This window comes from Clostridium sp. AM58-1XD, assembly GCF_003464085.1.
Lineage (GTDB): Bacteria > Bacillota > Clostridia > Lachnospirales > Lachnospiraceae > Lachnoclostridium_A.
Genome location: NZ_QSDR01000011.1, coordinates 1 through 57671, shown reverse-complemented (window position 1 = coordinate 57671; position 57671 = coordinate 1). Strand labels below are relative to the sequence as shown.

Annotated in this window: 53 protein-coding genes, 2 pseudogenes and 1 riboswitch (1 of these 56 running past the window's edge); of the genes and pseudogenes, 17 read left to right on the top strand and 38 right to left on the bottom strand. The window is 45.5% G+C overall.

The window, feature by feature from the left end; all coding sequences use genetic code 11:
* The 3 genes from DXA13_RS08500 to DXA13_RS08490 all read right to left on the bottom strand — a co-directional run.
* Positions 1–208 carry the 5' portion of a zinc-binding alcohol dehydrogenase family protein gene (locus DXA13_RS08500; RefSeq protein WP_118243406.1) on the bottom strand. It extends 815 nt beyond the left edge of the window, so the window shows 208 of its 1023 coding nt (coding positions 1–208); it begins with the start codon at positions 206–208; its stop codon lies off the left edge, out of view.
* 355 nt (positions 209–563) lie between these two features.
* Positions 564–833, bottom strand: coding sequence for a sporulation transcriptional regulator SpoIIID (spoIIID, locus tag DXA13_RS08495; RefSeq protein ID WP_118243404.1), 270 nt, complete (start codon positions 831–833; stop codon positions 564–566).
* A 102-nt stretch (positions 834–935) separates the two neighbouring features.
* Positions 936–1664 carry a LytTR family DNA-binding domain-containing protein gene (locus DXA13_RS08490; protein ID WP_118243402.1) on the bottom strand — a complete coding sequence of 243 codons (729 nt, stop codon included), beginning with the start codon at positions 1662–1664 and terminating at the stop codon, positions 936–938.
* Positions 1665–1858: 194 nt separating this feature from the next.
* Between DXA13_RS08490 and DXA13_RS08485 the strand changes: the two genes are divergently transcribed.
* The 3 genes from DXA13_RS08485 (at position 1859) to DXA13_RS08475 (ending at position 6805) form a co-directional block, all read left to right on the top strand.
* The gene (locus DXA13_RS08485) at positions 1859–2581 is read left to right on the top strand and encodes a LytTR family DNA-binding domain-containing protein (protein ID WP_243009027.1); all 723 of its coding nucleotides are present in this window, start codon (positions 1859–1861) and stop codon (positions 2579–2581) included.
* Positions 2578–4908 (top strand): hypothetical protein, encoded by a 2331-nt coding sequence (locus DXA13_RS08480; protein WP_118243398.1) that lies wholly within the window; start codon positions 2578–2580, stop codon positions 4906–4908. Before DXA13_RS08485 ends, DXA13_RS08480 begins: the two co-directional genes overlap by 4 nt.
* 136 nt (positions 4909–5044) lie before the next feature.
* Positions 5045–6805 carry a GHKL domain-containing protein gene (locus tag DXA13_RS08475; RefSeq protein ID WP_243009026.1) on the top strand — a complete coding sequence of 587 codons (1761 nt, stop codon included), beginning with the start codon at positions 5045–5047 and terminating at the stop codon, positions 6803–6805.
* A gap of 164 nt (positions 6806–6969) precedes the next feature.
* Here DXA13_RS08475 and DXA13_RS20970 read toward each other — a convergent pair whose 3' ends face one another.
* The 13 genes from DXA13_RS20970 to DXA13_RS08410 form a co-directional block, all read right to left on the bottom strand.
* Positions 6970–8664, bottom strand: coding sequence for a hypothetical protein (locus DXA13_RS20970; RefSeq protein WP_207662157.1), 1695 nt, complete (start codon positions 8662–8664; stop codon positions 6970–6972).
* Positions 8665–8921: 257 nt separating this feature from the next.
* The gene (locus DXA13_RS08465; protein WP_243009025.1) at positions 8922–9326 is read right to left on the bottom strand and encodes a LuxR C-terminal-related transcriptional regulator; all 405 of its coding nucleotides are present in this window, start codon (positions 9324–9326) and stop codon (positions 8922–8924) included.
* A 130-nt stretch (positions 9327–9456) separates the two neighbouring features.
* Complete coding sequence (locus DXA13_RS08460; RefSeq protein WP_118243394.1) at positions 9457–10275, bottom strand: aldolase/citrate lyase family protein; 819 nt, start codon at positions 10273–10275, stop codon at positions 9457–9459.
* A gap of 154 nt (positions 10276–10429) precedes the next feature.
* Positions 10430–11029: an isochorismatase family protein gene (locus DXA13_RS08455; protein ID WP_181995577.1), complete on the bottom strand. Its 600-nt coding sequence runs from the start codon at positions 11027–11029 to the stop codon at positions 10430–10432.
* Positions 11030–11077: 48 nt separating this feature from the next.
* The gene (locus DXA13_RS08450) at positions 11078–11689 is read right to left on the bottom strand and encodes an isochorismatase family protein (RefSeq protein ID WP_118243390.1); all 612 of its coding nucleotides are present in this window, start codon (positions 11687–11689) and stop codon (positions 11078–11080) included.
* A gap of 12 nt (positions 11690–11701) precedes the next feature.
* Entirely contained in the window at positions 11702–13129 is a 1428-nt protein-coding gene (locus DXA13_RS08445; protein WP_118243388.1) for an amidohydrolase family protein, read from the bottom strand.
* A gap of 101 nt (positions 13130–13230) precedes the next feature.
* A complete protein-coding gene (locus tag DXA13_RS08440) occupies positions 13231–13887 on the bottom strand; it encodes an orotidine 5'-phosphate decarboxylase / HUMPS family protein (protein WP_181995576.1) in 657 nt (218 codons plus the stop codon).
* Between the two features lie 14 nt (positions 13888–13901).
* Positions 13902–14393 carry a PTS sugar transporter subunit IIB gene (locus tag DXA13_RS08435; protein ID WP_118243384.1) on the bottom strand — a complete coding sequence of 164 codons (492 nt, stop codon included), beginning with the start codon at positions 14391–14393 and terminating at the stop codon, positions 13902–13904.
* Positions 14394–14409: 16 nt separating this feature from the next.
* Entirely contained in the window at positions 14410–15231 is an 822-nt protein-coding gene (locus DXA13_RS08430) for a PTS system mannose/fructose/sorbose family transporter subunit IID (RefSeq protein WP_118243382.1), read from the bottom strand.
* A gap of 12 nt (positions 15232–15243) precedes the next feature.
* Positions 15244–15999: a PTS sugar transporter subunit IIC gene (locus DXA13_RS08425; RefSeq protein ID WP_118243380.1), complete on the bottom strand. Its 756-nt coding sequence runs from the start codon at positions 15997–15999 to the stop codon at positions 15244–15246.
* A gap of 23 nt (positions 16000–16022) precedes the next feature.
* Positions 16023–17066 (bottom strand): 2-hydroxyacid dehydrogenase, encoded by a 1044-nt coding sequence (locus DXA13_RS08420; RefSeq protein ID WP_118243377.1) that lies wholly within the window; start codon positions 17064–17066, stop codon positions 16023–16025.
* 15 nt (positions 17067–17081) lie between these two features.
* Positions 17082–17951, bottom strand: coding sequence for a class II fructose-bisphosphate aldolase (locus tag DXA13_RS08415; protein WP_118243374.1), 870 nt, complete (start codon positions 17949–17951; stop codon positions 17082–17084).
* Between the two features lie 38 nt (positions 17952–17989).
* Entirely contained in the window at positions 17990–18388 is a 399-nt protein-coding gene (locus DXA13_RS08410) for a PTS sugar transporter subunit IIA (RefSeq protein ID WP_181995575.1), read from the bottom strand.
* A gap of 288 nt (positions 18389–18676) precedes the next feature.
* On the opposite strand from DXA13_RS08410, the gene DXA13_RS08405 reads away from it, so the two are divergent.
* Positions 18677–20200, top strand: coding sequence for a GntR family transcriptional regulator (locus DXA13_RS08405; RefSeq protein ID WP_181995574.1), 1524 nt, complete (start codon positions 18677–18679; stop codon positions 20198–20200).
* Between the two features lie 165 nt (positions 20201–20365).
* On the opposite strand, the gene DXA13_RS08400 is transcribed toward DXA13_RS08405, so the two are convergent.
* From DXA13_RS08400 to DXA13_RS08335, 14 genes are all read right to left on the bottom strand, one after another.
* Positions 20366–20788, bottom strand: a complete 423-nt coding sequence (locus tag DXA13_RS08400; RefSeq protein ID WP_118243365.1) for an Rrf2 family transcriptional regulator — start codon at positions 20786–20788, stop codon at positions 20366–20368.
* Positions 20789–20905: 117 nt separating this feature from the next.
* Entirely contained in the window at positions 20906–22495 is a 1590-nt protein-coding gene (locus DXA13_RS08395) for a VanW family protein (RefSeq protein WP_118243362.1), read from the bottom strand.
* Positions 22496–22497: 2 nt separating this feature from the next.
* Positions 22498–23886 (bottom strand): cytochrome c biogenesis protein CcdA, encoded by a 1389-nt coding sequence (locus DXA13_RS08390; RefSeq protein ID WP_118243360.1) that lies wholly within the window; start codon positions 23884–23886, stop codon positions 22498–22500.
* A 192-nt stretch (positions 23887–24078) separates the two neighbouring features.
* The gene (locus tag DXA13_RS08385; protein WP_118243357.1) at positions 24079–24510 is read right to left on the bottom strand and encodes a hypothetical protein; all 432 of its coding nucleotides are present in this window, start codon (positions 24508–24510) and stop codon (positions 24079–24081) included.
* Positions 24511–24539: 29 nt separating this feature from the next.
* Positions 24540–24749: a hypothetical protein gene (locus tag DXA13_RS20735; RefSeq protein WP_147348007.1), complete on the bottom strand. Its 210-nt coding sequence runs from the start codon at positions 24747–24749 to the stop codon at positions 24540–24542.
* Between the two features lie 610 nt (positions 24750–25359).
* Positions 25360–26805 (bottom strand): N-acetylglucosamine-specific PTS transporter subunit IIBC, encoded by a 1446-nt coding sequence (nagE, locus tag DXA13_RS08375; protein ID WP_118243353.1) that lies wholly within the window; start codon positions 26803–26805, stop codon positions 25360–25362.
* Positions 26806–27107: 302 nt separating this feature from the next.
* Positions 27108–27908 carry an HAD family hydrolase gene (locus DXA13_RS08370; RefSeq protein WP_118243351.1) on the bottom strand — a complete coding sequence of 267 codons (801 nt, stop codon included), beginning with the start codon at positions 27906–27908 and terminating at the stop codon, positions 27108–27110.
* Positions 27901–28485, bottom strand: coding sequence for a xanthine phosphoribosyltransferase (locus DXA13_RS08365; RefSeq protein ID WP_118243349.1), 585 nt, complete (start codon positions 28483–28485; stop codon positions 27901–27903). The genes DXA13_RS08370 and DXA13_RS08365 overlap by 8 nt, the downstream gene beginning before the upstream one ends.
* A 33-nt stretch (positions 28486–28518) precedes the next feature.
* Positions 28519–29613, bottom strand: coding sequence for a trigger factor (gene tig, locus DXA13_RS08360; RefSeq protein ID WP_118243347.1), 1095 nt, complete (start codon positions 29611–29613; stop codon positions 28519–28521).
* 213 nt (positions 29614–29826) lie between these two features.
* Positions 29827–31233 carry an aminopeptidase gene (locus DXA13_RS08355; protein WP_118243345.1) on the bottom strand — a complete coding sequence of 469 codons (1407 nt, stop codon included), beginning with the start codon at positions 31231–31233 and terminating at the stop codon, positions 29827–29829.
* 25 nt (positions 31234–31258) lie between these two features.
* Positions 31259–31705, bottom strand: a complete 447-nt coding sequence (dtd, locus tag DXA13_RS08350) for a D-aminoacyl-tRNA deacylase (protein WP_118243343.1) — start codon at positions 31703–31705, stop codon at positions 31259–31261.
* A 36-nt stretch (positions 31706–31741) separates the two neighbouring features.
* Positions 31742–33544 carry a glycerophosphodiester phosphodiesterase gene (locus DXA13_RS08345; RefSeq protein ID WP_118243341.1) on the bottom strand — a complete coding sequence of 601 codons (1803 nt, stop codon included), beginning with the start codon at positions 33542–33544 and terminating at the stop codon, positions 31742–31744.
* A 119-nt stretch (positions 33545–33663) separates the two neighbouring features.
* Positions 33664–34320, bottom strand: a complete 657-nt coding sequence (locus tag DXA13_RS08340) for a GTP pyrophosphokinase family protein (protein WP_118243339.1) — start codon at positions 34318–34320, stop codon at positions 33664–33666.
* A gap of 40 nt (positions 34321–34360) precedes the next feature.
* A complete protein-coding gene (locus DXA13_RS08335) occupies positions 34361–35122 on the bottom strand; it encodes a S1 RNA-binding domain-containing protein (RefSeq protein ID WP_118243534.1) in 762 nt (253 codons plus the stop codon).
* 142 nt (positions 35123–35264) lie between these two features.
* On the opposite strand from DXA13_RS08335, the gene DXA13_RS22980 reads away from it, so the two are divergent.
* The 11 genes from DXA13_RS22980 (at position 35265) to rbr (ending at position 44130) form a co-directional block, all read left to right on the top strand.
* A complete protein-coding gene (locus DXA13_RS22980) occupies positions 35265–35588 on the top strand; it encodes a LysR family transcriptional regulator (protein WP_347559776.1) in 324 nt (107 codons plus the stop codon).
* Positions 35589–35610: 22 nt separating this feature from the next.
* A complete protein-coding gene (locus DXA13_RS22975; protein ID WP_347559785.1) occupies positions 35611–36213 on the top strand; it encodes a LysR family transcriptional regulator substrate-binding protein in 603 nt (200 codons plus the stop codon).
* A 346-nt stretch (positions 36214–36559) separates the two neighbouring features.
* On the top strand, positions 36560–37249 hold the full coding sequence (locus tag DXA13_RS08325) for an N-acetylmannosamine-6-phosphate 2-epimerase (RefSeq protein WP_118243337.1): 690 nt from the start codon (positions 36560–36562) through the stop codon (positions 37247–37249).
* A gap of 70 nt (positions 37250–37319) precedes the next feature.
* On the top strand, positions 37320–38237 hold the full coding sequence (locus DXA13_RS08320; protein ID WP_118243335.1) for a dihydrodipicolinate synthase family protein: 918 nt from the start codon (positions 37320–37322) through the stop codon (positions 38235–38237).
* 30 nt (positions 38238–38267) lie between these two features.
* Positions 38268–39776 carry a sodium:solute symporter gene (locus DXA13_RS08315; RefSeq protein WP_118243333.1) on the top strand — a complete coding sequence of 503 codons (1509 nt, stop codon included), beginning with the start codon at positions 38268–38270 and terminating at the stop codon, positions 39774–39776.
* Between the two features lie 141 nt (positions 39777–39917).
* Entirely contained in the window at positions 39918–40367 is a 450-nt protein-coding gene (locus DXA13_RS08310) for a YhcH/YjgK/YiaL family protein (protein ID WP_118243331.1), read from the top strand.
* 14 nt (positions 40368–40381) lie between these two features.
* The gene (locus DXA13_RS08305) at positions 40382–41275 is read left to right on the top strand and encodes an ROK family protein (RefSeq protein WP_118243329.1); all 894 of its coding nucleotides are present in this window, start codon (positions 40382–40384) and stop codon (positions 41273–41275) included.
* 84 nt (positions 41276–41359) lie between these two features.
* Positions 41360–42214 carry a MurR/RpiR family transcriptional regulator gene (locus DXA13_RS08300; RefSeq protein ID WP_118243327.1) on the top strand — a complete coding sequence of 285 codons (855 nt, stop codon included), beginning with the start codon at positions 41360–41362 and terminating at the stop codon, positions 42212–42214.
* A 71-nt stretch (positions 42215–42285) separates the two neighbouring features.
* Entirely contained in the window at positions 42286–42681 is a 396-nt protein-coding gene (locus DXA13_RS08295; protein ID WP_118243532.1) for a transcriptional repressor, read from the top strand.
* Between the two features lie 119 nt (positions 42682–42800).
* Positions 42801–43343, top strand: a complete 543-nt coding sequence (locus DXA13_RS08290) for an NADH peroxidase (RefSeq protein ID WP_118243324.1) — start codon at positions 42801–42803, stop codon at positions 43341–43343.
* A gap of 250 nt (positions 43344–43593) precedes the next feature.
* Positions 43594–44130 carry a rubrerythrin gene (rbr, locus tag DXA13_RS08285; RefSeq protein WP_118243322.1) on the top strand — a complete coding sequence of 179 codons (537 nt, stop codon included), beginning with the start codon at positions 43594–43596 and terminating at the stop codon, positions 44128–44130.
* 124 nt (positions 44131–44254) lie between these two features.
* Here the strand turns inward: rbr and DXA13_RS08280 are convergent, their stop codons facing one another.
* The 3 genes and pseudogenes from DXA13_RS08280 to trpS form a co-directional block, all read right to left on the bottom strand.
* Positions 44255–45163: a fumarylacetoacetate hydrolase family protein gene (locus DXA13_RS08280; RefSeq protein ID WP_118243529.1), complete on the bottom strand. Its 909-nt coding sequence runs from the start codon at positions 45161–45163 to the stop codon at positions 44255–44257.
* A gap of 110 nt (positions 45164–45273) precedes the next feature.
* A pseudogene (locus DXA13_RS08275) lies at positions 45274–47927 on the bottom strand (cation-translocating P-type ATPase).
* A 313-nt stretch (positions 47928–48240) separates the two neighbouring features.
* Positions 48241–49245 (bottom strand): tryptophan--tRNA ligase, encoded by a 1005-nt coding sequence (gene trpS / locus DXA13_RS08270; protein ID WP_118243320.1) that lies wholly within the window; start codon positions 49243–49245, stop codon positions 48241–48243.
* Between the two features lie 255 nt (positions 49246–49500).
* Between trpS and DXA13_RS08265 the strand changes: the two genes are divergently transcribed.
* Positions 49501–49983 (top strand): S-ribosylhomocysteine lyase, encoded by a 483-nt coding sequence (locus DXA13_RS08265; protein WP_118243318.1) that lies wholly within the window; start codon positions 49501–49503, stop codon positions 49981–49983.
* Between the two features lie 125 nt (positions 49984–50108).
* Here DXA13_RS08265 and DXA13_RS08260 read toward each other — a convergent pair whose 3' ends face one another.
* The 4 genes and pseudogenes from DXA13_RS08260 to srtB all read right to left on the bottom strand — a co-directional run bounded on the left by DXA13_RS08260 (position 50109) and on the right by srtB (position 55734).
* Complete coding sequence (locus DXA13_RS08260; protein WP_147348006.1) at positions 50109–50348, bottom strand: hypothetical protein; 240 nt, start codon at positions 50346–50348, stop codon at positions 50109–50111.
* 146 nt (positions 50349–50494) lie between these two features.
* Positions 50495–51675 (bottom strand): annotated as a pseudogene (locus tag DXA13_RS08255) (cation:proton antiporter).
* Positions 51676–51924: 249 nt separating this feature from the next.
* Positions 51925–52009: riboswitch (Fluoride riboswitch) on the bottom strand.
* Between the two features lie 70 nt (positions 52010–52079).
* Positions 52080–54671, bottom strand: coding sequence for an ATP-dependent chaperone ClpB (gene clpB, locus DXA13_RS08250; protein ID WP_118243314.1), 2592 nt, complete (start codon positions 54669–54671; stop codon positions 52080–52082).
* Positions 54672–54924: 253 nt separating this feature from the next.
* Positions 54925–55734 carry a class B sortase gene (gene srtB / locus DXA13_RS08245; protein ID WP_118243311.1) on the bottom strand — a complete coding sequence of 270 codons (810 nt, stop codon included), beginning with the start codon at positions 55732–55734 and terminating at the stop codon, positions 54925–54927.
* 219 nt (positions 55735–55953) lie between these two features.
* Between srtB and DXA13_RS08240 the strand changes: the two genes are divergently transcribed.
* Entirely contained in the window at positions 55954–56805 is an 852-nt protein-coding gene (locus tag DXA13_RS08240; RefSeq protein ID WP_118243309.1) for a polysaccharide deacetylase family protein, read from the top strand.
* Between the two features lie 40 nt (positions 56806–56845).
* Here the strand turns inward: DXA13_RS08240 and DXA13_RS08235 are convergent.
* On the bottom strand, positions 56846–57671 hold an 826-nt coding region (locus DXA13_RS08235; protein ID WP_118243307.1), incomplete at its 5' end, for an AlwI family type II restriction endonuclease.

The window sequence follows — 57671 nt, the reverse complement described above, 5'->3', positions numbered from 1 at the left end:
CCGGCAGCGCCTCAATGGTTCCCACCATTTCGTGTCCATAAATTTGCGGATAATTTGCATATGGCTGGGACCCATCGTAAAAATGGACATCTCCGCCGCAAATTCCCACCTGAATCACTTTGATCAGCGCCTCGTCCTTTCCGTACACAGGCATAGGAACTTCCTCAATACTGACCTTTCTCGGTGCATGGAATACAATTGCCTTCATAATTACCTAACCTCCTGTCTGAACAATGTCACCATCTCTTTTTCCTGCCAGTCTGTCCGCTTTATTTTTTCAGCCGCATTGTCGTTAGCTGATACTCTTATGCTGACAGTTGTATTACAGGTTTGCTGTTAATTATACATTACCATCACGTTTACCAAATGTCAACACAATTTATCTGAATATTTACAACTTATTCACAAACAAATCAGGCGCATAACGGCTTCTCGCGCAAATATGCACAATACACACTTTCTTTTTCCTTTATTATCATACCATTTTAAAAGAAAGCAGGAAAAAAGAGCCTCTCCAATACAGGAAAGGCCCTTTTCCATTTCATGATTCTGCCCTTAACACATTACTCTTTACTGCATATCTGCAGCCGATGCTGATATTTTTCTTTTGTAGCCATCCCCCCACGTATATGGCGTTCCGACTTATTGATGTCCAGTACCACCCTGGCTCTGGCCGCCAGCGACGGATTGATATGTTCCAGTCTGTCTGTCACATCCTTATGTACTGTACTTTTGCTGATACCAAATTTTTTCGCTGTCTGCCGTACTGTGGCATTGTAGTCGATGATATAGTTCGCGATCGCTACCGCCCGCTCCTCGATATATTCTTTCAAAAGGTTGCCCCCTGAAATCATTATTTTTACAATGTATGCAAGGGCAAAATTGAATATGCCAGGAAGCCGGTCACAGTTTCAGTCAATTCCCATTCAATGAATTCAGGCGCCTTCCCATCCCTGTTTTAACGTATATGCGAAATACGTTTCCCGGATCTTTTTTCTTTCCCGTACCTTAATGGGTACTCTGTCCCCGTTATCCATTGTAAAGTCTACATCGGCGCAGGTAACATAATCCATATTGACGATAAAACTCTGGTTACATCTGAGAAATCTTTTTTCCGGCAATTCCGCCTGAATTTCTGCCAGTTTTTTTCGTATGATATGAACCACTCCGCCGCTGCAGACGATCCTCAGTTTCATTCTCTGACTTTCAATGTACATAATATCATCATAAGCGATTCTTCTGCCGGAGCTGCCATTTACCATCAGAAGGCTCTGCTGTACTCTCGGATGCCGCTCTTCCATAAACCGGTTTATAACACCTTCCACTTTTTCCGGATTAATTGGTTTCAGAAGGTAGCAAAAAGCATTGACTTCATACCCTTCCATTGCATAATCTGCGCTGAAGGTCAGAAAAATTACCGTCACTTTTCGATCATACTGTCGTATTCTGCGGACAGTATCCATTCCGTTCAGGCGCTTTAAGAAAATATCCATAAAAATAAGATCATATCCCGGATATTCGCTCTCATACTGCTCAATCAAATCTTCTCCCCCGTCAAAATATGTAATCCGAAGAACTTCTCCCCGCTTTTTCATCTTCGCTGTAAGCAGTTCACCAATTCTCTCTCCATCTCTCTTTTCATCATCGCAAATTGCAACCCGCATAAATATTCCCTCCCCATCCAAAGCCGCTTATGTGTACTGCTGTTTAAGCTTAAAATAAATCATAAGCCTCCTTTCCGTAAGCCTTTCGGGACGAACTGTCAAAAATCGGGACAAAAGGCTTGTTATATCCTTGCAACCAAACTTCTATTATGATTAAATAGAAACGACACCATAGCTGTACAGGAGGAATTTCCGTGAAAATTGCAATTTGCGACGATGATCGTACAGTACTGAATCAGCTGCGAATATTTATTCAGCAGTATGCTGCCGATCATATGCTCGATTATACAATTCTTAAATTCGATCATGGCGTTCCGCTTTTAGAAGCCGCCCGCCATGATCCGGATATCCAGATTATGTTTTTAGATATATATATGTCTCCGCTCTCCGGAATGGATTTAGCTGAAACGCTGCGGAAAGAAGGGAACGAATGCGCCATTATATTTGTCACCATCAGCACAGATCACTATGCCAGAAGCTATGAGGTGAATGCCGAACATTATCTTGTCAAGCCAATTACATATGATCGGGTGGAAAAAGCTCTTTCCAGATGTGAACAGCTGCTTGCGGATGCTGCCCGATACGTTTCCTTTACAGCGGGCCGCCGGGAAATCAACATACCGCTGCGGCAGATTCGTTTTGTAGAAGTGTTCCGCAATCAAACCATCATTCATGCCTCCAGCGATATTTCTCTTCGCTGTACACTGGAAGCCGTAATCAAACAGCTTTCTGACCCGCACTTCTTACGCACCCACCGAAGCTTTCTGATAAACATGGACTACATTGAGTCCAGATGCGGAAATGATATCATATTGAAAACAGGTGAACGTGTGCCGCTGAGCCGCGCATGTGAAAAATCTTTTGAAAAAGAATATGGAATTTTTCTCATGAATTCAATGGCAGGCGGTGATTTATGAAAAAGAAAAATATACTTTTGACTGCAGCAGCGACGCTGGCCTCTCTTTTTATAGCTGCTGGTGGTATATCTATCTGTTCCCTGGCCTCTGCTCAGAACCGCATTTACACCAGTTCACGGCTAAGCACTGCAACCCCCAGCGAGTTCGCGACCGGAAGCGAGTCCGGCGGCCGGGGAAACGATGGGGGTGAAATCCCGGAAAATAATGATGAGACATCTGGCGGCAACGTCATCGATGATGAAGTATGCATCGACGAACCGGCACAAAATGACAGTTCTGCTGCCTATAACACCCTGGAATCAGAGAATAACACAGAAAGCACAGCCGAAGAGCAGACGGATATGCTGTTATCAACGGTTACGGACTATGCCTATACGCTCTGTGAATATTATTTCTGGATGTGCGACCGGCCTATCCAATGGCGCATGGGGAATGAATTCGATCCATATATGGAGCTTTCGGACTCTGTTGACGTATATCTGGACGGCCCGGACGGACATGTGGAAGATTATTTATCTCTCCCCGTCGAATGGGATTTAACTCAGGTAGACTTTGAAAAAGAAGGTTCCTATCGGGTTACAGGCATTCTGGATACCAGTTCATGTGAATATGTTATCGATTGGGACAATACGCCGCCACCGTCTCTCACGATAGAGATCATAAATTATGGAACGGTATCATTTCGCCCAGAGTATCATGGCACGACGCTGACTTTGAATTATGAAATGAACGGCCGGCCTTACCAATTGCCTTTTGGTTCAATCGCACTGTATGAAAGTCAGGATGATGGAGCCAGCTGGTACAACATCAGTGAAAGTACAAGGGTACGAATCTATGATGACCACCTATCTGTTTCAGAAATTACTTCTAACACAGAGTTCCCATCCAGCTTTCTGTTTCAGGCCACTGGATTTGACGATCCCGAGTTCACCAGCGATTACTCAGATATCGTAAAGATCATATCATCGGAAGCAATTCTTTCGGCAGATATAATCGATTCCGGAGGTACACAAGCTGTCGGTACCTGGAATGATGATCCCATAGCGGATGGTCCCTACCCAATCCTGGAATATAAAACTTATATTCCAAGAAAGCAGCCAATGATTCTGGAATTTACACCGGGCGATCAGGATTCATTCAGGCGCGAATATTTTGACAGAATCTACGTTTATTATGGGGACGCACCGCAGGGATTCTGGCACAAAGAAGCCGTTCTGCCCGTGCAGTGGGAGTGGACGCCTGTTGACAGCATGGACTGGAATCAGGAAGGGGACACTGTCATCCATGGAGTATTTACTCCGGAAGTAATAGAAAAGAACGAATATCGTCTGAATTTTAACGATATGCCGGAACTCACCCTGACGATATCCATCCGTTCTCCGAGAGCACCATTTAACCTCTATGCCAAAGAGGAACGTCCCTTTGAAAACAACACGGTTCAAATCCAGTTTTTCGGCGAAGACGATACGCCTCTGGCTTTTTCTTCTCCTTCCCTTTTAAAGGTCTGGTGTTCTGTAGACGGCGACTTAACCTGGTATGATATTACAGGGGAATCAAATGTGAGTTTATCCGCCGATACTCTGACCATATCGGCTATAAAAGAAAAATATCTGAGGGCAAAAGGGTATACATTTCAGATCGAACAGACCGTTCTCCCAGGCCACGAACAGTTCTCCTCTTCATTAAATGTATATCATAGTTCCATGGGCATCTATTTCGGGGATGGAGCGGGAGGCGACCGCGGCGGCGGAAACCGTCAGGACAAACCTCCGGAAGGATTGTTCGATCATGCAGGTTCCGAAGGTGATTCCGAAGAGGAAATACCACCTGAGGAAACATCTGGCTCGGATGCCGCTCAGCCTTCCAAGGAATCAACGGTCCCAGACGTTACCCATCCATCGGAGCAACCGGATGTTCCTGATACCACAGAACCTCCTTCTGATCATCCAGTTGGCAGCCCAGGAGAATCAGAAGCCCTTCTGCCGTCAGATTCCTCCGCACCGCCTTTTGCAGAAGAATTTTCACTTCCTGCCGGGTTGCCGTCATTGGATCATTCTGCTGCCGGACAAGACAGATCACGTCAGAATACCATGAACAGCGAGCCGGGAATTGATTCGGAATCCTCTTCCCATCCTGCTACGTTTTCTGATGATCGGGCAGAAGGTACAAAAAGTCCAGCTGAACAAAACGAAGAGACCGTGTCCGCGTCATCACTCTCGCAGCTGTCTGATCAGAAATACAAATACCAAATTCTCAGAATAATTGCCAGCGTTTCAGCCATATCACTCGGCGGCGCCGCCGGTTTTTATATGATAAGGAGGCGGTAATATCATAATCAGTTATTATTGGAAACGTATGATATGGCTGCTGTGTGCCGTATTATTTGCTTCTCTCCTATTTATACTCCAGTACAGGTTCGATAACAAATATAATTTTCCTGGCGTACGAGCACACAATGGCATTATGGATTTAAGTTCAGTAAAGGATTTTCAGCCGCTTTCTATTCTGGCATATGAATGGGAATTCTATCCTCAGGAACTGATTGCCCCCGGCGAATTCGATGGATCTGAGCCTAATTTTATTTTTCTCGGACAGTATGGCGGTTTTGAAAATGGAAGCCTGGCTAACTCCCCTCATGGCTGCGCCACGTACCGCCTTCAAATCCTGCTTCCTCAAGAAGCAGCAGAATATGCACTGGAACTTCCTGAAATCTATACGGCTTCCCGTATCTGGGTGGACAGCAGACTCGTCAGCAATCTGGGCGATGTATCCGACAAAGGGGCCGAACCGGCCGTGCGTACTGGTATCGTTACTTTCCAGGCTGCGGGCAGCACTGAAATCGTGGTCCAAGCTTCCGATTACAGTCATTACTACAGCGGGATGGTGTATCCTCCCGCTTTTGGCACACCAAAAGCCGTATCCGATTTAATCTCATTTCGATTGCTGCGCACATGTATTATGGTCATATCATCATTCACTATAGGTATCATGTATCTTTTGATTGGATTAAGAACCGGAGAAGAACGTCATCGAATGATCCTCTTCGCTCTGACAAGCCTCCTGTTCTCCCTCCATGTCATGTATCCGCTCTTCCATCTGCTTGGAGCAGGATACTGGACTTACCGTTTTGAAGATGTGAGCTTTTACCTGTTTCTTCTGATGATTGCCGCACTTCACTGCAGCCTTTGCAAAATTGGCGGCAGATGGCGTCAGATTGTGCTTGGATTCGGCGCAGCGGCGGCGCTTCTCTCATTTATGGTTCCGTCTTTGTTAACCGGCAGCGGAGTAACCAGAATGCTGATCTATTCTGCTTTCATTGACAGCTATAAGCTGGTTTTCTTCAGCTGGCTTATTATTACCGCACTGCTGAACAGAGAACATGGAGAGGCGATGAATGGCCCGCTGCTGGCAGGGCTGTGTATCCTCGCCGTCTCCCTCCTGTTTCAGGCGGTCGCTCCTGTATTTGAACCGGTCCGTTTTGGATGGCAGACAGAAAATGCCGGCTTTGTCTTTATCCTTCTTTTAGGCGGGGGCCTGTGGTTTGATACGGTCAGCGCCTATGCGGGGCGTGCAGCACTTACTGAAAATATGCGCCTGATGAAAAAACAGTTCCTTCTCCAGGAAGAAAATTACCGTATTATATCCGATAATTTTGAAGAAATACGCCAGATGCGTCATGATCTTCGCCACCATCTCTATACAATAATGGAGCTCTCCAACCAGCATCAATATGATGAATTAGAACGGTATATAAAAGGATGCGAAGAAAGCACAGAACAAGCCGTCCGCCCAACGCTCTGCGAAAATCATGCCGCTAACGCGGTCCTGAACTATTATCTGCAGCTGGCTTTCCAAAAGGATGTCCCGGTCGATTTAAAGGTATCCCTGCCGTCTGACCTGAAACTGGAAGGCTGGAATCTCGGCGTTCTGTTTGGTAATCTTCTGGAAAATGCTATTGATGCTTCTGAAAAGCTGCCAAAAGAATGGAGAACCGTTAAAGTCTATTCTAAAATTTCTAAAGGAAATCTGCTTCTCACAGTAAAAAACAGCTGGAACGGCGAATTTTCCATATCAGGCGACCAGATTTATTCCACTAAACACGAAGGAAAGGGAACCGGTCTTTCCAGCGTCCGAAGTCTGGTAGAAAAAACCGGCGGGCAGTTCTATCTGAATCCAGATAAAGAAGAATTTGAAGTTTCTATTGTATTATGGAATCAAATATGACCGATTCACCTTAATATACTCTGTATTCTTGATTTTCCATATAGAACAGGCGGGAAAACCTTACGTTTAAGATTTTCCCGCCTGTTTTTTACACGTGTCTTAAGTGATATCGTACTCTTTGTCCAAACTCCTCCTGTAAAGGCAAAAAACATTCCTTTTGAAATCTACTCTGTCCATTCACCATTCTCATTCACCGTATATCCATCAGGGGTAGTTGTTCCTGTCATAAGTTTCCCTCGCCCTGACACGGTATCCTGGCTGAAATAATACCATCTTCCGTCGATCTGAACCCATCCGGTACACATTGCTCCCTGTCTGCCGTCCGAATTCGGATTCAGATAATATTTATTTCCGTCTCCGTCCGTATACCAGCCGGTTTCAACATAACCGTCTTCGTCAAAGAAATACCAGTCGTATGATCCCTTATAATACAGATATCCCCATTCACTGATATAAGAAGAACCGTTATTAAACGTCCATTTATCGCCGTCCTTTGTCCAATATTCCGTGTCATCGTGGTCTCTGTTGCTGTCGCTGCCATGCTTTACCGGTTCTGGAACAAGATCTGGTAATGGTTCCGGATCTGGCAATGGTTCATCATCCGGCAATGGTTCATCATCTGGTAACAGTTCATCATCGCCATAATCCCCAACACTTCCGATTCCAAACAAAATGGAGTAGGCTTCCGACTCTCCTGCTCCCAGGATCTTGTCTGACCATGTAATTGCGATTCCGCTGTCGGTTCCATCATCCAGATCCTCTGTCGGCAGTTCTCCTTTAAAATAGTTACTATACCGTTCGGAGTAATATCCATACCACCATCTGTCTATAGGGGCAGCACTTTCTTCATCGTCAATGACAGAAAAGGCATTTTCGTAAGGAGCTTCTGGATCATACCACGCCTCTCTTCCCAGCATCAGGATTCCGTTATCTGTCCGTTTTACCGTTGCACGATCATCAGTGCCGACCGATGTATCCGCATCGGTACATATTGAAAACTGCAGCTCTTCGCCCCCAGTATTTTCGACATAGTATAAAACACGTACATAGGAAAGATCATCAATCTCAACGATACTGGCTCTCATGGTTAATTTCAGATTCTCAAATGTGTATTCGCCGTCATTGTTGGAGAATAAAGAACTATTTTCCTCCTCTCCAATCTTTATATGAATACTATAACCGGTCAAACTGCTTCTGACTTTTTTCCCATTATTATAACCATATACATCAAATCCCGAATTGCTTCCTAGTTCATACGCCATCCTGCCGTTATCATCACTCTTTTTCAGCGGTATGATACTGTATTCTTGTTCTTCTATGTTTAAAACAGCAGCCATAAGCATTGGAGTCTGCATCATATCCTGCGCCACTTCATCCGGCTCTTCCCCGTCTTTCTCTTTCTTATCGCTGTCAACGGTCAGGCCGTCTTCTGTCTTATTTTCTTCCTGAACAACTTCATCCTCATTTGCTTCCACATCGTCTTCCGTACTGCCTTCTTCCGTGTTTCCGCCTTCTTCCGTGCTTCCGCCTTCTTCCGTACTTTCGCCTTCTTCCGTGCTTCCGCTTCCTTCCGTACTTTCGCTTTCTTCCGTGCTTCCGCTTCCTTCCGGCTTTCCGCCTTCTTCTGTGCTTCCGCTTCCTTCCGTACTTTCGCCTTCGTTCGTCGTTCCGCCTTCTTCCGTGCTTCCGCTTCCTTCTGTTCCCTCGTTTTCGCCGGCTTGTTCTGTACCTTCACTATTCTGCCCAGCTAACGCCGGAAATGGAGCACTGCTGGATGCGAGGCAGATTGCAGCCGCATAAGCTGCAGCCTTCGGCCCCAGACGCTTGATACCTTTCAATTTTACATCAGACTTTCTCATACACCGTCTCCTCCTTTAATCTCGAGAATATTTGTGGTAAGTATATCACAAACATCAATGTGAAACGGCAATGTGTGAGATAAATCATTTTTTGCGATACAAAAGTCAACCATAGCTGCAGGATCACAAAAAAACGTCGAGCATATAACAAATTTTCAACAGATGTATGTAGGAAAGGATGAGGGCATCCTCACAAAATACATACAGAAACAGCGGCTTATTTATAGCGAATGGAAACGTTGGTAAAGGGCGGTATCCTACTTGATCAGCCCCAACTCCTTTGCTTTCAGTACAGCATCCATTGAGCTGTTCACCCCCAGCTTTTTATAGGCAAGGGACGTATGGGATTTGATGGTGGGAATGCTGAGGCCCGTCATTTCCGAAATCTCCGCGTTCTTGTAGCCCTGAGCAAGCAGTGTGAGCATAAGCGTCTGCTGCTTTGAAAGCTTGACAGGCTTATCCGTTTTCCCGCCTGCTTCCGTCATGTATCCCTTGTGGCCGACGCCGAAGCTGTGCGCCGCCAGCATGACGGCATTTACATAGGCGCGGGTAAGGGGGCCGGTATATTCTTTGCCGCACACTTTTGAGAGGATGCGTTTCAGGACAGGAACAACGTCCTCGCCCTCATCGGCAACCACCCGAACAAAGCCATAGGGCTGCAAAACCTCCAGCGTTTCGATAAGCTCGGCTTCCGCTTCCTTCTTCCGGTTCTGCGTCCAGTACAGGACCGCAAGGATCGCCCCCGCCTCGCACCTGTCCAGCGGGCGGTTTAAGATTGGTAAAGAGCTTCCTTTACGAATGCTGTTTTCCTTTTATATCAGAGGCAACCTTGCCGAAATAATCAGACAAAACCAGCTGATCGACGCTCCACATGACGATCTTGGAACCTATTTCCAACTGCTCCTGTGCACTTTCAGCAGAACAATACCCATACGGCATAGACATAACTGGAATGTGTGCCCTGATTGCAGCTTCGGTAATCTTCTTCTGGTACTCCTTCATAATTCCTGAATCCAGGTCATTTTCCAATTCCGGGTGAAATTTCAAAACAGACATCGCAAAATCTCCCCGGCCAAACCAGATAATATCTCTGCCGGGCTTCAGTTCGGCTAAAATTTCCTCTATGTTGTCTGCTGCTTCCACGTCTTCAATTAATGCACAGAGCATCAGGTCATCGTTTGCTTTTACGTAATCATTCCAACTGCTGTAACAATATCTTGCCGCCCGGTTCGCCGGACACATCCCCATCTCGCCATTGGGCGGATAATGCATCCAATTCAGAATTCTTTTTACATCTTCCCTGCATTTCATATGAGGGGCAATGATCCCCTGAGCGCCAGATTCACAAATATATCTTATGTAATATTCTAAATCATTCTGTGGAGGACGCACCAATGTTGTAATCCCAGCCGCGTCTGCAGTACGTACCAGATTAGCTAATGTTTCCTTGTTGATTAATGTGTGTTCCATGTCGAGCATTACATAATCCCAGTCATTATAGGCAAGAATCTCTACAATCGATGGGCAGATCGTGTATAATTGAGTTCCGATCGCCGGTTTTCCACTGCGAATCGTATTCCATATTTGATTATTTTGAAACTGAAATTTCATTTTTACCTCCAAAAAGTTTTTCTTATTCCGCGCTTTTCCGGCGCGTCACTATTTTTTATTGCGCTCGTTCCTCGCTCCATAAAAATCACACGGGAACCGCCTTGACCTTACGGTCAAGCCGTAGCAAATAGTTCCGCGCTTTTCCGGCGCGTCACTATTTTTCATTGCGCTCGTTCCTCATCTCGTCCAGCATATGATAGGGGATCTGATTCAATTTACCTATTTTTTCAATTACGCTCTCCATCGTCTCGATATCTGCATATTTTTGTCCCAGATCGTCAAGAAATGTTTCATATATTTCTTCGCTCCTGTCTGCAACCGCTTCCTTTACAATCACCGTGTGAAAGCCGTAACAGCTGCTTTCCATCGCTGAAGCATATAAGCAGCCGCCGACTGAACACCCGCAAAATATTACCGTATCAATCTGAAGGCCATGAAGCATCTGAACCAGCGGCGTATCAAAAAAAGCGGTACACCAATGCTTATGGATCAGAATATCGTTCTCTGTCACCTCCAGGTCTTCGTCAATATCAAATTCCCAGGTATCTGGATACAATTGTTTCAAGCCTGTGCATTTTTTTCCAAACTCCAGCAAGTCAACCCCATCCCGGCGGTATCCCATCCTGACATAAAATATTTTGATTTCCTTTTCTCTTGCTGCATCGATGACAGCTCTGGCGCATCTGCATGGCCCTCTCATATCGCTTCCTCCAGGAAAACCTGCATGCGTAAATCCCTTCTGGAAATCAATCACTACAACGGCAGGGCGGCTGCCGAATATCAGATCCGATTCTTGGTTACTTCACTTACCAGTCTCAAACAACATACCCCCTTCCACTGCATTTTCTGTCTTTGGCAGAGCCACCGACTCATAATGCTCCAGAATTTCATGAGTATACATGACGTCCGCAAATTTCTGCTCTATATTCCACAGGAACAGCTTTCCCTTTTTATCGTCGGGGTCCCAGACCGTATCTTTTGCTACAATCGTTTTCATACCATAAAATGTGCTGTACATGGCGGAGGCATAAATGCTGCCGCTGGCAGAATATCCGCATAAAATCATCGTATCGATTTTATTTTTAATCAGCTCCTGTATCAGGCCCGTTCCAAAAAAAATAGAAGGCCACTGCTTGTAAATGACTGTATCCTGTAATTCATAGTGAATCTGATCATCTAATTGGTCCTCCGTTCCTCTGCATGTGCTCATCTGATTCATAAATACCACTTTCATGCCTGTTCGTCTTGCCAGCGCAATCAGCCTGTTTACCTGATCGACTTCCGCTCGAGCAACATAATCTTCACAGCGGGTATACTTTTTTTGGAAATCTATGACTGCCAGGGCCGGACGGGCCCCAAATCCCATCCGACCTCCCATCAGCGCCTGCTGATACGCCTTTTTTCTGTCCGACATCTCTACTACCCCCTACTTTATTTCAGGCCTCCATGGAATATGGGAATCCACAAAACGTCCTGTTGGCGTATCTGATACGATTTGAAAATTCTCGGCCACCAGACTGCCCCTTACGAAAGTTGCCACCGGCGCCCCCTTCATCTTCATCCCTTCATAAAGGCTGTACCTGTGAGCAGTTTCGCAGCATTTATTTGTAAATGTCCACTCTTTGTTCAGGTCAATGATCGTCACGTCCGCATCCGATCCTACTGCTAATACCCCCTTTTGAGGATACATTCCCATAGCTTTCGCAATGTTTTCCGACATTACTTTTCTGAGAGTTTCCATGGAAATCCTCCCTTTGTTCACTCCTTCTGTCAGCATAATGGACAGGGATGCACTCATCCCGTCTCCCGTTCCCGGAGGAATCTCCCAGAAGGAGCCGTCTTTCTTCATGTTCAAGTCATAATGGGTGTGGTCTGTTCCGATTGTAGTAATGGTTCCTTCTCTCAAGCCCTGCCACAGCCGTTCCCTGTCTGCCCGGTTCCGGATAGGGGGATTTACTTTAGCAAACCGTGTCCACTCTTCATTTTCTATGCATATCCGATCTTCTGCAGCAAATAACAGGTAATGAGGACATGTCTCGGCAACGATTTCGCATCCCTTCTGCTTAAAATACTGAATGAGGTCCACACTTTCTTTTGCGCTCACATGAACCATATAAATGGGCACCTGTAATTCTTTCGCAATCAGCGCGGCCTTACACAGGTCGACTGCCTCCGCAATCGCCGGCCTTGACCGGTTCATGGCGTCAATATAGTTTTGATAGGGCGGGATTCCCTCCGCCTGCACCTTTTTCTCCGTATATTCGAAGATCTCCGGATCTTCGCAGTGCAGCATTGCCAAAGCCGGTTTTCCTGCCTTTGCGATCTGTTCAAATCCACGGTAAATATAGGTGGAATCGATGCCCCGCTCATCGATATCCAGTACCCTCGCCCCTTCTCCACGGTACGCCAGCAAAAACTTAAAGCTGGTGACGCCTTCTTCCAGCATCCCGGGGATCTCTTCCAGATTTTCATCGGTAAAGGGGGAAATATGGTAACGGACGTCTGTAAATGCCTGTGTTAATGGTTTCTTTGCCTCTTCCAGACGTTTTTTCATTGATAATCCGCTCTGGCTGGTGGTGCTGCATACGGTCGTGATACCTCCCTGAGCCGCGGTTCTCGTCTCTGTATAAATGTCTCTGTCAAAATACTCCCTATTTACGCCAAAATGACAATGCGGCTCAATAATACCTGGAAAAATGAAATTTCCTTTCGCATCATATACGTCTGTTCCCTCCGGAAGCGATACGTCTGCTCCTATGGATACGATGATGCCGTCTTTTACTGCCAGTCCTCCCCTGATCGTACCGCACTCTGTGCAAACCAATCCATTTTTAATCACTAAATCTGCTGTCAAATCATCCCTTCTCTCCGTACAGCCTCACAAATCACAAGGACAACTCTATCTATTTTATCTTTGATTTGCCGTTAAAACATTTCTATCGGTGCATTCATTTCTTATGAAAATACATTTCGAATCATTTCTTTAAACTCTTTTACAGCATTCAGCGGATTCTCTGCATTGCGTATCGCTGTTCCAACGATAAAGGAATAGATCGGAAGTCCTTTAAAATCCTTGATTCTCTCTAACTGGAGCTTACCGGTTACCGTCACCAGAAATCCATAGCCGCATAGCCGCTCTACCATGTTTGTATCATTCTCATTCCACATAAAGCCAGGATTTACCGAATGGTAAATTACATTGGTGATTCCCGCCCGCTTCCATTTGTCCAGCACCTGATCTTGAACAGGCTCCTGATTTTCCACGTGAATATATGTATACATCTTTTTGTTTCTCTTTACGCAAATTTCATCAACCGCCGTAGCAATCATTGTCTCATCCGTACTTCCAATCGCTATGACTGCGTCGGCTCCTGCATCCAGAAGGGGAGGTACACTTCCCCTCGCCGTAGGCATCAGCATCTTTACATCCGCTACGATCTCCTTATCCGGATAGAGGGCCTTCACGCATTTAATGACCTTGTTTCCTTCTGAAAATATGGCGCTCGTTCCGATCTCAATGACATCTGCCTGCTCACCAATGCCCCCGCTAAGACACGTTAACGTTTCTTCTATCGTTTTCGTATCCAGGGCATATTGTAATTTCGGTATCATTTCCTTCACCTCCGCTATTTGTTTAACTTTTCCAATAATCTTTCCAGAGGAATTTTCTGTTCCTGAGGCATGAACTGCAGTTCTACTTCTACCCCTGAATCTTTTAATTCCTTTAACATAGCTCCCTCTTCCTGACTCATGTAGCATGTTTTAAAGACGGCTGTTCTGCCTGGTGAAATTGGGATATTGCCGATATTTAATTTTTTATAAGTAAATCCTTCTTTCCACGACTCATACGCGCTTTTCGCATCGCGGAACAGAACCATGACCCTTCCGTCACCAAACTGATTCTTTTTCCATGCCTCTGCCGCTTGTCCCACCGTATAGGCCAAAGCTTTTACTCCTTGAGGCGCCGCGAATTGTAATGATGACGCCACAATTGCATTCCCTGCAACCTCATTATCGATAACTATAATTTTTGTAGCATGAACTAAAGCGTTCCACCTGGTTGTAACCTGACCATGGATCATTCTTGAATCAATTCGGACTAATACTAATTCTGCCATATGCCTCTCCTTTCGGTTAAAAAATTCCCAAAATGCAGCCGATAATTGCAATTACAATAATAGCCAATATGGAATGTACGATTTTGCCGCCTTTACGTAAATACATATAACACCCTAATACTAAGGCTGTTGGAAGCAGGCCCGGCATGATTCCATCCAATGTATTCTGTAAATTTAATACCGAACCGGTCGCCAGCGTCCATTCCGGCGCTACGCCCAGCTTTACATAGTTTGTCGTCATGACGCCCATCATGAAAGCTCCTAAGATTCCGGCTCCCGTCATTAAGTTCCCCATCTTACCTGAACTCAATATAGAAGCAATAGACTCTTTCCCTTTGCTGTAACCAAAATGCATGGATACGAAAGCGACTCCATGAAACCATAAAAAGATGCAGACAGCTCCCAGCAAGCCGGCAATGCTTCCGGCTAAGGCAAACGGAATAAACAGCGCCCGGAAAATGGAAGCCATAGTCGCAGAATTCAATGCATCTCCGAATCCGGCCGACGGCCCCATCAGTCCTGTCTTGATACTGTTAATCATCTCGTCAGGTATTTCGGCTCCATTTGCTTTTTCTTCCTCCATTGCAACAATCAAACCGATAATTCCCGCTCCAAAACCCGGATCTGTCATGAATGTAACCATATGACGCGTCAATGCCTGACTCAGATCGCTTTTGCGGGGATACAGTTTTTTCAAAACAGGAATCAGTGTGATACATACGCCTAAACCATAGTAACGTTCAAAGCACTGTGACATCCTCTGAAAAAGCATCCAAAACGCCCAGGTCTTCGTGATATCTTTTTTTGTTAACTCTATTCTTTTCTCCTTCTCCGCCATGGTTTTCCCCCCTTATGACTCTGCTGCAGCATTGTCGGACTTGGTGAACATAATATGTAACGCTGCCATAACAAACGCGAATAGTGCCGCGACTACAATTGGCATAGAACGCATCTGTGTCAAAATAACCGCAAGAATATAATAAATTAGCAGGAATTGTTTATTCAGCATAACCAATATCATCGCTAATCCCGTAGCCGGGAGCATTCCACCCGCGACTTTAAATCCATTCGTCAGCCATACCGGCAGCATTTCAACAATAGCGTTAGCCGCGTCAGCGCCTAAATAGACGATAAGCGCCACCGGAATCCACCGGAGAAACACATTAAAGATAAGCGGCCCGCCAATACCGTCAAACAAAATGGCGTTTACATTGCCCTCCGCCGCATGTTTGTCCGCTTTTCTGGTCCAGTATCCCATAACTGTTCTCCTGAAATTATCCAGGAATACTCCTAACAGGCCGAAAGGTATGGAAAGCACCATCGCCGCTTCCACATCCATGCCGGTCGCAATTGCGATGGGAATTGCGACGCAGCAGGCCAACTGGGAATCAATGGATAAATTTCCTCCCGGAGCCATAACTCCTGCAATGTATAAAAGCTGGAAATTTCCTCCCATAATAATTCCCATCTTAAAATCTCCCATAATCAAGCCGATTGCCGCCCCAATGACAATCGCCTCTTTAAAAAAGTTCTGCGCCCAGTGCATCTCGATGTATGCCAGATAATAGATAAATCCGACGCCAATTGCAATAGCCAGATTGTTCATATACGTAAACCTCCTTCCCGGTTCTATAGCTTCACTTCGTTTACCATAACTTCTCCTTTTAAGTATCGCTCCAGATCGGCCGCCAATATCTCCATGGACAGCTCCTCTAATTCACAGCATACCCCTGCCAGATGGGGACTCAGAGTGACGTTGTCCAGCTTTCTTAACGGATGCTCTGCCGGAAGCGGTTCTTCCATATATACATCCAGTGCCGCGCCTGTAATCCTCTTTTCTTCCAGCGCTTTCACCAATGCTTCTTCGTCAATCAGACCCGCCCGCGCCGTATTAATGATATATGCGCTGGGCTTCATCATATCCAGCTCTTTTTTCCCGATCATCTTTGCCGTATCTTCCGTAAGGCGGAAATGCATGGACATAATATCACAGGTTTTTAACAGTTCCTCCAGTGACACGGGCTGGAAGCCGTCAGCCTCAATATCTTCCGGCCTGCAGTATGGGTCGTAAACAATGATCTTTGCGCCGAATGGTACAAGTCTGGCTGCCACCTTTTTCCCTACCTGCCCATATCCGATCAGGCCGATTACCGCATTCCTCAACGTATGTATTCTCCCGTCGTTCGGATAGGATGCTTCCCAAATACCCGACCTCATACCTCTGTCTCCACGTACAATATTTCTTGTTTCCGCCAGCATGAGTCCAACGGTATAATCCGCAACAGGAGCAGATATCCGTCCCGGCGTCAATACGAGGCGGATACCGGCTTCCTTGGCTTTATTCCGGTCAATATTTTCCATACCGCTTCGAAGCAGTGCAACCACTTCTAAATGCTCCGCCGCATCCAGATAGCTGCTGCAGATCGGATTTAAATGTCCTATCAGGATATCCGCGTCCTTTATCTTTTGCAAGACCTCCTTATTTTCCGGAAGCGCGTCCGGCCCTTCCGCTTCCATCTTTCTGAAGAAGGCCTGCAATTCCCCACGGCTGTGATTGAATAGATCCTCTACAATTTCCAGCTTTGCGTCATACTGCTCTAAGAAAGAAAAACCATTTTTCATATGATCGCTGTTGATTCCCACATCGCTGATACATAAAATTTTTTTGCTCATTTTACCTTCCTCCTGTTACCACCGGTTTGCCTGCCCGAATAATTTCATAAAATGAATCATTTTCGCTTTATAGCCTTCCAGACCTTGTGTTTCCATTACGAAAATCTTAGGGCTCTCTTCGTTTTCCAGATAATTTACGGATGCGTTCAGCCCCGCTTCCGCCAGTTCCGAAAAGATATTAATTTTTGCAGCGCCGCCTTCTACGAACTTCCTGAGGTTTTCATCGCCGCTATAAGATGCGCCGTGAATGACTAATGGTTTATCGACCGCAGTTTTAATCTGAGCCAATCGTTCAAAATCCATTTTAGGCTCCTTCTTATAGGTGCCATGTACGGTGCCGACCGAAACGGCCAGGCAGTCCACTCCTGTCTGTTTGATAAATTCAACGGCCTCTTCCGGCGTCGTCAGCTGCTCGTCATCTTCAGAATAGGTGAAATTAATATTCCCTTTCTCATCCGGCGCACAGAATCCAAGTCCTCCCACATGTCCGATCTCTCCTTCTACGCTGACATTGCAGGAGTGTGCCATCTTTACCACTTCTTTCGTCAGGCGGACATTTTCCTCAAATGGAAGACTGGACTTATCGATCATAACGGATGTATATCCATAATGAATCATCTGCGCCGCCATCTCATAGCCAAAGCCATGATCCAGATTCAAAGCCGCCGGCACTTCCGGATACTTTCTTTCCCAATACTTTGCCGCTCCTGCAATCCATTCCATATCCTTCACAAAACCTGAGACATTGATAATTGTCGGCGCTCTCAGCTCGGAGGCAGCCTCAAAACACTTCTGTACGCTTTCACCGTTCCATACATTAACCGCCGCTACTGCATAATGATCTCTTACTGCCTTTTCAAGAATTTCAGCCATATTTACTAACATTTGTTTCCCTCCAATTCACCTTTACCTTCACGTTACATTCATCGTTGCCTGAACGCTTCGAGCACATTGATCGTCTGCCGTCTTGCCTCAGTCAGCGCGTCCTCAGCCCGAATCTGTTGACTTGGTGCATCATCATTCATGATGAATTGAATCAGCATCGCCAAGTTTAAGCCAGACAATACCGTGTAGTTCTCAAATTGTTCTGACATCTGTACAGATACATTGCATGGCGTACCGGATACGATATCCACCATTACCGTAAGATGTTCTCCATCCTTTGCTTGATTCGCAATAGATAAAAATTCATCTTTTATCTGGCTTGGTCCCATCTCAGGCTGGATACAGATCGTATAAACATCAGGTATTTCCCCTAAGATCATGCGGGCACTGTTCAAAATCCCTTCTGCAAAATCCCCATGAGTCATAATAATCAGCATGAAGCTACCTCCTTTCCTTTCATTTTTTACTTCACAGCTGCTTGATAGACTCATTATAAAATAGATTATTGTTCTTGTCAAGATTGTTCTTACCAGTTATATAATATAGATACGTACATCTTATAGTTATTATATATTTAACAAAGTAATATCACTTTCGCATGAAATTATGGTATAATGTTTGCAAAGCAGACATTATATCCGCGCATATCGGTTTCTGCGTACACCGCAGAGCGGATATCTTATTATGCTCAATATAAAAGATTATCGTAAATGAGGATCGTTAAAATGAAAAATACCATAGATATGGATCAACTTTTTCCACAAATTAATACGCTCAAAGCGGTCGATGCCGTTTATAACAGTATTAGCTCCAAAATATTAGACGGAACTATCCCCTACGGTGAAAAGCTTCCACCGGAGCGGACTTTGGCAGCCCAGTTTGGAGTGAGCCACCCCACCGTGCGGGAAGCCTTAAGAAAGCTTGAACAGGTTGGCCTTATAACCGTTAAACCAGGCAGCGGAATTGTCGTTTCAAAATTAAATACAGATACGATCAGAAGAACGCTGGAAACACTTCTGGTTCTTCGCCAGGTGGACTCTTATGAATATAACGAGTTCTTTGCCTGGGTTGACAGTCTATTCACTTTATATGCATCGCAAAGGCATACGCCTGAAGATATCGAAGCGCTCCGAAACTGTTATTTAAAAGAATCTGAGATTGTATCTGAAAATCCCATAAATTATATTGATTATATTCAGGTCTGCGTGTCTTTTTTTACAAACTTGATTATTGCAAACCATAACGAGTTGATGCAGTTAATCAGCGAAACACTATGCCATTTTTTCCTGGAAGATATCGAACATACTTATGATTTGAGAGATATTGCCGGAAAGGCTGCCGGATGCAGGCAGTTAAATGCAAGTCATCTGCATATTATTGAATTGTTGGAAGAAAGAAATGTTGAAGATTTGCCAGGCTACGTATATGATTCCATCAGGGATTTCAGCTCCTGGTTTTTTAAGAGCAAAGGCAATCACAATATGTATGTCACGCTTCCGGAGGCTAAAACGTTTCATCAAAAGGACCGTCAGGTGATGTTTACTCCGTTCAATACGGTAAAAGCAAGCAAAGTTGTATATAACCAGATCCTTGAGAAAATTATAAGCCAGGAATTGAAACCAGGAGACTGCCTTCCGTCGGAAAGGGAGCTGATCGAAGTATTCAACAGAAGCCGACCGACCATACGAGAGGCGCTGCGGATGTTGGAAAGCGACGGCCTCATTACCATACAGCCCGGCACTCACTCCATTGTAAATAAAATTTCAACTTCGACAGTGGAAACCCCATTGTGGCTTCTTGTACGGAATAATAGCCGTTATATCTGTGAATTGGAAGAAATATTTTTCGTATTATTTTCCTATATTCTTCGTATTGCGCCTGTACGAAGAAGTAACCAGGATATCGATTATCTTCGAAATCTTCTCAGCACAGCCGAAGGCCATATTAATTCTCCTTCTGACTTCAATACAGACATCACTTCACTGCAGATTGCTTTGGCTAAATGTCTGAACAATAAGGTAACCTATCTGGTTACAAAAACGATTACGAATGTATTGAGCCTGAAATTGAACGATGAACTGGCTGCGTTAAGTATTAATGATTTTACCCTATATATGAAATGCGCAGAAAATGTACTCGAATCCTATACAAAAATACTGCAGCAGATCATGTCCAAGCAGCCTGTTTTGGATTCGGGCTATTGCCATTCCTTATATTCTTCTTTTAAAGAATTGTTTCAGCACAATTAACATCTTTACGGCAGGTTTATAAATCCTTCTGTTCCTCCATCGCTGTTTCATATAATATATCAGTTTGGAAAAATCACAAGGAATTTCTGCCCGGAAAACGTTCTTTCCTGAAAAGTAAAAAACCAGCCTGACGGCTGGTTTTTTAACCTTCTTTACCCCTTCTGTCTAAGCAGATTTCGAATTAAATAACTTTCTGTCAATATCTGCCACGGTAATCTGCTTCAGCTTTTCCCTACAGCAGCAGTCTAACGTATGGTAGATGTCTGTCATCACCCCATCCATTCCGGAAGCGATCAGGCATTCCATATGGGGATCTCCGCTTTTCCATGAGGCGGATACAAAGGGAATATCTAAGGCATCGGCAACCATACAGAGATTTACCTTCTCTGCATCCTTCGAAAAGAGATATCCTCCGTCAATTCCTTCCTTTGTCTCTGTCAGGCCTGCTTTTTTTAAACGTGACATAATTTTACGAATTCTGGCTGGATTCGTGCAGACATTTTTAGCTAATGCTTCACTGGATGTAATCGCTTTCTTATGATTTAAGAACACCAGTGCATGCACAGCTACTGTAAATTCGCTTGTCATGGTCTCTCTTTCTCCCTCTTACATATCATAAAAAAATATTATATTTATTCTTAGAATAGTAATACCATATTTTAGAGATTTTTCATCTTTTATTTTAACTTTTTGATTATTCAAACACTATTCAACTCCAGGCCCCTTCGGCTCCTGTGCGGAATTCTCAGAAACATCTGGTGCTTTCGTCGGCGCCGGTATGCTTTCAGGGACAGTAGTATGTTCAGGGCTTTCCACAGTCATGGATGGAGTCTCCGCTTCGGGAAGGCTCTCTCCCCCGCTCTGAGAAGGAGCGGTTTCCTGAGGTGCCGTCTCCTCCGGCACAGCCGATGAATTTCTCTGTATTACCGCAGTCTTCGCTTTATAAGTGCTGTTGTGAAGAGGCTCTTCCTTCAGAACTTCGCCGTTTTTCATCAATATACGGTAACTTTTCCATACGGATCCGTCCTTCCCGCTCTCAATCGTCTTTTCAACGCCTGCCGGGAGAGTCGGATTTTCTTCGTAAACTGGTTCTGCTGCCGCCACATCACGAACTTTCTCAGACCGTATTTTTACCTGGACGCCTTCTTCCAGTACCGGAAGGCCTACGATTGACATTTTTAAATCCTTGCCGCTTAGGGAAGCGCGAATCACTACGGCGGCCTTTCCTGAATTAACGAATTTTAAATCCGGACCGGCGTATCCGTCAAAGCTCACCATAGCGTCCTGGCCAAATTCTACATACGTCGGAGCATAGCTGTGCGCATTGCGCTCAGTCGTCTTGAAACCAGAACCGATAATGGCATGGTATAACGTCGTAGAAACCTGGCAGACGCCTCCTCCCGGTTCCTCAATCAGTACTCCGTTTTTATAAGCTCCTGCAGGTTGATAACCCTTTTCACTTGTACGGTTTCCTGTAGCTGTATTAAAAGAAAATTCTTCTCCCGGTTTCAGCACGGTTCCGTCAATAGCTTCTGCTGCCAGCCGTATATTCTGATTCCTGTTTTTATTGTCCGTCGTCTTGGTAGTAAAAGTTCCGATTACCTTATACTGCTCCTTCGCCTGTTTTTGTGTTCTGGATGGAGCTTCATCCGTAAAATCAGCTACAATTTCTTCCTTCAGGTTTCCGGAACGCAGAGCTTCCATCATGTCTTGAACCAGCTCTTCCTGGTTTAGGGACCGCCCGTACTTTTCTTTAGTATACGTATAGACTCCTGAAGCTTTATCATAGGATTCTACCTGTGAATCAATCGGCTTTTTATTCCACTGACCACTTAATTTTTCGGCAAAGCTGCGGAAAGCCTCTTCCGCAGAGGCATAATCCGGTTCCAGCACACCTTCCCAAGGCAGCTTTCCTGCTTTCATGTCATTGATAACCTGATCTGTCCATGCACTTGTCACATCTGGAACGGATACCTGCTCCGTTCCGTCCGAGACGATCATATTCCAATCATACGCCTGTTTTAGTGTTTCCTCTGCCTGACTGACTGTAAGACCAGTTAAATCTGCAATTCCTGCCTGTAATTTGGGAAGTGTTTTCTCCTTTTCTTCCTTTGTCTGTTCCTCAGCAGCCGTCTGAACATACTGCATATCTGAAGTTTCCTGCCGTTTGCCCTTCATACCGATCACTGCTGTGGTAATAATGACAGCAGTACCCACTGCCGCAACTGCCAGAGGCCGCAGATATCCGGGCCGCTTTGCGGCCCTTCTGCTATATGTCTTTCTGCTCCTGCTCATTTTTAATCTCTTTTTCCTTCCATCGTCTGTCTGATTATATTTTCCATAATTTCTTCATTCAGCTGCCCGCTGGCATAGCCGAATACGTTTCCGTCCCTGTCGATCATAAATGTAGTCGGGAACGAATAGATTCCGTAAGCTGTGAATAATTCGCCATCCGTATCCATGAGCACAGGATAGGTATATCCGTTTTCATCCAGAAATTCCTTGATCTCCGCTTCTGATTTTTCTCTTCCCATCAGAGGAGCCGCAACTCCAAGCACAATCAGCGCATCGTCGCCTTCCGTATCATAACTCTCATAGATTTTCTGGATATCGGGCATCTCCGCCCTGCACGGCGGACACCATGTCGCCCAGAAGTTAAGGAATATGGTCTTTCCTTTATAGTCTTCCAGTTTATGGGTATTTCCATACTGGTCTTTTAATTCAAAATCAATTGCAGGCAGAATCTGGGCTTGTGTACTCTCTTCCGGAGCGGCTGTCTCGCCTGATCCTGTTTCCGCATTACCTGCTGCTGTGCTCCCTTCGCTCTGTTCGCCTGCCAAAGGTTCATCAGAAACCGGTTCTGATTCTGTCACGGATTCTTCCGCGGTTTCTTCTTTCTCGTCAGATTCCTGTGTCTCTCCTGCTGCCGCGCTCTGTTCCGTACCAGGAGGCGGCGATACTCTGGAAAGATATCCTGTAACATCGTTCATCTTTCCCGTAAACATAAGAAATCCCATAAAAATCATCAGGGCAGCTCCCGCTTTTACCGTATACTTGACAAGGCTGACATGTTTTTTAAAGAATTCCAAAAGGGACGTTGTAAAAAGTCCAACTGCCAGAAACGGCAGTACAAAACCGATCGTATAAACGGCAATCAGCGCAAATCCCGCTGTCTTTGTTCCGGCGGAAGCGGCCATAAGAAGCACGCTTGCAAGTGCCGGCCCGACGCAGGGAGTCCATGCAAAGCTGAATGTGAATCCCATTAAAAGTGCAGTCACCGGCGACATCGCCAGCACGTCCAGTTTAAACGGAAGGCGTCTTTCTTTTCCCAGGAACGAGGAAGGCCCCAGAATCCCAAGCTGATACACACCAAACAGCATTACCAGAATGCCTCCGATTCTGGCAAACATCATCTGGTTCGTTTTGAAAAATGTGCCCACTGCGGACACTCCCAAGCCCAAAAGGAAGAACGCAAAGCTGACGCCAATTACGAAAAACAAGGTATGGAGCATAACTTTACTGCGCTTATAATAGATCCTGCCGTCTTCCCCCCTGGTTCCTGTTCCGCCTGACAAATATCCGATATACAACGGCAGAAGCGGCAGCACACATGGTGAGAAGAAGCTGATCAGCCCCTGAAAGAACACGGTCGCGGCCGGTATACTTATGTCGAAAGAAAATCCCATAATTCATCTGTCTCCTAACTGTATTTTTTTTAGTTACATTTCTTGCTGTTATCATAACAAATGAATATTGCTCTGTCAACATATTTTCCTTAAATTTCACAATTCAGACACAATCTGCCTTTTCTTTCCGCAGACAACGAAAGGATTCCATGGTCGTTCCTGCTTCTTTGCACGGGCCGTAGAATCCTTTTATCATTTGTCTGTAAACACTATGTACTCCTGATTATAATTTCCCCACCAGGTGCTTCTGCTGCCAGCGGCGCTGCCTGAAAAGTAGACGGTAGAAAACAACATTGCCGTCTCATTCAGCCTTGTGGCAATCCTGAGAAGCAGTTCATCCATAGGAAAAATAACGATATCATTGTCTGGTTCTATCTTTTTCAGGTATTCCTTTTCCTTATCTGTAAGCACCGACTCTGCTGTAAGTCTGGCTTCCCGATCCAGCCTGTAATAATAGAAGTCCAGAAAAGCTTCGTTTCCGCCTCGTCTATTCCACATGTCAAGAAACAACCGGCACGCTTCTGCCGCATCCATTTTCCTGATTTCTGAATGATAATCTTCCAGGCCCTGTCTCACATGTTCAAAGTAAATTACTCCGTTATCCTTCAGCTGATCCGCCGTCATGTGCCTCTTCTCTCCTTACCATATCTTACCTATTCAAGGCTGTCGATTACATTGCTTGCATCAATTGCATTATCTGCTATGGGCACCCATGGGGACGACAGGCACATAAGCATGCTTTCATCCGGATTTTTTCCCGGATATTTAAGAAAGTCATACATCATCTGACATAGAGCTCTCTCACTGGCAGGCAGATTCTTCATAAGCTTCTCCCCCAGTACCATCATATACTCCGTATTCACAGCCTCTTTTTCCGCCAACAGCCTGAGATCATTCTGCATGCGCAGAAAAAATCTGGAATTCCATGACGCAATAAATATACATTTACACAGCCCCTTTGAATAAAAAGGCTCATTACAGAATTCTTCGTGAAGCATGCGGAATTTCCCGCAGTGCATCGACGACAAAAATATACGTTTTTCCAACAAGGCATGTGTGCATTCTTCTTTCCAGGACATTTTATCTCTATCCGCCTCCCGCAGCTGAATTTTATCAAGTGTATTCTGCCATATCCTATACGCGGATACAGCAGCTTCTGCGGTCATTATACCACACCTCTCGAAAAAAATAAAATTAAGATTTTTCCAATTGGTAATCAGCTTAATCATCCCAGGCGTTATTTATTGTGTTATCCAGCCCCTTTGCCTCCATAGCTCTATTCTGATCCTGTACTTCCGTAATATTTTCGATCATTATGATTCTGTATTTCATTATGTTTATTTTACAGGAGCTTCATAAAAATGTTCTATACAACAAAAAAAAGGCCCCGCGGTTGCCGCGGGGCTCTTTAAATATGTTCACGTAATATTCTATAACAGTTAGTTCCGCGCTTTCCATGCGCGTCACTATTTTTTATTTGCACAAACGTTTGAACTCGTCTGCGACGAACTGTACCTGGGTTCCGATGATGACCTGGACGCTGTTCTTTCCTGGTCTGATGACGCCGGCTGCACCTGCTGCCTTAATCGCCTTATCGTTAACCTTTGTATAATCTGAGATTTCAAGACGAAGTCTTGTAATACAGTTGTCAATACTTGTTACGTTTTCCTTGCCGCCTACGCCTGCCAGGATTGCTGCCGCAACTGCTGCGTAATCGCTGTTTCCAAGAACTGCCTTATTCTCATCAATATCGTCGTCCTCACGGCCTGGAGTCTTGAGGTTGAATGTCTTGATTACGAAACGGAATACAAAGTAATAAATAACTGCTACAACGAGTCCGATCGGAATAATCCACAGCGGATTCTGTGCCATTGGAGCCTTAAAGCTCAGGAACCAGTCTACGAAACCGGCGCTGAAGTTAAAGCCTGCTCTTACAGGAAGCGCTGCTACAACTGCCATAGAAACGCCTGTTAAAAGTGCATGAACTACATAAAGTCCTGGTGCCAGGAACATAAATGCGAATTCCAGCGGTTCTGTAACGCCTGTAAAGAATGAAGAAAGTGCTGCTGCAAGCAGAAGGCCGTATGCCGCCTTTTTCTTGCTGTCTTTTGCCGTGTGATACATAGCCAGTGCGCCTGCCGGAAGACCAAACATCATTACCGGGAAGAAACCTGACATGTACATACCTGTCTGTCCAAGAACACCCTGAGCTCCATTTGTACCCCAGAATTTTGCGATATCGTTGATACCTGCAACATCAAACCAGAATACGGAGTTTAATGCATGGTGAAGGCCAAACGGAATGAGCAGACGGTTAAAGAATCCATAAATTCCTGCTCCGATAGATCCTGTCTTCATGATCATTTCACCGAATGATACGAGGCCGCCGTAAACAACCGGCCAGATAAAGAACAGAATCAGGGATGCGACAAGAGATGCCGCTGCCGTTACAATGGCAACGCTTCGTTTTCCACTGAAGAAACCGAGGAAATCAGGAAGCTTTGTTCCTTTAAAACGGTTATAACAGGAAGCACCAATTAAACCGGAAACAATACCGATAAACTGTGTCTGAATCTTTGAGAATGCCGCCGGAACCTCTTCTACCGGAACTCCCTTAAAGAATGCGACTGCTCCTGTCGAAAGCAGAGTCGTTATAGTCAGCCATGATACAAGGCCTGCAAGACCGGCTGCACCGTCCCCATCGTCAGCCATACCTACGGCAACACCTATTGCAAACAGGATCGCCATATTGTCAATGAGCGCTCCGCCTGCTTTTAAAAGGAAGGCAGCAAATACGTTATTTGCTCCCCAACCAACAGGATCGATCCAGTAACCGATTCCCATCAGGATACTCGCAACCGGAAGACAAGCTACCGGAAGCATCAATGACTTTCCTAATCTCTGAAGATATTTCATCATAGTGCGTTTCCTCCTTCTCCTTTTTCATGAATACTTCAATTCCCTTTTATATTAAAGGCCCGCACCAGGCCAATAATACCAGTGACTCATTTCTAAGGATATAAAAAGCCCTGATTCCATCTTGCACGTGGAACTCAGGGCTGCCCTTCATATTAGCTATCTTGTGCATTTTACCTTATTTTGCTGTCACTGGATATATCATAACAGCTATAATACACAATGTCTATTCGATTATCTTTGATTAGTTTATGATTTTTTTAGATTTACTTTATATTTTTGTCAACTATTGTCACTTTTTTAACTTATATAATTCCAAGGCTCTTCATAGCATGGGCCACCCCGTCTTCTTCCACCCTTTTTGTTATAAAAGTAGCATATGGCTCCAGCTCTTTCGCATGGCAGCCCATCACTACACCGTTTACCGCATATTCAAACATGGGGAGATCATTGGTGCTGTCACCGAAAACGTAGGCCTGTTCCAGGGGGATATCATAATGCTTCAGCACCCATTCGATGGCTGTTGCCTTCGAATGACCTTCCGGCACACATTCGTAGAAGCCGCCGCCCCTGTCTATGATATGAAAATCCGGAATCGTACGGAAAAATCCTTCTTTGTCACTCTTTTCATCCGTCACTACACAGAACTTATCAAAATCATAGCAGTCTTCCTCCCATCCGTACGAAGAAATACAGCCGTTTTCTGCCCGCAGCGCCTGTTTTACACCTTCTACGTGGGGAATCCTGGAAACATGATTTTGAAAATAAGCGCAGTCTGTGCCTTCCAACCAGCCATCCAGATTAAAACGTATGATATCCTCCCTTATCCGGATTCCTCTTTCGCGGGGAATCGTATAAGAATATTCCGTCCTGCCTCCCGCTATAATTCTCGTTCCGCAGCCGCACAGAAATCCGTCCGTTTCTATTAGCTCATTCAGAAAATCCAGCATGCAGTACACACGCCCGGAATTGATAAATACAAGATGCCCAAGCTTTCTGGCCCTTGAAACAGCCCGGACTGCGCTCTCTGGCACAGTCCGGTTTGTTTCACTTAATAAAGTTCCATCTACATCAAAAAATAAAGCTTTTCGTTCCACCTTACTCATCTCCACGGAACACAATTGTCCCATTCTTGTCATCCATGCTCTCTACAATTGCCAGAGATTCTACGCGAATTCCTGACTGGCGGAGCCTGTCCCCGCCTCCCTGGAATCCCTTTTCGATGATAATACCTGCTCCTACAAATTCAGCTTCCGAATCCTTAACAAGAGATATGAGCCCCTCAAGTGCAGCTCCGTTCGCCAGGAAGTCATCGATAATCAGGACCTTGTCGCCCTTTCCCAGAAACTCTTTCGCTACGATGATATCGTAAACACGGCCATGAGTAAAGGACTCCACACGGCTCGTATAAACCTCACCGGCGATATTCTTTGTCTTGTTCTTCTTGGCAAAGAGCACCGGAACGCCAAATGACTGGGCTACGATACAGGCTATCCCGATTCCTGAGGCTTCAATCGTCAGAATCTTATTAATCTCAGCATCTGCAAAGCGTTTTTTAAATTCCCTGCCGAACTCATTGAACAGTTCAATATCCATCTGGTGATTTAGAAAACTGTCTACCTTCAGGACGTTTCCCGCCCCAACCTTTCCTTTTTCGCGGATTTTGTCTTTCAGTAACTGCATGATTATCCTCCTGTTTATGGACGCTTATTTTGCCTATTTTTCTACTGCACTGCTCTCAAGGAATTCCAGAACTTTTTCATTTAAAGCGTAGTCATCCAGAGCCTTTTCTCCGCCTTCGCCAAGCTGCTCCAGAAGCTGTTCCACGCTCTCAGCCTGATTCTCTTCCGCTACCTTCTGTCTGTCCTCGTCGGTAACCTGGATGTTCTCCTGCTTTGCGATTTCCTTTAAGACAAGCTGAATCTTCACGCTGTTCTCCACCTGAGTATAAAGAAAATCTTTATATTCCTGCTCTTCCATCTGGTACATAGCTGCGATATCGGCCAGTTTCATACCATATATAGCCGCCATATTCTCTGACTGGGACAGCTGCTGTTCATACTGGGCTTTTACAGACTCCTCGATTCCTGAGAATTCAGAGCCTTCCACAACTGCCTGGAGAATTTCGGACTGCTTCATGGTCTTTGCCTCATCCTCTTTCTGCTGTACCAGCTGAGATCTGAGATCTTCTTTCCATGAATCAACATCTGTAAATTCTTCGTTGGAAACTTTTTTAACAAAATCGTCATTCAGAACTGCATCGTGCTTTTCTTCTATCGTATTTACTGTTACATCGAATACAACTGCCTTGCCTGCGAGGTCCGGGTTGTTGGGATATTCCTCAGGAAACGTAAGGTCCAGACTCAGTTCCTGTCCCTTTGTCGCTCCGATCAGGCCCTCTTCAAAACCGTCGATAAAACTGCCTGAACCGAGCACCAGATCCTGTCCTTCTGCGGTGCCGCCTTCAAAGGCTACTCCATCTTTCATTCCCACATAATCGATGTTGACCGTATCCCCCTCTTTCGCCGGACGGTCTACCTCAACATAGTCAGGATTTGCCTTAATATAGCTGTCAACTGTCGTCTGAAGCTCTTCATCGGTTACTGTTGTATTCTGTTTTGTCACTTCAATGTTTTTATACTCACCCAGCTTTACATCACCCTTGATCTCTAAATCCTCTGATGTTTCCGCCTCTGATGTTGCCTCCGTCTGGGCTGGAGTCGTGTCCTTCGTATCATCCTTTTTTCCGCATCCGGAGAACACCATGGCTGCAGCCAGTCCGCACGCGCATAACACTGCATACTTTTTCATAAATGAATACCTTTTCTTCTTTCTCAGAATATTTTTACGTAACAATCCGAACTGTTACTTTGTGCCGCTCAACGATCACCCGTATGCTTTGCCCACAGGTCACCGTCTTCAATGAAAGAATTTTAACTTCCACTGTTGATTAGTTATATCATATCAGCCTGATAAAAAAAAGCTTTTACTTAAAATTCATAAATTTTTCAGTTTTTCCTTCAATTACTTCGCCTCGTAAAAAGCCCGGAATGCCAGATATGTATGATAGATATCCAGCTTAGATGCCAGCTCAAACGGCGAATGCATGGAAAGAATCGGAACGCCCAGATCTACGACATCCACATTCATGGAAGCCACGTATTTGGCAATCGTTCCGCCGCCGCCTGCATCTACGGCCCCCAGCTCACCGATCTGCCAGCAAACTCCCGCATCATCCATCATTTTAATGACTCTGGCCATCAGCTCTGCACTGGCATCGCTGGAAGAAGATTTGCCTCTTGCACCCGTATATTTTGTCAGCACACAGCCTTTATTCATGTAACAGGAATTGGTTCCGTCATAAACGGCGGCAAATGTTGGGTCAAATGCCGCATTAACGTCAGACGACAGACAGATGGAGCGCGCCATCACCTTTTTCACATCAGCTCCCTGGCTGTCGGCCAAATAAGATATGAAATGGCCAAGGTAATCTGAATTCAGTCCCGTATTTCCGTCGGAGCCGATTTCTTCTTTGTCCGTCAGGACAGTGACCGTTGTGAACTTTGGATATCTGGTCTCAATCTCCGCCTTCAGCGCCGTATAAGCGCAGACGCGGTCATCCTGTCCATATGCCCCTATCATGCTCCTGTCAAAGCCCACATCTCTGGATTTGAAAGCAGGTACCATCTCGATCTCCGCACGAATAAAGTCTTTTTCCGTCATGCCGTATTTATCGTAAAGCAATGAAAGCACATTCAGCTTTACAGCATCTTTAACATCTTCTGATTCATCCTCATCCATATAAGGAACAGAACCTATAATGATATTCAGCTCTTCTCCCTTAATCCCTTCGTTTAAAGGCCGTTTATTCTGCTCTCCTGACAAATGAGGCAGGAGATCGGTAACACAGAATACAGGATCGCCTTCCTCTTCTCCTATAGATATCTCCCTCTTCTCCCCATTCTCCATAATCACAACGCCATGGAGGGAAAGTGGTACAGCGCTCCACTGATATTTTCTTAGCCCGCCGTAATAATGAGTCTTAAAATATGCGAGTTCATTTTTCTCATAGACAGGCGTCGGTTTTAAGTCGAGTCTTGGGGAATCGATATGCGCACCATTCATGCGGACTCCATTTTCGATAGGCTCGGATCCGATCGTAGCTGCTATCACCGCCTTACTCCGGTTAACATAATATACCTTGTCTCCGGGGCAATACGTTTTTCTTTCATCAAAAGGTTCATATCCTGCTTTCGCGAGCATCTTTACAGACGCTGCCACACATTCCCGCTCTGTTTTTCCCTCATCGAGATATTTCTTATATTCCTCACAAAACTGTTCTGCCTGTACGGTCTGATCCGGATATTTCTTTGCTATATGAGGAAATTTCCATGTCAGTTTTTCCTGCATTTCTTTTAATTTCTCACTCATTTCACTCATCCTCCTGCCTTATTTTTTACATCGTATCACTGTCGAGCACGAGCGTAAAAGGTCCGTCGTTAAGAAGCTCTACCTTCATGTCGGCTCCGAATACTCCCTTTTCCACCCGGCTCACATACGCGCCGCAGCGGTCTGCAACGTATTCATAAAGTTCTTCTGCCATCTTCGGGCTTCCCGCCTTAATAAAGCTGGGCCTGTTGCCTTTCCGGCAGTCCGCATACAGCGTAAACTGGCTGACCACCAGAATTTCACCGCCGACGTCTGCCAGAGACAGATTGGTCTTTCCATTCTCATCCTCAAATATACGCAGCTTACCGATCTTATTCACAAGACGGTCTGCCACTTCCTTCGTATCTGTATCCGCCGCGCCTACAAGGAGCAGAAATCCCTTTCCGATCTCTCCTGTCTTTTTTCCGTCTACCGTTACAGAAGCACGAGATACTCGCTGTAGTACGATCCTCATAATTTTCCTTTTCCTTCTTTCTGTTTTTACCCTGCGCTATTTCAGGAGCAGTCTCATACATTCCATAACGGAGTCCGCCTCCGCCTCTCCGTAAATAACTTCCTTTGCCAGGACGGGCCTGTCTGTAATAATATTATCTGCCCGCAGGAATTTCATCCGCTGCAGCTCGTTCTTTGTATTGACTGTCCACACATGAACCGCCTTTCCTTTTTCATGGACGCGGTTCATCAGCCTCTTATCCACAAGGGACGAACGGATACTGATAAAATCCACAGCCTCATCGGAGTAATAATCACCGTAGGCTGCAGAAACAATATAACCTGCCGTGATTTCCGGCATCTTCTCTTTCATTCTCTTTAAGTAGTTCATGCTGACTGACGATACAACGCACTGATCCGCCATATCATACTCTTCAATCAGCATGGCCGTCTCCTCCGGAAGTGTACTCAGCCTTCCTTCGTCTTTTACTTCTATATTTAATTTAATCCTGCCCTTGGCGTACTCCATAACCTCTCTCAGAGCAGGCACTCGTTCGCCTTCAAATTCTTCCGAGAACCATCTGCCCACGTCCAGCCGTTTGATTTCTTCAAAGTTCATGGTCTGTATTTTTCTGTTAACTCCCGCCGTTCTGCGCAGTGTTTTATCATGCGCCAGAACGATCTCTCCATCCTTCGTCATCTGGACATCAATTTCCGCGAACTCCGCCATATTTTCCACTGCCTTCTCAATCGCAGCCATGGTATTTTCAGGCGCCTCCCTGGAACTGCCGCGATGGGCCGTGACGGGAATCTCTACCAGAACCTCTTCCGCCAGTCCCAAGCCGTTGCGGAAGGCATCATACGTAATCAGAGTACTGACCAGCCCAACGCCGATCACCGCCAGCAGCACTTTCTTCCTTTCCAGAAGCCTTCCGGCAGGATATTCAAAATTCCAGCTTTTTTTCCTCGCGATCTGGCTTGTATATTGATAATATTCCACCGTGGATGCGGCACAGTACACTAAAATTGTCCCGATCCCCGCCATAAACAGCCACAGAAGCTCCGCCCTGTCTCGCACAGCAAAAAGAATTGCCCTGGAAAGTGTGCTGTCCGACAGATTAATGACCAGTACTGCCAGGCAGAATACAAAAGCCAGATATGCAGCCGTAAACAAACATATAACAGCCATGTGATATCCTGCTAGAGGCAGAAACGTTTCTTTCCACCGTCCCATCAGGATTCGCCTGCTTTTCCTGTAGCTGTCCGTAAAATTCTTTTGTTCCACCATACAGCCGTGGAACGTAAAGACCCCCGGAAGTGCGGCGGCGGCCAGAACCAGTATAGCTGCTGCCGTGCAGACTCTCCCGGGCCATACGTTAAAAAATTCGTCCAGGATAAAATTAATCGGCCGAACGCGGATCAAAATGCGGTATAAAAACAGCATATTTCCCAAAAATGTCTGTATGAGAATCAGACCGAACAGTCTCCAGTTCTTCTTTGCAAGCTCATCAGCCGTTTTTTTTACGCCTCCGGCAAACATCTCAAGCACGCTCAGCCTTCTATAATAGGCTGCGGCCTGAAATGCGCTGATCAGACTTCCCATTTCCACCATAAGGAAAACAGCCGCCGCTGCGATCAGCAGAATAACGCTCAGAATTGTCCACGGTTTCAGGAAATACGCGCCTATATTTTCTGTTGTCAGGAAACTGTAACCGGCCATTCTCAAAGTGAATTTAATTATTTTGTCAAGAAGCCACAGATAGATGGGCACTGTAAGCAGTCTGTAAAACAGCTCAAAAAGCAGGAGGTTCCAACCCTCCAGCCTTATCACCTGCCTTACTTCTCTCGTAAGTTTTTCCATTTCGTCCTTCCTGGAGAAAAGAAAGGAAGGGCGCTGTCAAAATGAAATCAGGCACATCTTCGATACCGGATCGAGACTGTCCCTATTTCTTTTTTACAACACCCTCCATAACATTTCCGTCATTCCTGATTCTGCATATTCTTTGCCTTTTTGCTTGCAAGGATGATTCTCTCATTCAGTGAGAACATTTTTGCATCCAGCATATCCACCATGTCTGCACATGCCTTCAGCTCCTGCTGCAGATTCTCTGGTGCATCACCCTCAAATTTGTAATATATCTTATGTTCCAGACTGGCCCAGAAATCCATGGCAATCGTTCGTATCTGTATCTCCACCTTCGTCTCTACCGGCCCAGAATTCAGATAAACCGGTATAGTAACTACCATGTGGTAGCTTCTGTAGCCGTTCGATTTCGGATTCCTTATATAATCCTTTACGTAGAGCACCGTCACGTCTCTCTGACGCGATATCATATCCGCAATCAGATAAATATCCGAACGGAACGAACAGATAATCCTGATTCCTGCAATATCATTCAGCATATCAACCATATTGTCAATGGTTACGTCATAGCCGGACCGTTTCAGCTTTTTCACTATGCTTTCCGGTGTTTTCAGACGCGATTTCACATGTTCAATCGGATTGTAATTATTAATCTGAACAAACTCATTATTAATAATCTCGATTTTTGTATTGATTTCCTTTAATGCCGACTCATACAGAAACATAATGGAACGCCATTGGTCAATCTGATTGTTTTTGGGGATATTCGCCATATACTCCCCTCCTTCTGGTTCCGTATTACCGGTTATCGTATTATAATTTCAGCCCTCTTAAAAGGGAACCGAGCCCTGTTACAGCCTCGCCGGCCGCCTTGTATTCCATGTGCTCCGGCTCTTCTTTTTCTTCTGTTGCAAGAGCTTTCATACTGAGGCTCAGCTTACCGTCGGCCACGCTGATAATTTTAACCGTAACCTTCTGTCCTTCCTTTAATACAGCGCCCGGGTGTTTGATTCTCTGATTGCTGATCTGAGAGATATGAAGCAGCCCGGAAAGGCCGTTATCCAGATTGATAAACGCCCCGTAAGGCTTTAAGCTGTCTACCGTGCCATCCACCACATCGCCTGCATGGCATGCGGAAAGCTTTTCTGCCTTCTCTGCATCCTTCTTCATTTTCATCACTTCTCTTCCGGAGAGCACCAGCTTCTTAGCTTCCGGATCCGCTGTAATGACTACAACCTCCAGGGTCTTTCCCTGCATATCTTCCAGTTTTTCAATATATTCTGTAGAAATCTGGGAAGCCGGAATAAACGCTCTTAATTCTTCCAGATAAGTAACAAGACCGCCCTTAACGGCTTCTTTCACCTTGACCTTAACTACTTCCTTAGATTCCATAAGCAGTTTTACTGCCTGCCACTTCTCTGCATCTGGATTCTCATCTTCTTCATAAAATCTTTCCTGTTTATTCAGTGTTTTATAAGAAGCTTCCAGTTCTGCCGCATAATCTTCCATTGTCTCACCGGACTCTACCGCCATCGTCTCTTCTGCTTCTTCCATCGTTTTCTTTAAATCTTCCATAATACCTTCTCCTTTTCCTTCGGCCATACCATTTTAGATGCCTTCTTAATACTTAAATTTATCATATTCTGGTTTATATTTCTATAGTTTTCCGAAAAAAAGTGTGCTATATTGAAAACAACTCAAAAACCGGAGGCTATTTATGATAAACTTTCTAAATTTGGAATATTTTGTCGTAGCTGCAGAAGAACTGAATTTCACAAAAGCAGCAAAACGTTTATATATTTCACAGCAGTCGCTCAGCAACCATATTGCTCATATGGAACAGGAATTTGGCGTAACTCTGTTTAACCGCACTACACCGCTGACCCTTACATATGCAGGCCAACGCCTGCTGGCAAGATCCCGTATTATTTTAAACTGCAAAGCAGAGACGTATCACGAGCTGGAAGACATCAAAGATTTCTCCACCGGCCAGCTCTCCATAGGAGTTTCACATACGCGCGGGCGTTTTATCCTGCCCTGATTCTCCCCGCCTATAAAAAACGATATCCGCATATCGATTTAAAGCTCTTCGAGGCAATTCCCATGAACTGGACAAGCTGCTGCTTCACGGGGATGCGGATCTAATTATCGGCCTTCCCCCGTTTCACGTCCAGGATGTGGAAATCGTGCCCATCTGCCGTGAAGAAATACTGTTGGCAATCCCTGACACCATTCTGGAAAATTATTTTCCTGGTCATATTGAAGATGTCCGTCAAAAGCTTCAGGACAACAGCGGTCTTTCTCTTCTTAATAACTGTCCGTTCGTTATGCTCCGTTCCGGCAACCGGGTTAGAACGATTGCCAACGAAGTACTGACCGAAGCTCAGGTCACGCCGGACATTGTGCTGGAAGCGGAAAACATTGAAACGGTCGTGGCGCTGGCAGAAAAGGGAATGGGGATTACCTTTTATCCAAAAATGTTCGCCGCCGGTCCTTCCGGGGAGCCACACAGCGCCCATCCGTTCCAATCGCTTACATTATGTCCGCTGAAACATCCCATGGCCCACAGTACCCTGGCGATCGGTTATCACAAGAGCCATTATATGTCCCAGGCCACAAAAGAATTCATAAAAATGACGCAGGAGTTATTTGCAAACAAGAAATAATCTCTCTGTTTTACAGCAGTTCAAGAGGGTGTTGCAAAATTCGAATCCGCATTACCGCCGATATCAGATTCCGTTTCAGGAAGTGGCCCAATGTCACTACATCTGCTATCGGCGGCAATGCTCTATTCCTTTTTGCAACATCCTCTTTTTTATTTTACCGGAAAGTACTTTCCCCGTTTATGCATATTCACTAATTTCGTTCGAAATATTTTTCTCATAAATTATTCAATTTTCCAATCCTTCTGAAAGTATTTTCTTAAATTTATTTTTTATTGAAATTATTTTCACAAAGGACTATACTGACACCAGATCACAACAGAACGAACAAAAAGAAAGGAGCCACACCATGGACAAACGTTTAGAAAAGCTGAAAGGCCGCTTGATCGTCTCATGTCAGGCACTCCCACACGAACCGCTTCACTCTTCCTTTATTATGGGGAGAATGGCTCTGGCTGCAAAAGAAGGCGGAGCTTACGGAATCCGGGCCAACACGAAGGAAGATATCGCAGAAATCAGGAAAAATGTGGAACTGCCTGTTATCGGAATTGTAAAGCGAGATTACGCAGACAGTAAAGTGTATATTACTCCAACCATGAAAGAGATTGATGAACTGATGGAGGTAAAACCGGAAATAATCGCAGTTGACGCCACATCCGATCTTCGTCCCGGCGGCATGAGACTGGAAGAATTTTACCAGGCAGTCCGGTCAAAGTATCCGGACCAGCTCCTTATGGCAGACTGTTCCACGATTGATGAAGCCGTATACGCGGATGAACTCGGCTTTGACTTCATAGGCACTACACTTGTAGGATACACGGACCAGAGCCGCGGAGATTTGATCGAATCCAACGATTTTGAAATCATCCGTACGATTCTTTCCAAAGTGAAGCACAATGTCATTGCAGAAGGAAATATCAACACTCCTGAAAAGGCAAGACGGGTGATCGATCTAGGCTGCTACAGCGTGGTCGTAGGTTCCATCATCACCCGCCCGCAGCTCATAACGAAATCTTTTACAGAAGCACTCGAAGATTAACCACATAAAAGCACAAGTAAACATATTCATTGAAACGAAAGGTCCGCTAAGGCGGGAAAGGAGAATTTTTATGAGCAAAGTTGAAAAGTACAGAGGTATTATTCCTGCATTCTACGCGTGTTATGACGATGAGGGAAACGTAAGTCCGGAACGCGTGAGGGCACTTACTGAACATTTCGTAAAAAAAGGTGTTCAGGGATTATATGTGAACGGTTCTTCCGGAGAATGTATCTACCAGAGCGTAGAAGAGCGCAAAACAATTCTTGAAAACGTAATGGCTGTCAAAGGCGATCTCGTAATTATCTGTCATGTAGCATGCAACAATACGAAAGACAGCATCGAACTGGCAAAGCACGCTGAAAGCCTCGGCGTTGACGCCATCGCTTCCATTCCTCCAATTTATTTCCATCTGCCGGAATATTCCATAGCAGCTTACTGGAATTCAATCAGCGCTGCTGCTCCGAATACCGACTTCATCATTTACAACATTCCTCAGCTAGCAGGAACAGCCCTGACCATGAGCCTGTTTGCAGAAATGAAGAAAAATCCAAGGGTCATCGGCGTAAAGAATTCCTCCATGCCGATTCAGGACATCCAGATGTTCAAAGCGGCCGGCGGAAAAGATTTCGTTGTTTTCAATGGTCCTGACGAGCAGTTTGTAGGCGGACGTGCAATCGGCGCAGCGGCCGGAATCGGCGGAACTTACGGCGTAATGCCCGAACTGTTCCTGAAGCTGAATGACCTTGTAATCAGCGGAGAGCGCGAAACGGCATGTGAACTCCAGCATTCGATCAATGCCATCATCTACAAGATGTGCAGCAGCCATGCAAATATGTATGCAGTTGCAAAGGAAATTCTTCGTATCAATGAAAACCTGAACATCGGAAGTGTCCGCGAGCCTTTGACCGGCCTGTGCAGCACAGATCTTCCGATCGCGCAGGAAGCAGCTGACATGATCCGTTCCGCAGCTGAAGCCTTTATCAAATAATTTGTCCGTATAAAAAGGGGAGGTTCTTCTATGCAAGGTTTTACAACAGTTGATTTAGTTATACTCATTGTCTATCTGGCAGCCGTACTTTTTGCCGGCCTTCATTTCTCCAAAAAGGAAATGAAGGGAAAGGAATTCTTCAAAGGAGACGGCACCATTCCATGGTGGGTAACTTCCGTATCCATCTTTGCGACACTTCTCAGTCCGATTTCCTTCCTGTCACTGGCAGGCAACTCGTATGCCGGGACATGGATCATGTGGTTCGCGCAGCTCGGTATGATTGTGGCAATTCCGATTACGATCCGTTTCTTTCTTCCTATTTACAGTAAACTGGATATCGATACGGCGTACCATTACCTGGAAATCCGCTTTGACAGCAAAGGGCTCCGTATACTGGGCGCCATCATGTTCATCGTTTACCAGATCGGCCGTATGTCCATTATCATGTATCTTCCGTCCATGGTTCTTTCCAATCTGACAGGGATTAATGTAAACATCCTCATTATTGTTATGGGCGTTATCGCCATCATCTATTCCTATACAGGCGGACTGAAATCCGTACTGTGGACCGATTTTATCCAGGGAAGCGTCCTTCTGATCGGCGTTACCTTTGCACTGATCTATCTGGTACACGGTATCGACGGCGGATTCGGAGCCATCTTTACAACATTTACAGCTGAACACAAATTCCTGGCCGTTGACCAGCCGATCTTCAATCCGAACATCTTAAAGGACAGCGTGTTCCTTCTGATTGTCGGCGCCGGCCTCAATACATGTTCTTCATACATTTCCAGTCAGGATATCGTGCAGCGTTTCACCACGACGACCGATATGAAAAAGCTTACCAAGATGATGCTTACCAATGGTGCTCTGTCCATTTTCATCGCAACCGTATTCTATTTGATCGGTACAGGGCTGTACGTATTCTACGGTCAGAATCCTGAACTCCTTCAGGCAGCACACAGGGATCAGATTTTCGCTTCCTATATTGCTTATCAGCTTCCTGTCGGCGTAACAGGCCTTCTCCTGGCAGCAATCTACGCAGCCTCCCAGTCCACACTTTCTACCGGACTTAACTCTGTCGCTACCAGCTGGACCCTGGATATTCAGGAACGCCTTTCCAAAAAGGAAATGAGTTTTGCTCTTCAGACAAGGATCGCTCAGTTCGTATCCCTGGGAGTCGGTATCTTTGCCATCGTCGTATCCATGATCCTTGCAAACGGTGAAATCAAATCCGCTTACGAATGGTTCAACGGCTTTATGGGACTCGTTCTTGGAATCCTTGGCGGCACCTTCGTTCTCGGCACATTTACAAAGATTGCCAATAAGACCGGCGCTTATGCAGCATTTATCGTGGCTTCTATCCTCATGGTAGCCATCAAATATGCGGCTCCGGCAGGATCGGTATCAATCTGGTCCTATTCCATTATTTCCATCGCAGTTTCTTTAGTAGTAGGTATTCCGGTGAGTTATATATCAAGAAAAATGTCTGGCGATACTTCCGTACCGGCCGCAGACTCCACCGTTTACCATAAATAACATGTAACTGATTCGGACGGCGAAACTCAGGCGTCAGAGCCTCTGATATGCCCTCCTGATCAGTCATAATCTTCCCCTCTTACGGCCTGGCATTCTTCTCCCATTTTGCCAGCGTAAGAATATACCAAAAGGAGGTATTGTATGATTTTTGGAAACATCAGAGATTTAAGAGATTTTTCCTGGCTGGAGGAAAAAATTAAAGAATGTTTTAACTATGCAGCAGCAAATGAATTAATAAATTATGAAAAAGGCAGCCATCCTATTGACGGCGACCGATTATTTGTTAATATTGTAGAATATGAGACCACTTCTCCGGACAATCGTTTCTGGGAAGCACACAGGGATTATCTGGACCTGCATCTTATGCTCCGCGGACCGGAACAGATCGATCTGAATTTCATTGATAATATGGTTCAGGGCGAATTCGTTCCAAAAGATGACTTCCTTCCTCTGGAAGGGGAGCCGAACAGCCATGTCGTACTCACCGACGGCGACTTTCTGGTCTGTTATCCCGTGGACGGCCACCGCACAGCCGTTGCGGTAAACGGTCCGGCTGCTATTAAAAAAGCAATTTTCAAAATCAAAATCTGAAAGGATTCCATCTTATGAGCTCAGAAAAACAATACATCTGTATTGATATTGGAGGAACTTCCATCAAATACGGCATTTACGGGGAAAACAGCGCCTTTCTCGTCACAGGGGAAATGGCTACCCAGGCCCAGGAATCCGGTGGTCCCGGCATCATGGACAAAGCTCATGCGATTATCACAGAATTCCTGAAAGAATACAAGCCGGCCGGTATTTGCATTTCCACAGCAGGCATGGTGGACTGCGAAAAGGGTATGATTACCCACGCATCTCCCCTGATACCCAACTATACGGGAACCAGGATTAAGGAGATTCTGGAACGTGATTTCTGTCTTTCCTGCGAAGTGGAAAACGATGTGAACTGTGCCGGACTGGCAGAATATTACGCCGGTGCTTCGAAAGGGAGCCGCATAAGCCTCTGCCTGACCATTGGGACGGGAATCGGAGGCGCCATCATCATCGACGGAAGCGTATTTCATGGCAGCTCCGGCAGCGGCTGCGAAGTCGGATATATGCACCTTCCGGGAGGAGAATTCCAGGATATGGGGGCAAGCAGCATACTGGTCAAAAAGGTGGCTGCTTATAAAGGCGTTTCCCCTCAGTCTCTGAACGGAAAAGTAATCTTTCATATGGCCAGAAACAATGATCCTGACTGTATCCGTGCCATTGAAGAAATGGCAGACGTTCTGGGTATGGGAATCGCAAATATCTGCTACGTAATTAATCCGGAAGTCGTAGTTCTGGGGGGCGGCATTATGGCCCAGAGAGAGTACCTTTACGGCCCGATCCGCACTGCTATGGATAAATACCTGATTCCCACCGTAGCTTCCCATACGCAGCTTAAATTTGCTGAAAACCAGAATCAGGCCGGTATGCTCGGCGCATATTATCACTTCAGAAACATCCATTAACGGTTCAGGACGGCGAAAAATGAGGAACTCCCGCCGTCCTGAATTGCTGCAATATCCAATTATATTATAAGGAGGCATTACACTTTGGAAAAATACGAGAAGACTATCATTCCTTTTATCGAATCCATTTACAGCAATTTTACTTCCCTGGAAAAGACAATTGCGGACTTTTTTATCAATAACAAGGAGGCGGTGGACTTCTCTTCCAAAAATATCTCCAGGCTTCTGTTCGTTTCTGAGGCTTCCCTCTCCAGATTTGCAAAGAAATGCGGGTTTGCCGGATACCGGGAATTTATCTTCCGCTATCAGGAGGATTTTGAAAAGGCCCCTTCCCTGCCTGTCTCCGACGACAGCACGAGGCAGGTTCTGGATACGTATCAGGAGCTTCTGAATAAAAGCTACTCTCTCGTAGACGAACAGCAGATTGCACGAATCGTAGGAATTTTTTCAACGAAAAAACGGGTTTATATTTACGGCCGGGGAAGTTCCGGTTTTGTAGGCATGGAAATGAAGCTCCGATTCATGCGGCTCGGTGTAAACGTGGAGGCGATCACAGACAGCCACATTATGAAAATGAACTCCGTCCTCTTAAATGAGGACTGTGCCGTAATCGGCATCAGTGTCAGCGGGCAGACGGAGGAAGTTATGGTTTCCCTCAGGGATGCCTATAAGCAGGGCGCATTCACGATTCTCATCACCTCTCAGAAAAATACTTCTTATCAGGAATTTTGTGACGAGGTGCTGCTCTGTGCGGTAAAGGAATATCTGAATTACGGGAAAGCCATCTCACCCCAGTTTCCACTTCTTGTGATGGCCGACATCCTGTATGCTCATTTTCTTCGTTCCGACCAGCTGCGTAAGGAAGCCCTTCATCAGTATACACTTGGTGTTCTCAGCCTTCCTAAAAATTCTATCGATTCTGTGAAAAAAGGGGATTGACAAAATCCTCTTTTTTTTATATTATAATGTTAGTAACAATTATTATTATCGTCTATCTGAAAGGAGGCGACATGAAAAACCTGAAATACAGCCGTCAGCGCGAATCAATTAAAACATGTCTGATGGCTCGTCGCGATCATCCGACAGCTGATGCTCTATATATGAGTATCCGTGAGGAATACCCGAATATCAGCCTTGGTACTGTTTACCGCAATCTGAACCTCCTTGTTGAATTAGGGGAAATACAGAAACTTTGCTGTGGAGACGGAGCTGATCACTTCGATGGAGATATTTCTCCGCATTACCACTTTATTTGTCGTGAATGCGGCAGCGTCTCAGATCTTTCCATGGATATTTCAAATGATATGAACCTGCTTGCTGCCAGGCATACGGACGGCCATATAGACAGCCATATCACTTATTTTTACGGAACATGTAAAGACTGCCTGAGTAAAAGAAATCAATAAAAATTTTCAACTAACTATTGACAAAAGAGAAAAGATGTATTATATTAATATCAGTAACAATTACTGTTATTAATAACAACAAATAAAAAAATATTATAAATTAAAGGAGATTGATAAGTATGAAAAAATGGGTATGTACAGTATGTGGTTATGTTCATGAGGGAGATGCAGCACCGGAGTTCTGTCCAGTATGTAAGGCACCAGCAGAGAAGTTCAAAGAGCAGTCCGGCGATAAGACATGGGCAGCTGAGCATGTAGTAGGCGTTGCTCAGGGCGTTAGCGAAGATATCATCAAAGATTTAAGAGCAAATTTTGAGGGAGAATGTTCTGAAGTTGGTATGTATCTGGCTATGGCAAGAGTTGCTCACAGAGAAGGCTATCCGGAGATCGGCTTATACTGGGAGAAGGCAGCTTACGAAGAGGCTGAGCATGCTGCAAAGTTTGCTGAACTCTTAGGCGAAGTTGTTACAGACAGCACAAAGAAGAACCTGGAAATGCGTGTAGACGCAGAAAATGGTGCTACAGCTGGTAAATTCGATCTGGCAAAACGTGCAAAGGCTGCTAATCTGGATGCAATCCATGACACGGTACATGAGATGGCAAGAGATGAAGCTCGTCACGGCAAGGCTTTCGAAGGTTTATTAAAGAGATACTTCGGCTAATTGTAAGAGACCATCAATTTTATATAGTTTCTGAAATTTCAAAATAGGGTGTTGCAAAAAGAAATAAAGCTGTGCCACCGATACCGAATGTAGTGACTTGGCTACCGCCTGGAATGGAATTTGGTATCAATGGTACAGATGATTCGACTTTTTGCAACGCCCTCTTCTTGTTTCTATTCCCATTTTATGGTATTCTAATCATATAGTGCAAAGACTATATATGTATAATTAATTAAAGGAGGATTTTAATATGTCAAAGTATGCAGGAACAAAAACAGAGCAGAACTTAAAGGATGCATTTTCCGGAGAATCTCAGGCAAGAAATAAATATACTTATTATGCTTCTGCTGCAAAAAAAGCAGGTTATGAGCAGCTGGCTGCCTTATATCTGGAAACTGCAGATCAGGAAAAAGAACATGCAAAAATGTGGTTTAAAGAATTCCACGGAATCAGTGATCCTGTTGAGAATCTGACTGACGCCGCTGCCGGTGAAAACTATGAGTGGACCGATATGTATGCACGTATGGCAAAAGAAGCCAGAGAAGAAGGCTTTGAGGAGCTTGCTGTTAAATTTGAACTGGTTGCCAAGGTTGAAGCTGCTCATGAGAAACGGTATTTACGCCTCCTCGAGCATATGAAGGAGAACAATACATTCAGGGGCGACGCTCCTCTTGGCTGGAAATGCCGCAACTGCGGATATATCCATGAAGGCGAAGAAGCGCCAGAAGTATGTCCATGCTGTGCTCATCCAAAAGCATATTTTGAGAGAAAGTGCGAGAATTATTAAATCAATCTCCTACATAGGGAATTTACCCAGATAATAAAACGGCAGATACGCTCTGACTCCCCAATTTAGGGAGGCGGCGTATCTGCCGTTTTCTTTTATAAGTTTATCCTGAGGCTTTCTGGACTCAGTTCTCGGATACCGTGTTCACCAGGCTTCCGATCCCTTCAATCGTACATTCGATCTCATCCCCTGGTTTCAGGAATTTAGGCGGCTGAAATCCCATGCCTACTCCAGACGGCGTTCCCATGGCAATAATCGTGCCGGGAAGCAGAGTCATTCCCTTTGAAAGATCACTGATTACATGGCTCACCCCGAAGATCAAGAGCTCCGTATTGCTGTCCTGTCTCAATTCACCATTAATTCTGGACTGAATCGAGAGTTTCGGCGGATATGGCAGGGACTCTCTCGTTACGATCCAGGGACCCATCGGCGTACTTCCGTCCAGGCTCTTCCCAAAGTACCACTGCTTATGGCGGTTCTGGATGTCTCTGGCGCTGACGTCATTGAGGATTGTATATCCAAATACATATTCCTCTGCCTCTTCTGCAGAAACATTTTTGGCCTCTTTTCCAATAATAACGGCCAGCTCCACTTCATAATCGAGCCTGTCCGTAATATCACTGTGGGACGGTATGTTTTCCCCATAGGACACTGCACGGTTCACCCGCTTCGAAAAATATACGGGATATTCCCGCTGTCCGTCAAATGTCTCCAGCTTATATCTGGCCGACTCTTCCGCATGGGCCATATAATTGATCCCCAGGCAGATGACATCCTGCCTCGGACAAAGAATGGGCGCCAGGATCTTCACTTCCTCCAGACGGACCGCTCCCGGTATGGAATACGGCTCTGCCTCATTCTTTGTCAACGTGTAATCGATCAGCTGCTTTTCTGAATCGCCCATTTCTAAAACAAGTTCTTGCATATCCTTAAAATCAATACCCATGGATTTTAACGGATACACCCATTGTTCGTCACCGCTCAGCACCCCCAGCAAGCTCTTGTGTTCAATTTCATATGTCAGTAATTTCATTCTGCCCTCCGCCAATAAAAGGATTTCAACCTCATTTTTATGGTAATTGTAACACAAAAAGACAGATTTCACCAGATAATTATTTATCTCACCGTTGTTTCCCTTCCGGATCAGTTGAAACTCTCCCTGATCGTTTTCCATGCCTGGATAATCGTTGTCGGAATCACGGCAAAGATTACAATCGTTATAAGCTGGCGTACGGTCAGGTCAGCCACTGAGAACAAGTTCTGAAGTCCCGGTACAAACAGGACAGCCGCCAGAAGGATTACTCCCGCTTCGAATGCCATAATGCTCCAGAGATTGCTCTTCAGGCCCAGGCGTATAATGGAATGCTCACTTCTGCAGTTGAATCCGTGGAAAAGGCGGGCCAGTGTCAATGTTGAAAAGGCCATCGTGCTGGCTACTGCCTCTGCAGTCCGGCCTGCCGCCGCATCCAGAGCATGAACATTTCCAAATCCGGAACCAGTTTTAAGGCCGGTATAATATGCCATCATGGTACAGGCTGCAATCAAGCCTCCCTGTACAAAGATTGCCGTCATAAACTTTTTCGTAAGATTCCTTCTTTTGGATCTCTCGGCGGCTGTTCCAGAAGCCCGTCTTCCGGAGCCTCCATCCCGATTGCGATCGCAGGAAGGGAATCCGTAAGAAGGTTGATGAACAACAGATGTACCGGTGCAAACGGAACCGGAAGAGCCAGAAGGGACGTATACAAAACGCTCAGGATACCAGCCATATTGCCAGAAAGCAGAAACTGAATGGCATTTTTAATATTTCTGTAAACATTACGTCCATTTGCCACAGCCTGTATAATGGTTGCAAAATTATCGTCAGCCAGAATCATAGAGGCTGCATCCTTGGATACTTCCGTTCCCGTAATTCCCATAGCCACGCCGATATCGGCCTTTTTAAGCGCCGGGGCATCGTTCACTCCATCTCCCGTCATGGCCACAATATGGCCTCTGTCCTGCCATGCTTTTACGATTCTGATTTTATGCTCCGGCGATACACGTGCATAAACGGAAATCTTCTCCAGCTTCTCGTTCAGCTCCCTGTCGCCCATAGCATCCAATTCCGGTCCTGTTACCGCCATATCGTCTGCCTGCAGAATACCTATTTTCCCGGCAATCGCCGAGGCTGTGATCTTGTGGTCGCCTGTAATCATAATTGGTTTAATTCCTGCCCTTACAGCACTTGCTACTGCATTTCTGGATTCGATTCTCGGCGGATCCATCATGGAGATCAGGCCGATAAATGTATATCCGTCTTCACTTGCAAGAGATATGTTTTCATTTTCCCCCAGACTGCGGAATGCGAATGCAAGCACTCTCAGTCCATTTTGAGAGAACTCCAGATTCTGTGCCAGAATCTTCTGGCGGTCTGACTCCAGCATAGGGCGTTCACCCGCTGTTGTCATGATGTGAGTCGCCCTGGGCAGAAGTACATCGACGGCCCCTTTTGTAAGAAGGGTGGGCTTTCCATAAATTTTGTGCTTCGTACTCATCAGCTTTCTGTCGGAATCAAATGGAATTTCTCCCAGGCGGGGCATTTCCTTTCTCATTACACCCTCATCGATGCCAAGCTTGTGCGCCAGTTCCAAAAGCGCAAATTCGGTAGGGTCACCGATCATCTTTCCGTCTGTAAATACCGCATCGTTTGCCAGGACAGCAGCATACAGGAGGTACTGGGCCACCGGATTACGGCTTTTAAATTCGTTTACACCAGCCGTATGGCCGTCAAAATATGCCTTCTGAACCGTCATTTTATTCTGCGTCAGCGTTCCTGTCTTGTCAGAGCAGATGACCGAAACACACCCAAGGCTTTCCACGGCTTTTAGGTCTTTAATAATCGCATGCTCTTTCGCCATTTTCTGAGTTCCCATCGCCTGCACGATCGTCACAATCGAACTGAGTGCTTCCGGTATTGCCGCTACGGCCAATGCCACTGCAAACATGAGGGAGTCCAGGATCGGCATCTTCCTGTAAAGGCTGAGTGCAAATACAAGGCCGGAAATAGCCATAATTACAATTGCCAGACGGCTGCTGAACTGATCCAGGCTCACCTGGAGCGGAGTTTTCTTTTCCTTCGTCTCATTCATGAGGGAAGCAATCTTTCCGATCTCCGTAGCCATCCCGGTAGCCGTCACGAGGATAACGGCTCTGCCGCCCGTTACAAGCGAGCTGGAAAACACCATATTTACCTGATCCGCAAGAGCTGTCTGCCCCTGCCTGATTGCTCCCGACTGCTTTTCTACATTTGTAGATTCTCCTGTCAGGGAACTTTCATTCACCTGAAGAGAATAGTTTTCCAGAATTCGGCCGTCTGCCACTACGAGGTCCCCCGCCTCCAGCAGAAGGATATCCCCCGGCACCACATGTCTGGAATCGATTTCCACTTTCCTGCCGTCACGCATTACCCTGGCAACAGGAGAAGACAGTGCTTTCAGACTGTCCAGAGATTTTTCCGCTTTTTCATGCTGGACCGTTCCCAGAATGGCGTTTAAAATTATGACTGCAAAAATGACGACCGTACTTTCCACATTACCGGATATCATGGAAATCACTGCTGCCACAATAAGTATAATTACAAGAAGATCCTTAAACTGCTCCAGAAACACCTGAAGCGTACTCTTTTTCTTCGACTCCTTCAGTACGTTTTTCCCATACTGAGTTTCTCTCTCGTCCGCCTGCCCGGACGATAATCCTTTCATTGAGGCCTGTAGCTGATCCAATGCCTCTTTTCCTTCCAATTGATACCATTCTTTCATCTCGGACACTCCTCTCTCCGGGATAAGCAGGCACGAAATATGTATTTGATCCGTGTCAAGCCACCCTATCTAATGTTATGAACGAAAAAAGACTTTTCATGCATGAATTGTACAAACCTTTATGATTTGTCATTCACACATGAAAAGTCTCGTAACCGAAAGCGGTATATCCCACCAGACCTAAACAGGCCGCGCATGTTGACAGGATATTAAAACTACTCCCTTTTCCATATTCCGTTCGTGTATCTGATATCAGTATGATATGCAAAAATATTCCAAAAGTCAATCATATTTTCATCATCTTCACATATTATTAACGGATTCTCTCCGGAAAGCCGATTTTCTTCTGTACCTTTCTTAGCGTCTTTGACGCGAAATAGCTGGCCTTCTCAGAGTTGTCCTTGATTACATGATCAATATAGTCCTTATTGCCGGAAAGCTCTGCAAAACGGTCCTGAAGAGGTTTCAGCACGCTGACTACTTCCTCGCCTACAGCCAGTTTGAAATCTCCGTATCCTTTTCCTTCAAATTCTTTCTCTGCATCAGCCGGGGATTTTCCGTTGCATGCACAGTAAATATCAATCAGGTTCTTTATACCAGGCTGTTCATCGCAGTAGCGCACGCAGGCCTCGGAATCCGTTACGGCACGCTTAAACTTGCGGATAATCGTATCCGGATCATCCATCAGGTAAATGCTGGCATTGATATTTTCGTCGGATTTTGACATCTTCTTTGACGGGTCCTGGAGGCTCATGATCTTAGCTCCGGCTTTGCCGATGTAAGCCTCCGGAATCGTAAATACGTCTCCGTAAATGCTGTTGAATCTCTGTGCGATATCTCTCGTAAGCTCCAGATGCTGCATCTGGTCGATTCCTACAGGAACCACATCACTCTGATAAAGAAGAATATCTGCAGCCATAAGTACAGGATAAGTAAACAGGCCCGCATTGATATTATCGGAATGTTTAGCAGCCTTATCCTTGAACTGGGTCATGCGGTTAAGCTCTCCCATATAAGTATAGCAGTTGAGAATCCAGGCCAGTTCCGCATGGCCTGATACGTGGGACTGATAATAAATACAGTTTTTCTCCGGATCGAGTCCGGCCGCAATGTAAAGTGTAAGCAGTGTCCTGGCGCGCTTCCTCAATTCAGCCGGGTCCTGACGTACGGTAATGGAATGCATATCCACAACGCTATAAAAAGTTTCATATTCATCACTGATTGTCACCCAGTTTTTCAGAGCTCCCAGATAATTTCCCAATGTCAGATTACCGGTTGCCTGCATTCCGCTGAATAAAATCTTTTTTCCGTTTAACATAGCTTTTTCCTCCTGAAATTATTCTTCTATATTGTTACATTTTGGTGTAATTGTCAAGCAGTAACCGGTGAAACCGCTCTGAAAATTCGTCTTTTTCTGCCTATTGTAAAATTTATCGTTATCCTTTATACTATATCCGCCGGACAGATACAGCGCCTCGGAAGAAATCATTGCACGGATTTCTGCTGTAAAAGCATGAAACCGCTATGTACAGTATCGAGCTAAAATGAGATCTTATTGAAAAGGAGAATCTTTATGGATAAAATAACGAGTTTTACAATCAATCATTTAAAGCTGCTTCCCGGAGTTTATGTTTCCAGAAAAGACAGGGCCGGAAACGCCGTCATCACAACATTTGATATCCGTATGACGCGTCCCAACTGTGAACCGGTCATGAACACGGCAGAGATGCATACGATTGAACATCTGGCTGCCACTTATCTGAGAAATCATCCATCTTTCGGCAATCAAATCATCTATTTCGGCCCTATGGGCTGTCGCACCGGATTTTACCTGTTAATGACCGGTGACTATGAATCCAGGGACGTCATTCCGCTTTTGACCTCCATGTTTGAGTTTATCCGTGATTTCAGCGAAGAGGTTCCGGGTGCAACCGCAAGAGACTGCGGCAACTGCCGCGATATGAATCTTCCGATGGCAAACTGGCTGGCCGATAAATTTTTAAAAGAAGTCCTGTCAGGAATTGATGATTCCCGTCTGATTTATCCGGAAGACTGAGGAATAATTTCCATAGAAAAAAAATAAGCAGAGATACGTATTTGCATATGGCAGTCGGCTGCCTCCTGCAAATCACGTGATCTCTGCTGTTTTATTGTCTGTTTTATTGTCTGTTTTTCCGCCGGTCAGGCGCTCATTGCCTGTCCTGTCTCTTCAATGACGCGTTTTACGTCTTCCACAGACATATTTCTTTCATTCATCAGACCAATCAGTTCTTCCAGCTCCAAAGCTTTCAGTTCTCTTTCATATTCTTTTTTCTCTTCTTTCATACGCTGGAGACACTCTTCATATTTTTCTATTGCCTCCTGTACGTCCATGAGTTTTTCCTGGAGCTTTTCTCTGCTGCTCTTTCTGACTCTTGCCATTTCCAACCTGTCCTTTCTCTTTTATTCTCCCGAAGAAAACAGGCCAAAATCAGGCTCGTTTGACTTTTGCCTGTTTCCGCGAGACTATCTAATGCTTATATGATTATATGAAAAGACAGGCTGTATTATTCGCTGATTCTCCCGTTTCAGACAGACTTTTTCAAAAGCCGTCCATATGTCATGTCAATTCCAAATGCCCCCAGCGGCGCCGTAATCAAAATTGCCAGAACGGCCACCGTCAAAACAATCTTTCCGCAGGGCAGCCCCATAGCGAGAGGCATGGAGCCGATCGCTGCCTGTACCGTGGCCTTGGGCGTGTACGCAATCATACAAAACAGACGCTCTTTCCGGCTGAGTCCCGATCCCGCCATACAGCAGAAAACTCCCGCCATTCGAAACACCAGTACACCTAAAATCAGTACAACTGCTGCCGGCCCTGCCGCTGCAGCATAGCTGATATCCACAGTCGCTCCCACGAGAACGAACAGCAGCACCTCGGCGGCGATCCAAAGCTTAGAAAATTTAGCCGCCAGGCGGACCGCAACCTCATCTCTTTTCTTCTCCAGAGCCGCACCCATACTCATAACAGCCAGAAGCCCTGAAAATGGAACCACTCCTTTCAGTCGGCTCTCCGCTGCCGCCATCAGAAATGCAATACTGAGCAGAATAACCACCTTGATAGAATCGCGGATATGTACTTTCTTAAAATACACTGCCGCCAGGCTGCCCGTCAGAATTCCCACAGCCATGCCAAGAAGAATCGATACTGGAATCTGTACGAAACCAGCCGGTGAAATTCCTTCTCCCTGTGCCAGGCCCGTAAACGCCGTAAACATCACGATTACAAATACATCGTCTACCGATGCCCCTGCCATAATCAGCTGAGGGATGCCCTGTTTTGTACCATATCCATTTTCCATCAAATGCAGCATTTAGGTACAATAACAGCAGGGGAAACTGCAGCTATCACAGACCCCATTACGGCCGCCTCCAGAACAGATATCCCGAGAATGCGCGGAGCCAGGATCAGCATTCCTGCGATCTCAAAGCATGCAGGCAGAAAGCACATCAGAACTGCAGGCCTTCCCACCTTTATAAGATCCCTTATATCCAGTGCAAGACCTGCTCTCATAAGAATAATAATCAGCGCCAGCTGTCTCAAATCGGCTGATATTCCCAAAATGGAACCGTCCAGAAGATTCAATCCGTACGGCCCTAAGAGAATGCCCGTAAGCAGCATTCCCAACAGGCTCGGAAGCCTTAGTTTTTTAAACAGCCATCCAAGAGCCATTCCCATAAGAAAAACGTAAGCAAGACTATTCAGCATGTTATTTACCTGCCTTTCTTTTTCCGCTTTTGCGGTTCGTTTGTTGAGGGGCTTACAGTCTTTACAGATCACTCTTATCTTATAAGATAAGAATGAATCCCGCTCGCGGGATTCTCCGCCTGCGGCGGGTCGCTTCAGCGACATCATTCCTTACCGTAGCAGGGCGCCCCTGCCCGGAGGGATTTTTTGTTACATAGGATAGTTCGGAGAACTTTCCTAATGTAACAAAAAAGCTGATAACCCCTGTATTGTTATACAGAAGTCATCAGCTTATAAGCAGTTTTAGCAATTATAATTATTCATGCTATGGGAGAACCTCATTCCCGTGGTTATTATACGCCGGAAAATCATGTTTTGTCAATCACCAGTTTTCGTAACGTTACCTTATGAACAGTAACGTTCAACTACTCCGCATATCCGATCAGGCGGCTGTCATCTTCTGAAGTATCAATCACAATCGTATTGCCGGTGTGTACCTTATCTTCAAGGATCATCTTAGCCGCAAGTGTCTCCACATATTTCTGCACATATCGTTTTAACGGCCGTGCTCCATAAACCGGATCATATCCATGGTCTACAACATAGCTCTTGGCACTGTCTGTCATGGCAATCGAGAGTTCCTTGTCGGCAAGTCGCCTGTTCAGATCATCGATTAGAAGTTCTATAATACCGCCGATATTTTCCTTTGTCAGAGGCTTAAAGAGTATCATCTCATCCAGGCGGTTGAGGAATTCAGGCCTGAAGTGATTTCTCAGATCATTCATGACCATCGCTTCTGCCTCCGGCCTTATGGCGCCGTTTTCATCGATTCCATCCAGCAGATACTGGGAACCGATATTAGAAGTCATAATCAGAATCGTATTTTTAAAGTCTACCGTTTTACCCATGGAATCCGTGATCCGTCCGTCGTCCAGCACCTGCAGAAGGATGTTGAACACATCAGGATGAGCCTTCTCCACCTCGTCAAAAAGGACTACGGAATACGGTTTTCTGCGGACTGCTTCTGTCAGCTGGCCGCCTTCATCATACCCCACATATCCTGGAGGCGCTCCGATCAGACGTGATACGGAGAATTTCTCCATATATTCGCTCATGTCGATACGAATCATATTGGACTCGTCGTCAAACAGAGACTCTGCCAACGCTTTGGCCAGCTCTGTTTTACCTACGCCGGTCGGTCCGAGGAACATAAACGATCCGATCGGTTTCGTCGGGTCTTTAATGCCTGCCTTGGAACGGATGATCGCTTCTGTCACCTTTTCAACACCTTCATCCTGGCCGACAACCCTCTTGTGAAGCACTTCGTCCAGATGAAGCGTTTTGCTCCTCTCGCTTTCTGTCAGCTTAGCCACAGGAATATTCGTCCACCTGGAGATGATTTTAGCGATTTCATCTTCCGTAACGCTCTCGTGAACGAGGCTTAAATCCTGGCTCTTGATCTTTTCTTCCTCTTCCTCCAGCTGTTTCTGAAGCTGAGGCAGCTTTCCATACTGAAGCTCTGCAGCCTTATTCAGATCGTAATTCTGCTGCGCCTCCTGAATCTGGCGGTTCAGCAGTTCAATTTCTTCCCTGAGACCGGAGAGTTTGTCAACACTGGCTTTTTCATTCTCCCACTGCGCTTTCTGAGATGTAAATTTATCGTGAAGTTCTGCCAGATCCTTCTGAATGGTTTCCAGGCGTTCTTTGCTGAGATGATCCGTCTCCTTTTTAAGAGCAGCCTCTTCAATTTCCATCTGCATAATTTTTCTGGAAAGTTCATCCAGCTCCGTCGGCATGGAATCCAATTCTGTTTTTATCAGAGCACATGCTTCATCCACAAGGTCAATGGCCTTATCAGGGAGGAAACGATCTGTAATATACCGGTCCGAAAGAACGGCTGCCGAGACAAGGGCGGAGTCCGTAATCTTGACGCCGTGGTATACCTCATACCGTTCCTTCAGCCCCCTGAGAATGGAAATCGTATCTTCTACCGTAGGCTGATCTACCAGTACAGGCTGAAAACGGCGTTCCAGAGCAGCATCTTTTTCAATATACTTCCTGTATTCGTCCAGGGTCGTCGCACCGATACAGTGGAGTTCGCCTCTTGCCAGCATAGGCTTTAAGAGGTTGCCCGCGTCCATGGAGCCTTCCGTCTTTCCGGCTCCCACGATGGTATGAAGTTCATCGATAAACAGGATGATCTGTCCTTCGCTCTTTTTAACCTCTTCCAGAACGGCTTTCAGCCTCTCTTCGAATTCACCTCTGTATTTTGCTCCTGCCACAAGCGCTCCCATGTCCAGAGCAAACAGCTTCCTGTCCTTCAGCCCTTCCGGTACGTCACCGCGTACAATACGCTGAGCCAGGCCTTCTACGACAGCCGTCTTTCCGACGCCAGGTTCCCCGATTAAAACCGGATTGTTTTTCGTCTTTCTGGACAAAATGCGGATCACATTCCTGATCTCACTGTCACGGCCGATTACGGGATCCAGCTTCTGGTCCCTGGCCCTTTCCACCAGATCATAGCCGTATTTTTCAAGCGTGTCATACGTGGCTTCCGGGTTGTCGCTAACCACCCGCTGGTTCCCCCTTACTGTAGAAAGCGCCTGGAGAAATGTTTCTCTTGTTATTCCGTACTGACGGAACAATTCTTTCATAGTACGGTCCGGCTGCTTCAACATGGATAAGAACAGATGCTCGACGGAAACGTACTCGTCTCCCATGGCCTTTGCCTCGTCCTCTGCGTTAATTAAGACCTTATTTAGATCGCCGCTCACATATACCTGACTGTTTCCGCTCACCTTAGGTAGTTTCTCGACAGACTGCTGTACCTCATTCAAAAACATCTCCTGAGAAATGTTCATTTTTGTAATCAGTTTTAATATCAGGCTGTCCTCAATTGTCAGCATGCTGAATAGCAGATGCTCCTGCTCAATCTGCTGGTTGCCGTGTTCATATGCCAGCTTCTCACAGTTCTGTACAGCCTCCATGGATTTCTGTGTAAATTTATTAATATTCATACGTTCGCCTCCTTTACCGGGTTGTATGAATCCAGTTATTTTTGTTCTATACGTACTATAACATATCACATATTATTAGCACTGTCAATAGTCGAGTGCTAATTAAATGCAAATTTTTTTTGCCTTCACGTTCACATGTACGGTAGTTTCTTTTGGCCCTCATTTTTTCCAACCGCTTCGTATATACAATGAAAGAAAAGTGCCGGGCAGAATACCTCCTGTCTGCCTGACACCTTTCAATTCTATTTTTTGATTATTGAGCCTCTGCCTCATCCCCGGCTTCCGAATAAATGATATTCCCTTCTTTATCTGCCGGAACTGCAAATACAAACGTCCTGGCGTCATCAAACTCATAGCTGCAAGTGATGAGCGTATACAGGGACTCGACCCTGCCTTCCAGTTTTACCGCATAGGGGCACAAAGAGATCATGTGATTTACAAATTCATCGAATGCTTCCTGTGATTGAAACCTGGTACGCCTCGCTTCCGGATCCGCTTCTCCGTAATATGCAGATATAATTTTTAAACGAATTTCCTCCTCCGGAGTATAGATTGTAAAATACGGGTGGCTTTCAAAATACTCTCTGTCTTTATATTTGACAAGAGCCTTAAACATAGAACCGTTTTTCATATGATGCCCATAGAGGATGTTATTCTTTCCCTTCATATCGGATGAACTTTCAAAATCCAGATATATTGATCCTCCTGCGCTTTCTCTGCCTTCAAAATCCGTATGGAGATATTTGTCGTTATTTCCCGTCTGAACAATCGGGTAGTCAATCGGTGTATCCGGAATCTTAATCCATCCTACCGTTTCGGAATTCATTTCTGCAAGCTTGTCAAAATCAATCGGTGAAACATATGCTTCCTCACCGTCGTCTTCCTTTTCCTCCGTACTGCCTTCGGCTGCTCCTGCCTGGTCCGTCGTCTGTACGATTTCAGCCAGCTTTTCATATTCCTTAGCTTCTTTCATTTTTCCTATATAATCAACTGCTACAAGGACGCCGCTGGCTAATGCCGCCAGTAAAAGTATGATAATCAGTATTCTCCTTATTTTTCCCATAGATGTCCCTCCCATATCCTGCGAATTTATAAAATAACTTACGGAAAACCAGCTTGATCTTTCAGTCAAGCCGTAGCAAATAGTTCCGCGCTTTCTCGCTCGTCACTAATTTTCATTATAATTCTCCTTGCGGGCTGGCACAAGCCTAATCGTTCCATTCAGTCATAATGCCATTTTCCGCCCCATACAATAATACTAATATCGATTGTGGAGCACCGCATGAAACGATTTTCTTTCCATTGCTTTTCTGAAAATGCCTTATTCTGGATGGCTCTCATACTCCTTACCGCAGGTGCCGCCGTAACTTTTTATGAACAGGGCCGTTTGGCCATGTCCGTAAGTTCGTTTCACATACTCTCTGCGCCGACTGCGGGAAATCACCGTTATAAAGACAGGGAACTTCCAATTTATTGTGTCAGCACCAAGAAACCTAAAGTCGCCCTCAGTTTTGACGCTGCCTGGGGGAATGAGGACACGAGACAGATCATGGATATCCTATCAAAGCACGGGGTGAAGGCCACCTTTTTTATGACCGGAGGTTGGGTGGAAAAATACCCGGAAGATGTAAAATACATCGCCTCTCAAGGGCATGACCTTGGAAATCACAGTGAAAACCATAAGAATATGAGTCAGCTGGACGGCGACGCCATACGTTCTGAAATCACCAGTACTCATGAAAAGGTGAAAGCGCTGACTGGGCAGGAAATGTCCTTATTCCGTCCGCCATACGGTGATTATGACAACGATGTGATCTCCATTTCAAAAGAGCTCGGTTATTATCCCATCGAATGGGATGTGGACAGCCTGGACTGGAAGGATTACGGCTCACAGTCCATTATTGACACGGTGGTTAATCACAGTCATCTTGCCGGCGGTTCTATCATCCTCATGCACAATGGAGCTAAGTACACGCCTCAGGCCCTGGAGGATGTGATCACAGGCCTTCAGAAGAAAGGTTATGAGCTCGTCCCCATCTCCCAGCTGATCTACCGTGACAATTATCATCTTGATCATGAAGGCCGCCAAATACCGGATGTTCCGGAGGAAACCACGGCTGAGAGAACCAAATAAGAAAGATCGCCTATATAGAAAACAGGGAAGAGATTGCGGACTAGGATATCCTGTCCGCAATTTCTTCCCTATACCATTCAGGCAGCTTCTTATCTGACTGATATGCCGCTTCAAAAATGGGATAAAGCTCTTTATACGTAAGATGAGAGGAAATGATTCGTTTCAGTTCCGTCGTTTCCACAGGAATAATCTTCATCCCTTCCACCCACCTGCCGTAATCCGTCGTATCAAAATACTGCATATGCTTTCGGCAGCGGAAATCTGCCATTACGTTGATATTCAGCTTATTGCTACTGAACACACAGTAAGAATTTCCATTTCCTGTTCTCAGCAGATGCTGACCGAGATGGCGTGACACCGGTTCCATCTCCATAGTTCTCTGGTTTGTAGAATTCGCCAGCGTAGCTTCCAGGAGCAGCGTATGTGCAGGATATATTCCCGGCTTCTCCTCATATTCATAGACAATATCCGCTTCTCCGCCTGCAGCATGCGTCTTTGGAAGCAGGTCCGCTTCGAGAGAAAGCTTCATATAATCCAGAATCTTCCCCTCCCGTTCACTCGTCTTATACCATATAATTCCCAGAATATATTCAAAGATCGTAGGGATATCAGCATTGTCTGTAACGAGGCGGTTGATTTCATCATTATCTCTGGCTTCGAATAGCCCCAAAAGTCTGATCAGGTCCCCATCTTTAAATTTTTGATCAATCAGTCTGTCCAAACGGCGGTAACGTTCCCTGTCCAGCAGCTTTCTGGCCTCATCCATGGTTTTTACGTCCGTTCCCAGCTCACTGTTGATTCCGTCTATAATATCCTGTTCACTGACAGCCAGAAACGGAGAAATTTCTTCGATCGGACAGTTGAGG

Bases quoted from the DNA above. Each gene is read 5' to 3' on its own strand.
- DXA13_RS08490 (WP_118243402.1), bottom strand. From the start codon at position 1,664: ATGCGGGTTGCAATTTGCGATGATGAAAAGAGAGATGGAGAGAGAATT.
- DXA13_RS08480 (WP_118243398.1), top strand. From the start codon at position 2,578: ATGAAAAAGAAAAATATACTTTTGACTGCAGCAGCGACGCTGGCCTCT.
- DXA13_RS08475 (WP_243009026.1), top strand. From the start codon at position 5,045: ATGGATTTAAGTTCAGTAAAGGATTTTCAGCCGCTTTCTATTCTGGCA.
- DXA13_RS20970 (WP_207662157.1), bottom strand. From the start codon at position 8,664: ATGAGAAAGTCTGATGTAAAATTGAAAGGTATCAAGCGTCTGGGGCCG.
- DXA13_RS08460 (WP_118243394.1), bottom strand. From the start codon at position 10,275: ATGAAATTTCAGTTTCAAAATAATCAAATATGGAATACGATTCGCAGT.
- DXA13_RS08450 (WP_118243390.1), bottom strand. From the start codon at position 11,689: ATGTCGGACAGAAAAAAGGCGTATCAGCAGGCGCTGATGGGAGGTCGG.
- DXA13_RS08440 (WP_181995576.1), bottom strand. From the start codon at position 13,887: ATGATACCGAAATTACAATATGCCCTGGATACGAAAACGATAGAAGAA.
- DXA13_RS08435 (WP_118243384.1), bottom strand. From the start codon at position 14,393: ATGGCAGAATTAGTATTAGTCCGAATTGATTCAAGAATGATCCATGGT.
- DXA13_RS08430 (WP_118243382.1), bottom strand. From the start codon at position 15,231: ATGGCGGAGAAGGAGAAAAGAATAGAGTTAACAAAAAAAGATATCACG.
- DXA13_RS08425 (WP_118243380.1), bottom strand. From the start codon at position 15,999: ATGAACAATCTGGCTATTGCAATTGGCGTCGGATTTATCTATTATCTG.
- DXA13_RS08420 (WP_118243377.1), bottom strand. From the start codon at position 17,066: ATGAGCAAAAAAATTTTATGTATCAGCGATGTGGGAATCAACAGCGAT.
- DXA13_RS08415 (WP_118243374.1), bottom strand. From the start codon at position 17,951: ATGTTAGTAAATATGGCTGAAATTCTTGAAAAGGCAGTAAGAGATCAT.
- DXA13_RS08410 (WP_181995575.1), bottom strand. From the start codon at position 18,388: ATGCTGATTATTATGACTCATGGGGATTTTGCAGAAGGGATTTTGAAC.
- DXA13_RS08405 (WP_181995574.1), top strand. From the start codon at position 18,677: ATGAAAAATACCATAGATATGGATCAACTTTTTCCACAAATTAATACG.
- DXA13_RS08400 (WP_118243365.1), bottom strand. From the start codon at position 20,788: ATGACAAGCGAATTTACAGTAGCTGTGCATGCACTGGTGTTCTTAAAT.
- DXA13_RS08395 (WP_118243362.1), bottom strand. From the start codon at position 22,495: ATGAGCAGGAGCAGAAAGACATATAGCAGAAGGGCCGCAAAGCGGCCC.
- DXA13_RS08390 (WP_118243360.1), bottom strand. From the start codon at position 23,886: ATGGGATTTTCTTTCGACATAAGTATACCGGCCGCGACCGTGTTCTTT.
- DXA13_RS08385 (WP_118243357.1), bottom strand. From the start codon at position 24,510: ATGACGGCGGATCAGCTGAAGGATAACGGAGTAATTTACTTTGAACAT.
- nagE (WP_118243353.1), bottom strand. From the start codon at position 26,805: ATGATGAAATATCTTCAGAGATTAGGAAAGTCATTGATGCTTCCGGTA.
- DXA13_RS08370 (WP_118243351.1), bottom strand. From the start codon at position 27,908: ATGAGTAAGGTGGAACGAAAAGCTTTATTTTTTGATGTAGATGGAACT.
- DXA13_RS08365 (WP_118243349.1), bottom strand. From the start codon at position 28,485: ATGCAGTTACTGAAAGACAAAATCCGCGAAAAAGGAAAGGTTGGGGCG.
- tig (WP_118243347.1), bottom strand. From the start codon at position 29,613: ATGAAAAAGTATGCAGTGTTATGCGCGTGCGGACTGGCTGCAGCCATG.
- DXA13_RS08355 (WP_118243345.1), bottom strand. From the start codon at position 31,233: ATGAGTGAGAAATTAAAAGAAATGCAGGAAAAACTGACATGGAAATTT.
- dtd (WP_118243343.1), bottom strand. From the start codon at position 31,705: ATGAGGATCGTACTACAGCGAGTATCTCGTGCTTCTGTAACGGTAGAC.
- DXA13_RS08345 (WP_118243341.1), bottom strand. From the start codon at position 33,544: ATGGAAAAACTTACGAGAGAAGTAAGGCAGGTGATAAGGCTGGAGGGT.
- DXA13_RS08340 (WP_118243339.1), bottom strand. From the start codon at position 34,320: ATGGCGAATATCCCCAAAAACAATCAGATTGACCAATGGCGTTCCATT.
- DXA13_RS08335 (WP_118243534.1), bottom strand. From the start codon at position 35,122: ATGGAAGATTTAAAGAAAACGATGGAAGAAGCAGAAGAGACGATGGCG.
- DXA13_RS22980 (WP_347559776.1), top strand. From the start codon at position 35,265: ATGATAAACTTTCTAAATTTGGAATATTTTGTCGTAGCTGCAGAAGAA.
- DXA13_RS08325 (WP_118243337.1), top strand. From the start codon at position 36,560: ATGGACAAACGTTTAGAAAAGCTGAAAGGCCGCTTGATCGTCTCATGT.
- DXA13_RS08320 (WP_118243335.1), top strand. From the start codon at position 37,320: ATGAGCAAAGTTGAAAAGTACAGAGGTATTATTCCTGCATTCTACGCG.
- DXA13_RS08315 (WP_118243333.1), top strand. From the start codon at position 38,268: ATGCAAGGTTTTACAACAGTTGATTTAGTTATACTCATTGTCTATCTG.
- DXA13_RS08310 (WP_118243331.1), top strand. From the start codon at position 39,918: ATGATTTTTGGAAACATCAGAGATTTAAGAGATTTTTCCTGGCTGGAG.
- DXA13_RS08305 (WP_118243329.1), top strand. From the start codon at position 40,382: ATGAGCTCAGAAAAACAATACATCTGTATTGATATTGGAGGAACTTCC.
- DXA13_RS08295 (WP_118243532.1), top strand. From the start codon at position 42,286: ATGAAAAACCTGAAATACAGCCGTCAGCGCGAATCAATTAAAACATGT.
- DXA13_RS08290 (WP_118243324.1), top strand. From the start codon at position 42,801: ATGAAAAAATGGGTATGTACAGTATGTGGTTATGTTCATGAGGGAGAT.
- rbr (WP_118243322.1), top strand. From the start codon at position 43,594: ATGTCAAAGTATGCAGGAACAAAAACAGAGCAGAACTTAAAGGATGCA.
- DXA13_RS08280 (WP_118243529.1), bottom strand. From the start codon at position 45,163: ATGAAATTACTGACATATGAAATTGAACACAAGAGCTTGCTGGGGGTG.
- trpS (WP_118243320.1), bottom strand. From the start codon at position 49,245: ATGTTAAACGGAAAAAAGATTTTATTCAGCGGAATGCAGGCAACCGGT.
- DXA13_RS08265 (WP_118243318.1), top strand. From the start codon at position 49,501: ATGGATAAAATAACGAGTTTTACAATCAATCATTTAAAGCTGCTTCCC.
- DXA13_RS08260 (WP_147348006.1), bottom strand. From the start codon at position 50,348: ATGGCAAGAGTCAGAAAGAGCAGCAGAGAAAAGCTCCAGGAAAAACTC.
- clpB (WP_118243314.1), bottom strand. From the start codon at position 54,671: ATGAATATTAATAAATTTACACAGAAATCCATGGAGGCTGTACAGAAC.
- srtB (WP_118243311.1), bottom strand. From the start codon at position 55,734: ATGGGAAAAATAAGGAGAATACTGATTATCATACTTTTACTGGCGGCA.
- DXA13_RS08240 (WP_118243309.1), top strand. From the start codon at position 55,954: ATGAAACGATTTTCTTTCCATTGCTTTTCTGAAAATGCCTTATTCTGG.